General features: G+C 71.8%; 50 protein-coding genes, 2 tRNA genes and 1 pseudogene (2 of these 53 only partly in view). 43 read left to right on the forward strand and 10 right to left on the reverse strand.

Features of this window, described 5'->3' with window-relative positions; translation table 11 throughout:
• The 14 genes and pseudogenes from J7E93_RS03745 to J7E93_RS03810 form a co-directional block, all read left to right on the forward strand.
• Positions 1-472: pseudogene (locus J7E93_RS03745) on the forward strand (ribonuclease E/G); it begins 3,217 nt to the left of the window's first position.
• Between the two features lie 252 nt (positions 473-724).
• Positions 725-1,045 carry a 50S ribosomal protein L21 gene (gene rplU, locus J7E93_RS03750; RefSeq protein ID WP_114036861.1) on the forward strand — a complete coding sequence of 107 codons (321 nt, stop codon included), beginning with the start codon at positions 725-727 and terminating at the stop codon, positions 1,043-1,045.
• 14 nt (positions 1,046-1,059) lie between these two features.
• Complete coding sequence (gene rpmA, locus J7E93_RS03755; protein WP_030961848.1) at positions 1,060-1,314, forward strand: 50S ribosomal protein L27; 255 nt, start codon at positions 1,060-1,062, stop codon at positions 1,312-1,314.
• A gap of 132 nt (positions 1,315-1,446) precedes the next feature.
• Positions 1,447-2,886, forward strand: coding sequence for a GTPase ObgE (obgE, locus tag J7E93_RS03760; protein ID WP_215065781.1), 1,440 nt, complete (start codon positions 1,447-1,449; stop codon positions 2,884-2,886).
• A gap of 96 nt (positions 2,887-2,982) precedes the next feature.
• The gene (locus tag J7E93_RS03765) at positions 2,983-4,620 is read left to right on the forward strand and encodes a glycosyltransferase (protein WP_308367703.1); all 1,638 of its coding nucleotides are present in this window, start codon (positions 2,983-2,985) and stop codon (positions 4,618-4,620) included.
• Between the two features lie 224 nt (positions 4,621-4,844).
• The gene (locus J7E93_RS03770; protein ID WP_215065782.1) at positions 4,845-7,628 is read left to right on the forward strand and encodes a CDP-glycerol:glycerophosphate glycerophosphotransferase; all 2,784 of its coding nucleotides are present in this window, start codon (positions 4,845-4,847) and stop codon (positions 7,626-7,628) included.
• Positions 7,621-8,775, forward strand: a complete 1,155-nt coding sequence (locus J7E93_RS03775; RefSeq protein WP_215065783.1) for a glycosyltransferase — start codon at positions 7,621-7,623, stop codon at positions 8,773-8,775. The genes J7E93_RS03770 and J7E93_RS03775 overlap by 8 nt, the downstream gene beginning before the upstream one ends.
• Before the next feature lie 196 nt (positions 8,776-8,971).
• Positions 8,972-9,964, forward strand: coding sequence for a UDP-glucose 4-epimerase GalE (galE, locus tag J7E93_RS03780; protein ID WP_215065784.1), 993 nt, complete (start codon positions 8,972-8,974; stop codon positions 9,962-9,964).
• 141 nt (positions 9,965-10,105) lie between these two features.
• Positions 10,106-10,597 (forward strand): GtrA family protein, encoded by a 492-nt coding sequence (locus J7E93_RS03785; RefSeq protein ID WP_251065990.1) that lies wholly within the window; start codon positions 10,106-10,108, stop codon positions 10,595-10,597.
• Positions 10,598-10,633: 36 nt separating this feature from the next.
• Entirely contained in the window at positions 10,634-11,761 is a 1,128-nt protein-coding gene (gene proB, locus J7E93_RS03790) for a glutamate 5-kinase (RefSeq protein WP_215065785.1), read from the forward strand.
• A 178-nt stretch (positions 11,762-11,939) separates the two neighbouring features.
• Positions 11,940-12,419 carry a hypothetical protein gene (locus J7E93_RS03795; RefSeq protein WP_215065786.1) on the forward strand — a complete coding sequence of 160 codons (480 nt, stop codon included), beginning with the start codon at positions 11,940-11,942 and terminating at the stop codon, positions 12,417-12,419.
• A gap of 173 nt (positions 12,420-12,592) precedes the next feature.
• Entirely contained in the window at positions 12,593-13,876 is a 1,284-nt protein-coding gene (locus tag J7E93_RS03800; RefSeq protein ID WP_215065787.1) for a glutamate-5-semialdehyde dehydrogenase, read from the forward strand.
• Between the two features lie 113 nt (positions 13,877-13,989).
• On the forward strand, positions 13,990-14,595 hold the full coding sequence (locus tag J7E93_RS03805; protein ID WP_215065788.1) for a hypothetical protein: 606 nt from the start codon (positions 13,990-13,992) through the stop codon (positions 14,593-14,595).
• A 118-nt stretch (positions 14,596-14,713) separates the two neighbouring features.
• Positions 14,714-15,799, forward strand: coding sequence for a hypothetical protein (locus J7E93_RS03810; RefSeq protein WP_215065789.1), 1,086 nt, complete (start codon positions 14,714-14,716; stop codon positions 15,797-15,799).
• On the opposite strand, the gene J7E93_RS03815 is transcribed toward J7E93_RS03810, so the two are convergent.
• On the reverse strand, positions 15,784-16,929 hold the full coding sequence (locus J7E93_RS03815; RefSeq protein ID WP_215065790.1) for a M48 family metallopeptidase: 1,146 nt from the start codon (positions 16,927-16,929) through the stop codon (positions 15,784-15,786). The genes J7E93_RS03810 and J7E93_RS03815 overlap by 16 nt on opposite strands.
• 210 nt (positions 16,930-17,139) lie before the next feature.
• Between J7E93_RS03815 and J7E93_RS03820 the strand changes: the two genes are divergently transcribed.
• From J7E93_RS03820 to J7E93_RS03845, 6 genes are all read left to right on the forward strand, one after another.
• Entirely contained in the window at positions 17,140-17,301 is a 162-nt protein-coding gene (locus J7E93_RS03820) for a hypothetical protein (RefSeq protein WP_215065791.1), read from the forward strand.
• A gap of 52 nt (positions 17,302-17,353) precedes the next feature.
• Complete coding sequence (gene nadD, locus J7E93_RS03825) at positions 17,354-17,974, forward strand: nicotinate-nucleotide adenylyltransferase (RefSeq protein ID WP_215065792.1); 621 nt, start codon at positions 17,354-17,356, stop codon at positions 17,972-17,974.
• Positions 17,975-17,993: 19 nt separating this feature from the next.
• Entirely contained in the window at positions 17,994-19,754 is a 1,761-nt protein-coding gene (locus J7E93_RS03830) for an LCP family protein (protein WP_215065793.1), read from the forward strand.
• An 80-nt stretch (positions 19,755-19,834) separates the two neighbouring features.
• On the forward strand, positions 19,835-20,275 hold the full coding sequence (rsfS, locus tag J7E93_RS03835; protein ID WP_215065794.1) for a ribosome silencing factor: 441 nt from the start codon (positions 19,835-19,837) through the stop codon (positions 20,273-20,275).
• The gene (locus J7E93_RS03840) at positions 20,272-20,925 is read left to right on the forward strand and encodes a histidine phosphatase family protein (protein WP_215065869.1); all 654 of its coding nucleotides are present in this window, start codon (positions 20,272-20,274) and stop codon (positions 20,923-20,925) included. Before rsfS ends, J7E93_RS03840 begins: the two co-directional genes overlap by 4 nt.
• An 85-nt stretch (positions 20,926-21,010) precedes the next feature.
• Positions 21,011-21,083, forward strand: a tRNA-Ala gene (locus J7E93_RS03845).
• 46 nt (positions 21,084-21,129) lie between these two features.
• On the opposite strand, the gene J7E93_RS03850 is transcribed toward J7E93_RS03845, so the two are convergent.
• Positions 21,130-21,996: a helix-turn-helix transcriptional regulator gene (locus J7E93_RS03850; protein WP_215065795.1), complete on the reverse strand. Its 867-nt coding sequence runs from the start codon at positions 21,994-21,996 to the stop codon at positions 21,130-21,132.
• Between the two features lie 102 nt (positions 21,997-22,098).
• Here J7E93_RS03850 and J7E93_RS03855 point away from each other — a divergent pair, with 102 nt between their 5' ends.
• From J7E93_RS03855 to J7E93_RS03865, 3 genes are all read left to right on the forward strand, one after another.
• Positions 22,099-23,637, forward strand: coding sequence for an MFS transporter (locus tag J7E93_RS03855; RefSeq protein ID WP_215065796.1), 1,539 nt, complete (start codon positions 22,099-22,101; stop codon positions 23,635-23,637).
• A gap of 71 nt (positions 23,638-23,708) precedes the next feature.
• Positions 23,709-23,918: a hypothetical protein gene (locus tag J7E93_RS03860; RefSeq protein WP_215065881.1), complete on the forward strand. Its 210-nt coding sequence runs from the start codon at positions 23,709-23,711 to the stop codon at positions 23,916-23,918.
• A gap of 3 nt (positions 23,919-23,921) precedes the next feature.
• Positions 23,922-24,155, forward strand: a complete 234-nt coding sequence (locus J7E93_RS03865) for a hypothetical protein (protein ID WP_215065797.1) — start codon at positions 23,922-23,924, stop codon at positions 24,153-24,155.
• Here the strand turns inward: J7E93_RS03865 and J7E93_RS03870 are convergent.
• Entirely contained in the window at positions 24,134-25,360 is a 1,227-nt protein-coding gene (locus J7E93_RS03870) for a glycosyltransferase 87 family protein (RefSeq protein ID WP_215065798.1), read from the reverse strand. The genes J7E93_RS03865 and J7E93_RS03870 overlap by 22 nt on opposite strands.
• Positions 25,361-25,479: 119 nt before the next feature.
• Here J7E93_RS03870 and J7E93_RS03875 point away from each other — a divergent pair.
• Positions 25,480-25,552, forward strand: a tRNA-Ala gene (locus J7E93_RS03875).
• A 193-nt stretch (positions 25,553-25,745) separates the two neighbouring features.
• On the opposite strand, the gene J7E93_RS03880 is transcribed toward J7E93_RS03875, so the two are convergent.
• Both J7E93_RS03880 and J7E93_RS03885 read right to left on the reverse strand, forming a co-directional pair.
• On the reverse strand, positions 25,746-27,323 hold the full coding sequence (locus J7E93_RS03880) for an NADH-quinone oxidoreductase subunit NuoF family protein (RefSeq protein WP_215065799.1): 1,578 nt from the start codon (positions 27,321-27,323) through the stop codon (positions 25,746-25,748).
• Positions 27,320-28,615 carry a hypothetical protein gene (locus J7E93_RS03885; RefSeq protein WP_308367709.1) on the reverse strand — a complete coding sequence of 432 codons (1,296 nt, stop codon included), beginning with the start codon at positions 28,613-28,615 and terminating at the stop codon, positions 27,320-27,322. The genes J7E93_RS03880 and J7E93_RS03885 overlap by 4 nt, the downstream gene beginning before the upstream one ends.
• A 482-nt stretch (positions 28,616-29,097) precedes the next feature.
• On the opposite strand from J7E93_RS03885, the gene leuS reads away from it, so the two are divergent.
• The 5 genes from leuS to J7E93_RS03910 all read left to right on the forward strand — a co-directional run bounded on the left by leuS (position 29,098) and on the right by J7E93_RS03910 (position 37,755).
• Positions 29,098-31,986 (forward strand): leucine--tRNA ligase, encoded by a 2,889-nt coding sequence (gene leuS, locus J7E93_RS03890; protein WP_215065801.1) that lies wholly within the window; start codon positions 29,098-29,100, stop codon positions 31,984-31,986.
• A gap of 139 nt (positions 31,987-32,125) precedes the next feature.
• Positions 32,126-32,917, forward strand: coding sequence for a hypothetical protein (locus J7E93_RS03895; protein WP_215065802.1), 792 nt, complete (start codon positions 32,126-32,128; stop codon positions 32,915-32,917).
• 179 nt (positions 32,918-33,096) lie between these two features.
• Positions 33,097-33,942 carry a DegV family protein gene (locus tag J7E93_RS03900; protein WP_215065803.1) on the forward strand — a complete coding sequence of 282 codons (846 nt, stop codon included), beginning with the start codon at positions 33,097-33,099 and terminating at the stop codon, positions 33,940-33,942.
• Between the two features lie 367 nt (positions 33,943-34,309).
• Positions 34,310-35,206: a helix-hairpin-helix domain-containing protein gene (locus tag J7E93_RS03905; RefSeq protein ID WP_374105354.1), complete on the forward strand. Its 897-nt coding sequence runs from the start codon at positions 34,310-34,312 to the stop codon at positions 35,204-35,206.
• Positions 35,203-37,755, forward strand: coding sequence for a ComEC/Rec2 family competence protein (locus J7E93_RS03910; protein ID WP_215065805.1), 2,553 nt, complete (start codon positions 35,203-35,205; stop codon positions 37,753-37,755). The genes J7E93_RS03905 and J7E93_RS03910 overlap by 4 nt, the downstream gene beginning before the upstream one ends.
• A 126-nt stretch (positions 37,756-37,881) precedes the next feature.
• Here the strand turns inward: J7E93_RS03910 and J7E93_RS03915 are convergent, their stop codons facing one another.
• The gene (locus tag J7E93_RS03915; RefSeq protein WP_215065870.1) at positions 37,882-38,127 is read right to left on the reverse strand and encodes a hypothetical protein; all 246 of its coding nucleotides are present in this window, start codon (positions 38,125-38,127) and stop codon (positions 37,882-37,884) included.
• Between the two features lie 54 nt (positions 38,128-38,181).
• Between J7E93_RS03915 and holA the strand changes: the two genes are divergently transcribed.
• Entirely contained in the window at positions 38,182-39,168 is a 987-nt protein-coding gene (gene holA / locus J7E93_RS03920) for a DNA polymerase III subunit delta (RefSeq protein WP_215065806.1), read from the forward strand.
• A 395-nt stretch (positions 39,169-39,563) separates the two neighbouring features.
• Here the strand turns inward: holA and rpsT are convergent, their stop codons facing one another.
• On the reverse strand, positions 39,564-39,830 hold the full coding sequence (rpsT, locus tag J7E93_RS03925; RefSeq protein WP_137989361.1) for a 30S ribosomal protein S20: 267 nt from the start codon (positions 39,828-39,830) through the stop codon (positions 39,564-39,566).
• A gap of 220 nt (positions 39,831-40,050) precedes the next feature.
• Between rpsT and lepA the strand changes: the two genes are divergently transcribed.
• The 3 genes from lepA (at position 40,051) to hemW (ending at position 45,416) form a co-directional block, all read left to right on the forward strand.
• Entirely contained in the window at positions 40,051-41,922 is a 1,872-nt protein-coding gene (gene lepA / locus J7E93_RS03930; RefSeq protein WP_215065807.1) for a translation elongation factor 4, read from the forward strand.
• Between the two features lie 251 nt (positions 41,923-42,173).
• Positions 42,174-44,048: a long-chain fatty acid--CoA ligase gene (locus J7E93_RS03935; protein WP_215065808.1), complete on the forward strand. Its 1,875-nt coding sequence runs from the start codon at positions 42,174-42,176 to the stop codon at positions 44,046-44,048.
• A 135-nt stretch (positions 44,049-44,183) separates the two neighbouring features.
• Positions 44,184-45,416, forward strand: a complete 1,233-nt coding sequence (gene hemW, locus J7E93_RS03940) for a radical SAM family heme chaperone HemW (RefSeq protein ID WP_215065809.1) — start codon at positions 44,184-44,186, stop codon at positions 45,414-45,416.
• A 189-nt stretch (positions 45,417-45,605) separates the two neighbouring features.
• Here the strand turns inward: hemW and J7E93_RS03945 are convergent, their stop codons facing one another.
• Both J7E93_RS03945 and J7E93_RS03950 read right to left on the reverse strand, forming a co-directional pair.
• Positions 45,606-46,409, reverse strand: coding sequence for a DUF3097 domain-containing protein (locus tag J7E93_RS03945; protein ID WP_215065810.1), 804 nt, complete (start codon positions 46,407-46,409; stop codon positions 45,606-45,608).
• A 10-nt stretch (positions 46,410-46,419) separates the two neighbouring features.
• Positions 46,420-47,148 carry an MBL fold metallo-hydrolase gene (locus J7E93_RS03950; RefSeq protein ID WP_215065811.1) on the reverse strand — a complete coding sequence of 243 codons (729 nt, stop codon included), beginning with the start codon at positions 47,146-47,148 and terminating at the stop codon, positions 46,420-46,422.
• Between the two features lie 148 nt (positions 47,149-47,296).
• On the opposite strand from J7E93_RS03950, the gene hrcA reads away from it, so the two are divergent.
• From hrcA to J7E93_RS03970, 4 genes are all read left to right on the forward strand, one after another.
• Entirely contained in the window at positions 47,297-48,316 is a 1,020-nt protein-coding gene (gene hrcA, locus J7E93_RS03955; protein ID WP_215065812.1) for a heat-inducible transcriptional repressor HrcA, read from the forward strand.
• Positions 48,317-49,456, forward strand: coding sequence for a molecular chaperone DnaJ (dnaJ, locus tag J7E93_RS03960; protein WP_215065813.1), 1,140 nt, complete (start codon positions 48,317-48,319; stop codon positions 49,454-49,456). It begins immediately after the preceding gene.
• Positions 49,457-49,657: 201 nt separating this feature from the next.
• Positions 49,658-50,734 (forward strand): nitronate monooxygenase, encoded by a 1,077-nt coding sequence (locus tag J7E93_RS03965; RefSeq protein ID WP_215065814.1) that lies wholly within the window; start codon positions 49,658-49,660, stop codon positions 50,732-50,734.
• A complete protein-coding gene (locus J7E93_RS03970) occupies positions 50,731-51,477 on the forward strand; it encodes a 16S rRNA (uracil(1498)-N(3))-methyltransferase (RefSeq protein WP_215065815.1) in 747 nt (248 codons plus the stop codon). Before J7E93_RS03965 ends, J7E93_RS03970 begins: the two co-directional genes overlap by 4 nt.
• Here J7E93_RS03970 and J7E93_RS03975 read toward each other — a convergent pair.
• A complete protein-coding gene (locus tag J7E93_RS03975; protein WP_308367717.1) occupies positions 51,474-51,827 on the reverse strand; it encodes a hypothetical protein in 354 nt (117 codons plus the stop codon). The two genes, J7E93_RS03970 and J7E93_RS03975, sit on opposite strands and share 4 nt — an antisense overlap.
• 95 nt (positions 51,828-51,922) lie before the next feature.
• On the opposite strand from J7E93_RS03975, the gene J7E93_RS03980 reads away from it, so the two are divergent.
• The 6 genes in view from J7E93_RS03980 to J7E93_RS04005 are tightly spaced (at most 43 nt apart) and all read left to right on the forward strand, a layout consistent with a single transcriptional unit that may run on beyond the window.
• Entirely contained in the window at positions 51,923-53,242 is a 1,320-nt protein-coding gene (locus J7E93_RS03980; RefSeq protein WP_215065816.1) for a tetratricopeptide repeat protein, read from the forward strand.
• Positions 53,239-54,300, forward strand: a complete 1,062-nt coding sequence (locus J7E93_RS03985) for a tetratricopeptide repeat protein (RefSeq protein WP_215065817.1) — start codon at positions 53,239-53,241, stop codon at positions 54,298-54,300. Before J7E93_RS03980 ends, J7E93_RS03985 begins: the two co-directional genes overlap by 4 nt.
• 11 nt (positions 54,301-54,311) lie before the next feature.
• Positions 54,312-55,400, forward strand: a complete 1,089-nt coding sequence (locus J7E93_RS03990; protein WP_215065818.1) for a tetratricopeptide repeat protein — start codon at positions 54,312-54,314, stop codon at positions 55,398-55,400.
• Positions 55,401-55,443: 43 nt separating this feature from the next.
• Positions 55,444-55,803, forward strand: coding sequence for a histidine triad nucleotide-binding protein (locus J7E93_RS03995; protein ID WP_215065819.1), 360 nt, complete (start codon positions 55,444-55,446; stop codon positions 55,801-55,803).
• Positions 55,804-55,806: 3 nt separating this feature from the next.
• Positions 55,807-56,709: a ribonuclease Z gene (locus tag J7E93_RS04000; RefSeq protein WP_215065820.1), complete on the forward strand. Its 903-nt coding sequence runs from the start codon at positions 55,807-55,809 to the stop codon at positions 56,707-56,709.
• A 15-nt stretch (positions 56,710-56,724) separates the two neighbouring features.
• Positions 56,725-57,671, forward strand: the 5' portion of a protein-coding gene (locus J7E93_RS04005; protein ID WP_215065821.1) for an adenosine deaminase. 58 nt of this gene lie beyond the right edge of the window; 947 of the gene's 1,005 nt are visible here — the first part of the coding sequence; it begins with the start codon at positions 56,725-56,727; the stop codon falls past the right edge of the window.

The following is a 57,671-nucleotide window of genomic DNA, read 5'->3' on the forward strand; positions in this document are numbered from 1 at the left end:
TCGTGCCACCCGTAAGGCCACGGCTCCGGCCGGTGCCCCGGCGCCTGCCGCCGAGCCGGTCGTCGAGGCCGCCCCGGAGCCGGTCGTGGCGCCCGAGCCGGTCGTCGAGACGCCCGTCGTCGAGGCGCCGGTCGTCGAGGAGGCCCCCGTGGCCGCCCCGCCGAAGGCCCGCCGCCGTGTGGTCCGTAAGGTCACCGCTCCCGCCGGATCCCCGGCGGGCGCCGAGGAGGCCGCCGTCGTGGTGGTCGACACCCCGGCCGTCGCGGAGACCCCCGCCCCCGAGGCGGAGGCCGGCACCGAGGACGAGGCTCCCGCCCCGGCCAAGAAGACGGCCGCCCGCAAGACGGCCAAGAAGGCCACCGCGAAGAAGGCCGCCACCAAGAAGACGGCGGCCGCCAAGAAGACCGTGGCGAAGAAGACGACCGCGAAGAAGGCCGCCGCCAAGAAGACGGCTGCCCCCGCGCAGGACTGACGCGGCCCGGGCGGGCCGTCCGACGAGGACGGCCCGCCCGGCTTCCCGGGGTCGAAGTCACCGAATTTGACCCCTTGAGGCACCGGCCCGTAACCTTGACCGTCGGCGTGTCGTAGGGCGCGCCGCTCCCCTGAGCACCCTCCTCCCGGTCCGTCGGGAGAGGCCGCTCGTCCATTTCCGGATCACCCCGGGCCCCGGCCCGTGTGAGCGGCTGGCATCAGGGGTCCGTTCCCGAGTGAGAGAGAGATCCGCGTGTACGCCATCGTGCGCAGCGGTGGTCGCCAGCACAAGGTTGCTGTCGGCGACATCGTTGAGGTTGACAAGATTTCCACTGCCAAGGTTGGCGACACGGTCGAGCTCTCGACCCTGCTCGTTGTCGACGGCGACGCCGTGACCAGCGACCCGTGGGTCCTGGCCGGTATCAAGGTCACGGCCGAGGTCGTGGACCACCACAAGGGCGCGAAGATCGACATCCTTCGCTACAAGAACAAGACCGGCTACCGCCGTCGCCAGGGCCACCGCCAGCAGTACACGGCGATCAAGGTCACCGGCATCCCCACGGCTGCGAAGTAAGGGACTGAGGAGAGATGGCACACAAGAAGGGCGCATCGTCCACTCGGAACGGTCGCGACTCCAACGCTCAGCGGCTCGGCGTGAAGCGCTTCGGCGGTCAGGTCGTCAACGCCGGTGAGATCCTGGTCCGCCAGCGTGGCACCCACTTCCACCCGGGCGCGGGCGTCGGCCGTGGCGGCGACGACACGCTGTTCGCCCTGAACGCCGGTGCGGTGCAGTTCGGCACCCACCGTGGCCGCAAGGTCGTGAACATCGTTCCGGTCGCCTGATCGGTTCTTTTGCGGAGGCGGACCTCACTTCCCGTACGGGAAGCGGGTCCGCCTTTCGCGTGTTACTAGATAGACATTCCGTACTCCCCCGACCTTCGGCCGGGGGGACCCCCAGTAATCGGAGGCACAACCATGACCACCTTCGTGGACCGCGTCGAGCTGCATGTCGCCGCGGGTAACGGAGGCCACGGCTGCGCCTCCGTTCACCGGGAGAAGTTCAAGCCGCTCGGCGGCCCGGACGGCGGCAACGGCGGCCGTGGCGGCGATGTGATCCTGGTCGTCGACCAGTCGGTCACGACGCTCCTCGAGTACCACCACTCGCCGCACCGCAAGGCGACCAACGGTCAGCCCGGCGCCGGCGACAACCGCTCCGGCAAGGACGGCCAGGACCTCGTCCTGACCGTGCCCGACGGAACCGTCGTCCTCGACAAGCAGGGCAACGTGCTCGCCGACCTGGTCGGCGAGGGGACCACCTTCATCGCGGGCCAGGGCGGCCGCGGCGGCCTCGGCAACGCCGCGCTGGCCTCCGCCCGCCGCAAGGCGCCCGGGTTCGCGCTGCTCGGCGAGCCCGGCGAGGCGCGGGACATCGTCCTGGAGCTGAAGACCGTCGCCGACGTGGCGCTGGTGGGCTACCCGAGCGCCGGCAAGTCCTCGCTCATCTCCGTCCTGTCGGCCGCCAAGCCGAAGATCGCGGACTACCCGTTCACCACGCTCGTCCCGAACCTGGGCGTCGTCACCGCCGGCTCGACCGTCTACACGATCGCCGACGTGCCGGGCCTGATCCCGGGCGCCAGCCAGGGCCGTGGCCTGGGCCTGGAGTTCCTGCGGCACGTCGAGCGCTGCTCGGTGCTCGTCCACGTCCTCGACACGGCGACGCTGGAGTCCGACCGTGACCCGGTCTCCGACCTCGATGTGATCGAGGAGGAGCTGAAGCAGTACGGCGGGCTCGAGGACCGCCCCCGGATCGTCGTCCTCAACAAGATCGACATCCCGGACGGCCAGGACCTCGCGGACATGATCCGCCCGGACCTGGAGGCCCGCGGCTACCAGGTCTACGAGGCGTCGGCCGTGGCCCGTACGGGCCTGAAGGAGCTCTCCTTCGCGCTGGCCGACATCGTGTCGAAGGCGCGCGCGGCCAAGCCGAAGGAGGAGGCGACCCGGATCGTCATCCGCCCGAAGGCGGTCGACGACACCGGCTTCACCGTCGTCTACGACGAGACCGAAGAGGTCTACCGTGTGCGCGGCGAGAAGCCGGAGCGCTGGGTCCGCCAGACCGACTTCAACAACGACGAGGCCGTCGGCTACCTCGCCGACCGCCTCAACCGCCTCGGCGTCGAGGACGCGCTGATGAAGGCGGGAGCCCGCGCGGGCGACGGCGTCGCCATCGGCTCCGAGGAGAACGCGGTCGTCTTCGACTGGGAGCCCACGATGATGGCCGGCGCCGAGATGCTCGGCCGCCGAGGCGAGGACCACCGTCTCGAAGCCCCGCGTCCGGCCGCGCAGCGCCGCCGGGACCGCGACGCGGAGCGGGACGACGCCCAGCGGGAGTTCGACGACTTCAACCCGTTCTAGACGAGGTCGCCGCCGGGTCCGGGCTGCGCCCGGGCCCGGAGGGGGGCCACCGCCCGGGCCCGTAGGGGGGTCACGCGTCTCCCGTAGGATTCACGGGTGAGCGAGACCCCCCGCATGCCCCACGCCTCGGCCCGAGTCAGTGTCGTCGTCATCGCGTACAACGACGCCGAACACGTCGGTGACGCCGTCCGTTCCGCCCTGGCCCAGGGAGACATGGTCGGCGAGGTGATCGTGGTCGACGACGCGTCGAGCGATACGACCCGTGAGGTGCTGGCGGCCTTCGACGGCGACCCGCGTGTCCGCATGGTCGCCCGGGAGGACAACAGTGGTGGCTGCGGCACCCCGCGCAACGACGGGATCGCCGCGGCCGTCCACCCCTACGTCATGTTCCTCGACAGCGACGACCTGCTCGTCCCGGGGGCAGCCGAGGGCCTTCTCGCGGCCGCGAGCCGCCACGACGCGGACGTCGTCGCCGGCGTGTGCGTACGCCGTGAGCTGCCCGAGGGCAGGGAGACGACCTGGGCCGCGAAGCTGTACGACACCGCCGAGGGCGCCGAGCTGCCCGGCACGGTCCTGGACGGCGTCGAGGACCACCCCGAGCTGCTGCTCGACACACTCTCCGTCAACAAGCTCTACCGGCGCGCGTTCCTGAACGAGCACGGCATCCGCTTCCCCGACGGTGCCTTCCACTACGAGGACTTCGTCTTCGTCGCCCGCGTCCACGCTGCCGTGCCCCGGCTCGCCGTCACCGACGTACCCGTGTACATCTGGCATGTCCGGCGGCAGGCCGCCACCCTCTCCATCTCGCTGCGGCGGGCGTCCCTCGCCAACTGGGAGCACCGGCTCGCCGCCCACCGCGCCGTCGTGGAGGTGTTCCGCGCCGCCGGAAAGCCCGCTCTGGCCACCGCGGCGCAGACCAAGTTCCTCGACTACGACCTGCCGATGTACCTGCGCGAGCTGAACCAGCGGTCGCCGGAGTACCGGGCCGGGTGGTGGGAATCCGCCCGCGCGTACCTGTCGGGCTTCGAGACCGGGGCAGTGACGTCCGCCACCCCGACCTCCCGCTGGATCCACGGCGCGCTGACCGCCTGCGCCGAGCCGTACGCACTCGGTCGGCTGGTCGAGCTGGCGGCTCCCCTGCCCCGGCTGATCCCCCCTTATTCCCGCTCCGCCACGGGCCTGCCCGTACTGGCCGAGGCTCCCGCCGACGTACCGCTCGACGGCCTCACGGAGCTGTCCGCCCGGGAGCTGCCCCTCGCCGTGGACGGAACGGTCTCCGTCGGGGTGACCACGAGGCTGACCCTCACCGTCCACGATCTCTACGGAAGGGTCGACGCCCTGGGCCCGGCCTCTGTGAAGGTGGAGTTCACCGAGCGGGTGGCCACCGACCGGACCGTCTCCGTCGAGGCGCCGCTGACCCCCGTCGAGGGCGGTTGGACCGCTTCCGTACGGGTTCCCACCAGCGATCTCGTCTGCGCCGGGCGACTCGCCGCCTGGTCCCTCTTCGCCGAGGTGCGCTACGCGGACGGCACGGCCGCCGGTGTGGCGGAGGTCAGGGCCCCGCACGGCTACGCCGGCCGACGGGGCGTGGTCGTGAGCCGCACGGCCCGCATCCTGCTCGTCCAGTCCCACGTCTCCGCCCGGCGCGGCCTGATCCTGCGTCTCGCCGACGGCACCCTCGGTGCCCGGCGGGTGGTCTCGGGGCGTCTGCGGAGGCTCCTCGCGCGCCGCTGAGCCTTCCCCCGGAAGCCGTGGCGGCAGGGCGCGAAGGGGATTATGGAACAATTGCGCTCGCGAGGTAGCCTTTCCGGTCGCTGGGTGGCCGCGGTGCAGTCCGCGGCGTCGCCCTCGCACCACCGGAGGCCCGATGTGCGCCATGCCGTGGCGCCGGCAACGCCATCGCCGGCCGGCTGACACTCGCGCCCGACGTGTTGCGCCCGAACTGTGAGAGGACTTGGATGCCGACTAGCGACGTCCCGGATGTGAGCGTCGTCGTCATCGTCTACAACGATGAGGAACGGCTCCCGCGAGCAGTTCGGTCTGTGCTCGACCAGACCCTGAACAATCTTGAAGTGATCATCGCCGACGACTGTTCGACCGATGGGACCGAGCGGGTCGCGCGGTCCCTGGAGGCGGCGGACCCGCGCGTGCGGTACGTACGGCTCGAGCAGAACAGCGGCGGCTGCAGCGCGCCGCGCAACCGCGGCATCGACGTCGCCCGCGCGGCGCACATCATGTTCCTCGACAGCGACGACGAGCTGCCCCGCCACGCCTGCAAGAGCATGCTGCTGGTCGCCGAGGAGACCGGAGTCGACTTCGTCACCGGCGAGGTGACCCGGTACTACGAGGAGAACGACTCCACCGGTCTGTGGTACCCGCACCTCTTCACCGAGCAGCGCGTGGTGCAGGGGATCGCGGAGCAGCCGGAGTACTTCTTCGACCACCTCTCGACGAACAAGCTGTACCGGACCGCGTTCATCCGCGACAACCAGCTGACCTTCCCCGAGGGCATCCACTACGAGGACCAGCTGTTCTCCGCGCAGGCCTACACGCTCGCGGAGACCTTCGCCGTCGTTCCCTGGTCGGTCTACACCTGGCGCCTCGCCCCCGAGAGCGTGTCCATCTCCTCCAGCCGGCACAAGATCCAGAACGTCGCCGACCGCATCGGTGTGGCGCGGCTGATCGACGCCTACTTCGACGAGAACGGACACTCGGGGCTGCGTGCGGACAAGGACTACAAGTTCCTCCGCCACGACTTCCGTCTCTACCTCGGTGACCTGCCGTTCCGCGACGCCGACTGGGTGGCCGAGTTCGCGGACGTGGTCAACCCGTACCTGAACGAGATCGCGGACGAGACGTACGCCAGGCTCTCCCGCGAGGAGCGCATCTGCATCCACCTGCTGCGCACCGGTCGCCTGGAGGAACTCCAGGTGGCGGCCCGCCAGTTGGGCCGGCCGCAGATCGCGCCGCGCTTCGCGACCGAGGACGGCGACGCGACGTACTGGGGCGCGGTCGCGCCCGCGGACGACGCGGACCGCAGCGAGCTCGACATCAGCGAGTGGCACCTGCGGCGTCAGGTCCTCAGCAGCGGACGCGTACGGCACGAGCTGCGCTCCGTCGAACTGCGCGGCCCCGTGCTGCGCCTCGACATCCGCACCTACGACCCGGCCGGCCTCATCACCGACGACGTGAAGGCCTCGGTCAAGCTCGCCGCCCACGGCAAGCCGCTGTCCGTCCCGCTCGTCCTGCGCCCCGACGGCGAGGGCCAGTACGCCTGCACGGCCGAGCTCGACCTGCGCAGGGTCCCCGTCGGCCGTGTCGGTGTGGCCACACGCCGCCACCCGGTGGTCTCCCTGGAGAGCGACGGAGGCCGCCGCTCCGATGTGCTCCTCGCCTCCTACGACCTGCCCGAGCGCCGGACCACCGTGACCTACCACAAGGTCGGCCTCCACCACCTCAAGATCGGCGCCGAACAGCGCGGGGCCGGACGCCTGGAAGTGACCTGGGAGCGCTCCGGTGTGCTGCGCGCCCTTGAGCCGCTGGGCCCGTACGCCCGCAAGGCCAAGAAGCAGGCCGGCCGGGTCAAGAAGATCCTCGTCGGCAACGAGGGCCGGGCGACGGTCTACGACGCCATCTCCAAGCTGCCGCGCAAGCGGACCCTCGCGGTCTTCGAGGCCTCCGAGGGTCGCGGCTACTGCGACAGCCCCCGGTACATCTACGAGGAGCTGCGGCGGCGCAACCTGCCGATCGACGTCGTCTGGGCGTACTCCGGCGACACCTCCTCCTTCCCGGACGACGTGACGCTGGTCAAGCGGGGCAGCTGGGCCTACGGGCGCGCCCTCGCCCAGGCCGCGTACTGGGTGGACTCACACAACCTGCCCTACCTGTACCGCAAGCCCCAGGGCACGCGGTACCTGCAGACCTGGCACGGCCAGACCTTCAAGGCGATGGGCTTCGACGTGCCGTCGCTGCGCCAGGCGCCGGCCGCCGAGCAGGACCAGTTCCGGGACGGTGTGGCCCGCTGGGACGCGCTGGTGTGCCCCAGCGCCGAGTTCGAGCGCACCTTCGTCCCCGCGTTCGAGGTCTCGGCCGAGCTGATCCGCTCGGGCTACCCGCGCAACGACGTCCTGGTGCGCTGGTCGGAACCGGAGCAGCAGGCCCGCGCGGCCGCCGCCCGCGAGACCCTGGGCATCGCCGCCGACCGGAAGGTGCTGCTCTACGCGCCCACCTTCCGCGACGACGCCCGCAAGTCCGGTCAGTCGATCCGGGTGGACTTCGCCGAGCTGGCTCCCTTCATCGCCGACGAGTGGATCGTGGTCGTGCGGGCGCACCCCTACGACCGCTTCAAGGTCGACCCCGAGCTCGGCCACTTCCTGCGCGACGGCTCCGGGTTCCCCGACATCAACGACCTCCTGCTCGCGTCCGACGCGGTGCTCACGGACTACTCGTCGCTGATGTTCGACTACGCGAACACCGGTCGGCCGATCCTCCTGTACACCGACGACTACGAGGCCTACCGCGGCGGTGACCGGGGGACGTACTACGACCTCGAGGACATCGCGCCGGGTCCGATGCTCACGACGACCGAGGAACTCGCCGACGCCGTCAAGGACATCGAGGGCGTCAAGGAGCGGCACGCGCAGCGCTACCAGCGCTTCCAGGAAATGTTCTGCTCGTACGAGACCGGCCACGCGAGCAAGATGGTGGTCGATGCTTTTTTCGAAGGCGGCACCCATGACTGAGGCCACCCCTGCCCGCAATGTGTTCTTCGTCGGTATCGACGTCGACTCGATGGGCGGATCCCAGCGGGTGCTGCACACCCTCGCCCAGGGCATGGGCGAGCGCGGCCACCGGGTGGAGCTGATCGGCATCCGGCCCAGCCCCGAGCCCTTCCCGTACAACGCCGAGCGCGCCTACGCGCACTCCACGCTGTACGCCGAGCCGGCCCGCCCCCGCAAGCAGCCCCGCACGGTCGGACAGCGGCTCAGCCTGGCCCGGCGCGCCGAGACGCGCCGGGCGAGGGCCGAACGCGACCGCGCACGGCGTGAGTTGGAGCAGAGGCTCACGGCCGTCCGCGATGGCTACATCGTGTTCGGTTCGCCGTGGGCGGTGGACTGGGTGACGCCCCTGAAGTGGGAGCACCTCAAGGGGATCGGCCAGTACCACGAGTCGTTCGCCCAGGCGAAGCGCGGCCCCAACCTCGGTCTGATCAGGCGTCTCTACCCCCGCCTCGAGAAGACGCTGGTGCTCAGCGACGGCGACGCCGAGGAGTTCCGCAACCAGCGGATCCCGAACGTCAAGGTCATGCCGAACCCGCTGCCGTTCTACCCCGAAGCCCTCGCCCCGCTGGACACGCGCAAGATCGGCGCCGTGGGCCGGCTCGACCCGATCAAGCGGTACGACCGGATGATCGAGGCCTTCGCCGCCGCGCACCGCGGCCGGGACGGCTGGGAGCTCCACATCTTCGGGGAGGGTCCGCTGGAGAGCGACCTGAAGCGCACCGCCGCCGCCCTCGGCGTGGGCGACCAGGTCGTCTTCCGGGGCACGGCCCGCGACATGGAGGCGGTCTACCGCGAGCTGTCGATCGTCGCCATCAGCAGTGAGCGCGAGGGCCGCCCCATGGCGCTCGCCGAGGCGGCCGCGTGCGGTGTTCCGTGTGTGAGCTTCGACCTGTCCGGCGGTGTCCGGGAACTCGTCGCGCACGGTCGTACCGGCACCCTGGTCACGCCGGCCGACGTGCCCGGCCTCGCCGAGGCGCTGGGCGAGCTGATGGACGACGGCGAGATGCGGACCAGGTACGGCGCGGCGGGCCGCGAGCACGTCCGTCAGCTGGCGCTGCCCAACGTGCTCGACCAGTGGGAGCAGGCCTTCGCGGAGATCGATCGCTGATCGCTTTCGCCGTCCGCCCCGCCAAGGGCTCCTTCCGCCCCGCCGGACGCTGTCCGGCGGGGCGGAGGCCTGCTCACGGCCGTGCGCCGGAAGCACGAGCTCCGACGCCGGCGGGCAGCGGCGACGGGTCCCCTCCTGATCCGCCCCGTCGTACCGCCCGACGGGACTCACTCGCACCTGTTGTTAAACTGCCGGGATGACCTGGCTTATCACCGGCGGCGCCGGATACATCGGTTCGCACGTCGTCAAAGCAATGACCGAGGCCGGCGAGCGCGTGGTCGTCGTGGACGACCTCAGCACCGGTGACGTGGCACGGGTACCCGAAGGGGTCGCGCTCGAGCAGGGCACGGTCCTGGACCGCGACTTCCTCGACCGGGTGATGCGCGAGCACGAGGTGCGTGGCATCGTGCACCTCGCCGCCAAGAAGCAGGTCGGCGAGTCGGTCGAGCGCCCGCTGTTCTACTACCACGAGAACGTGACGGGCCTGCAGACCATCCTGGACGCGGCCGTCCGCGCCGGTGTCCAGCGCTTCCTGTTCTCCTCCTCGGCCTCCGTCTACGGCATGCCCGACGTCGACCTCGTCACCGAGGAGACCGAGTGCCTGCCGCTCAGCCCGTACGGCGAGACGAAGCTGGTCGGAGAGTGGATGGTCCGCGCCGTGGGCCAGGCCCACGGGATCTCCACCGCCTGCCTGCGCTACTTCAACGTGGCCGGTGCCGCCACCCCGCAGCTCGCCGACACCGGCGTCTTCAACCTGGTGCCGATGGTCTTCGAGCGCCTCGACGCCGGTCTGCCGCCGAAGATCTTCGGTGACGACTACGCGACGCCCGACGGCACCTGCATCCGTGACTACATCCACGTCGCCGACATCGCGGACGCGCACCTGGCCGCGGCCCGCGCGCTCGTCGCGTCGGGCGAGGCCGGCAAGACCGGCAGCCTCACCCTGAACATCGGGCGGGGCGAGGGTGTCTCGGTGGCGGAGATGGTCGGCCTCATCAACGAGATCACCGGCCACACGATCGAGCCCGTCGTGACGCCGCGCCGCCCCGGCGACCCCGCCCGGGTCGTCGCCTCCGCGGACCGTATCGAGTCGGAACTGGACTGGAAGGCCCGCCACGACGTCCGCTCCATGATCAGTTCGGCCTGGGAGGGCTGGGTCGCCCGCCGGGCGGTACCGGCCTCGAACTGACGCAACCGGTTTTCGGGAGGCGGGCACCACCCAGGTGGAGGTGCCCGCCTTCCGTGGTTTCCCGGACATCTCCCCGACGGGCGCCGGTCATCGCCCCGCCCTACCGTGGCCGGTCTGCTCACCGACCAGGAGTGACCGCCCATGACCAGGCTTTCCGTCGTCGCCCCCCACCAGGGGCGATTCGGCCAGATCATCCGCTTCGGCCTGGTGGGCGGCGTCAACACGGCCACGTTCTACGGCTGTTACCTGCTGCTGCACCCCTGGATGCCGTACTTCGCGGCGTACTCCCTCGCCTTCCTGCTCAGCATGGTCGGCTCGTTCCTCCTGAACACCTACTTCACCTACCGGACGCGTCCGACCTGGAAGAAGTTCGCCCTCTTCCCGCTGACCAACGTCACCAACTACCTGGTGCAGAGCGCCGGACTGTACGCCCTGGTGACCTGGGCCGGGACGGACGACCGGATCGCGCCCCTGGTGGCGGCCGTCGTGGCCATCCCGTTCACCTACCTGCTGTCGCGGCGCATCCTGACCTCCGGCGGGGCGAAGGCCTCGTCCACGGAACGGAATGTGCGGGCGGCGGCGGTGGCGGCTCGCGTAGATTGCGAGGGGCCTTCGGATCATGTGCGGAGGTAGCCGGACAGTTGGCAGAGGCGAGTGGGGACGACGCAGGTGACCGAGGCAAGGCAGTACGTGACCGAAGCGCGCAGGATCGTCGTCAAAGTCGGCTCCTCCTCACTGACCACCGCGTCCGGCGGCCTCGACGCCGACCGGGTCGACGCCCTCGTCGACGTCCTCGCCAAGGTCCGCAGCGGTGGCGAGAAGGAGATCGTGCTGGTCTCCTCCGGTGCCATCGCCGCGGGGCTCGCGCCGCTCGGCCTCACCCGCCGGCCCAAGGACCTGGCCCGGCAGCAGGCCGCCGCCAGCGTCGGCCAAGGCCTCCTCGTCGCCCGCTACACCGCCTCCTTCGCGCGGTACGGCGTCCGCGTCGGACAGGTGCTGTTGACCACCGACGACACCAGCCGCCGCGCCCACTACCGCAACGCCTACCGGACCCTCGACCAGCTCCTCGCCATGGGCGCCCTGCCGGTCGTCAACGAGAACGACACCGTCGCCACGGACGAGATCCGCTTCGGTGACAACGACCGGCTCGCCGCCCTCGTCGCCCATCTCGTCCGCGCCGACCTGCTGGTCCTGCTCTCGGACGTCGACGGACTCTACGACGGGGACCCGTCCAAGCCGGGCACCTCGCGGATCGCGGAGGTGGCCGGTCCCGAGGACATCGCCCACGTCGAGATCGGCTCCGCGGGCAAGGCCGGGGTCGGCACCGGCGGCATGGTCACCAAGGTGGAGGCCGCCCGCATCGCCGCCGCCGCCGGGATCCCCGTGGTCCTGACCTCCGCCAGCCGCGCGGCCGACGCCCTGTCCGGCCGTGACACCGGTACGTACTTCCACCGCACCGGCCGCCGCTCCGCCGACCGGCTGCTCTGGCTCGCCCACGCCTCCACCCCGCAGGGCTCCCTGACCCTGGACGACGGTGCCGTACGGGCCGTCGTCGAGGGCAAGAAGTCGCTGCTCGCGGCCGGAATCGCCGCGGTGGAAGGCGAGTTCGTGGCCGGCGACCCGGTCGAGCTGCGGGACACCGAAGGCCGGGCGGTCGCCCGGGGGCTGGTCAACTTCGACGCCAAGGAGATCCCCCGGATGCTCGGCCGTTCCACGCCCGAGCTCGCCAAGGAGCTCGGCCCGGAGTACGAGCGGGAGGTCGTCCACCGCGACGACCTGGTCGTCGTCCGCCCCTGAAGCGCCTCGCGCGCTTGCGATTCCGTGGTGATCCGGCGAGGAAACGGCTGAAAGTCCGGCCATCCGGTAGAGACCTTCACCAAAACCGCCCCACGTACCGCCTGGGACTGGTCAACTTTGTCTTGGGGGCAAGACAAGGCGGGGTACAGCACCACACGCATCAAACAGGAGGCCGCCGGTGAGACGAGCGCGCCCAGGGGCACTGCCCCGCGGGACTGCCGAACGCGCCCTGACCAGTGTCGAGGCCGGAGCCGACTTCGACGAGGGACAGGACAGCCAGACACGTGAGGCACGCGGCGAGGAGCGGGTGGTGGAGGTGTCCAAGCTCTGGCACATCACCCTGAGCGTCTCAGGGGCCGAGGCCCCGCTGAAGGAGGTCAGGCGAGGGCTCGAGCAGCTGGCCCACGACCATCCCTTCCTGCTGACCAGCCGCTACGCCAATGATCACGCGGAGATCCGCTACTGGGAAGAGGCCCGTGACCTGCACGACGCCGCGGCGGTCGCGCTGCGGCTGTGGGGCGAGCACCGGCAGAGCGCCAGGCTGCCACCTTGGGAGATCGTCGGCCTGGAGGTCATCGACCGCGAGACCTACCACCAGCGCATCGCCGAGGGATACGGCCCCCCACCGGCGGCGCCCGTAGGGGTCCACCCCTACTGACCCCGCTCCCTGCCGGGCCGAGCGCCCTTAGGGTCCGCCCCTACTGATCCCGGTCCCTGCGGGGCCGAGACCGTGATCCGGCCCCGCCACGGGGACGCCGGAGGTGTCTCGGAGTGCGGGATGCGCAGGGGATACGTGAGGGATGTCCGCAGTGGTGCCAGTACCCTGCGGACATGACCTCGCTCACGCCCCTCGACAATCTGTCCCCGGTCGCTCAGGCGGCCTACCGCGCCCGCTCCGCCGCCGCCGAAATCGCGCCACTTCCGCGCGCGGCGAAGGACGACGCCCTGCTGGCCATCGCGGACGCGCTCGAGGTCCGTACCGCCGAGATCGTCGAGGCCAACGGCGAGGACGTCGCCAGGGCCCGCGAGGCCGGCACCAGCGAGTCCATCGTCGACCGGCTGACCCTCACCCCGGAGCGCGTGCGGGCCATCGCCGCCGACGTCCGTGACGTGGCCGCGCTGCCCGACCCGGTCGGCGAGGTGGTCCGCGGTTCGACCCTCCCCAACGGCATCGACCTGCGCCAGGTCCGCGTCCCGCTCGGCGTCGTCGGCATCATCTACGAGGCCCGCCCCAACGTCACCGTCGACGCGGCCGCCCTCTGCCTGAAGTCCGGCAACGCCGTCCTGCTGCGCGGTTCGTCCTCCGCCTACGCCTCCAACACCGCCCTGGTGAAGGTCCTGCGCGACGCCGTCGGCGGGGCCGGCCTGCCCGCCGACGCGATCCAGCTCGTGCCCGGCGAGTCCCGCGACTCGGTACGGGAGCTCATGCGCGCCCGCGGCCTGGTCGACGTCCTGATCCCGCGCGGCGGCGCCTCCCTGATCCGGACGGTCGTCGAGGAGTCGACCGTCCCCGTCATCGAGACCGGCACCGGCAACTGCCACGTCTACGTCGACGCCCAGGCCGACCTCGACATGGCCGTCGACATCCTGATCAACTCCAAGGCCCAGCGGCCCAGCGTCTGCAACGCCGCCGAGACCCTTCTGGTCCACCAGGACATCGCGGACGCCTTCCTGCCCCGCGCGCTGGCCGCCCTGGCCGACGCCGGGGTCACGGTCCACGCCGACGAGCGGGTCCTCGCCCACGCCGAGGGCTCCAAGGCCACCGTCGTCCCCGCGACCACGGAGGACTGGGAGACCGAGTACCTCTCCTACGACATCGCCGCCGCCGTCGTCGACTCCCTGGACTCGGCCGTCGCCCACATCCGGCTCTGGTCCTCCGGCCACACCGAGGCGATCGTCACCACCTCGCAGGCCGCCGCCCGCCGCTTCACCCAGCTGGTCGACTCCACGACGGTCGCCGTCAACGCGTCCACCCGGTTCACCGACGGCGGTCAGTTCGGCTTCGGCGCCGAGATCGGCATCTCGACGCAGAAGCTGCACGCCCGCGGGCCGATGGGCCTGCCGGAGCTGACCTCCACGAAGTACATCGTCACGGGCGACGGTCACACCCGGTAATCCACGATTCCCCCGTTCGGCGCCGCCCCGCGACGCCGCCGGGGGACCGGACGGGCGGGGATGGTTCGCACTCTCCCTGCCCAAAACCCCCTCCCCGGTCTACTCTGAAAAACGTGCCGGACGACGTGGGGGGCAGGCCGTTCCCGGACGGCTCGGACCCTGAGAACTCTGACGACCGCGGGGGCGCGGACGAGGACTTCGCCACCGTGGTCTTCGACGAGGACTTCGTACGCGCTGCCGAGGTTCATGAGCCGACCGCCGTGGAGCGCCTCCTCGCGGCGGCGCAGGCGCGCGCCGAGGCCGAGGCCGCCCGTGCCCGCGCCGGCGGCGGACCGGGGGACGACGACTTCCCCGAGGACGGCTACGACCCCTCGGACCCCTTCGGCGGCCCCTACGGGGACGGCTACGACCCGGACGACCTCGACGACGACTCCGGCCCGTACGGACCCCACGGCGGGGCTCTGCGCCCCTACCGGGGCAGCGCCCGCTGGCACCGGCCCGTCGCCTGGGTGCTCGCCCTCGTCATGGGCGTCGGGATGGTCGCCCTCGCCTTCACCGCGGTCTACCGGGGCGCCTCCGCCAACCGCCAGGACCAGATGCCCGCCCCCGCCACGACGGGCATCGACAAGCCCCGAGCCGTCCCTCCCGCAGCCGTCGCGCCCTCCGCAGCCGCGGAAGACTCCGCGCCACCGGTCCCCGCCGTTCCGCGCACGCCCTGAACCTGACGGGCACACGGGTGAACCCCGACGGGCCCGCAGGGGCGGCCCGTCGGAAATCATCGGAACTTGTCGTGTACCTGGGCGTTTACCAGGGCTTCGTCCGACCTACTCTGAAGGTATGGCAGGGCGTGGCGACCCGCCTGAGGGGACGGCACCCGACCCCGGCGGTGGTGACGACGAGTACCGATCCGTCGTCTTCGACGAGTCGTTCGTCCGCGCTGCCCGGCTCCAGGAGTTCTCCGCCGAAGAGCGGATGGGCGAGCCCTCCCACGCCGTCCGCTCCCGGCCCGCACGCAGGACCAGAAGCGGCTCCGGTCAGGCCGTCCTGCTTGTGCTGCTGATCCTCCTCGCCTTCGGAACCGCCATCTATCTGGGCGTCCGCAACCCCTACCAGCCCCCCACCGACCAGCGGGCGGAACCCCTGCGCATCACCATGGTCCCCCTGGCGCCGCGGGGTCCCGTGGTCGGCGGCGAACCCGCCCAGCTCTTCGCCCGCAGCCCCGCCGCGGAGTACCGGGAGGGCGCCGCCGGCATCAACCTCCCGGCCACCGGCCGCACCAGCCACTTCTCGGAGAGCCAGGTCGTGACCGCCCTGACCATCGCCAAGGAGTACCTGGTGGCCTCCTCCCTGGAGCCCGACGTACTGGCCGGAGCGACCGTCCGTCCGGCGCGGCTGCTGGTCGACCCGGACCAGTTGGAGCAGTTCGACCGGAGCGTCGAGTCCTCGCTCGACGACGGCCTGCACGCGGCCTCGGGCTGGCTGGTGCGGTTCGATCCGGCCGAGGTGGCCCTGGCCGACCCCTCGCCCCGCGTCCAGGGCACGCTCCGCTTCGCGGAGACGGGCACCGACACGCTCGACGTGACCGCGGACCACACCTTCACCTACGCCCTGCGCCCGGCCGCCTCGGGAGCGGGTCCGGTGGCCCAGGCATCGCTCTTCACCGTCCACCGCCAGATCCACTTCCGCTTCGACCGCGAGGATCTGCGGATGCACCGCGCCGAACTGCTGACCAGCGCCGTCCAGGCCGGTCCCCAGGCCTGCGGGGCCGACACCAGCGGCTCCCTGCGCCCGCTCCTGGCGGGCGAGCGGGCCCCGGGCGCCGGCACCGGTGACCCCGCGGTCACCGACCCGTACGCCACGGGCCGGCCCGCCGTCTCCTCGCTCTGCGGAGCCCTCGACCCGGGCGCTCAGCCCTCGCTCTGACCGTCCCGGCCGCCACTCCCGCTCTCGCCGCCGTCGCCGTCGCCGTCCCCGGCCGTACCGCCGGTGTTCCCGTCGTCGCCCCGCGAGGACCCGCCGCCGAACCGGCTGCGCAGCTTCCCGCCCAGGTCGCCCGCCAGGTCGCCGGCACCACCGGCTATGTCGCCGACCAGCTTCATCAGGGGATCCTTGCTGGTGCGCACCGAGTCGGCGTAGTGCCCCGCCGACTCGCGGAAGGAGTCGGCCACCGAGGTGTCCTTGTCCTCCGAGCGCCGCGGGTAGTGCCCGTCCATGATCCGCTGGTAGTCGCGGCTCTCGGACCACTTCTTCAGCTCGGCCGCCCGGACGGTGGCGAACGGGTGCGAGCGCGGCAGCACATTGAGGATCTTGAGGACGGAGTCCCGCAGGTCGCCGCCCTTCTCGTACTCGTCGGCCTGGGCGAGGAACGCGTCCACGTTCATCTCGTGCAGATGGTTGCCACCGGCGATCTTCATCAGACCGCGCATCGAGGCCTGCAGGTCCTGCCCCACCAGCAGCCCAGCCCGGTCGGCCGAGAGCTCCGACTTGCGGAACCACTCCCGCAGCGCCGTCACGATCGCCATGATCGCCACATTGCCCAGCGGGATCCAGGCGACCTTCAGGGCGAGGTTGGTGAGGAAGAGCAGGATCGTGCGGTACACGGAGTGACCGGAGAGGGCGTGGCCCACCTCATGGCCGACGACCGCCCGCATCTCCTCCTCGTCGAGCAGCTCCACGAGGCCGGTGGTGACCACGATGATCGGCTCGTCCAGGCCGATGCACATCGCGTTCGGGTTCGGGTCCTGGGTGACGTACATCGGAGGGACCTTCTCCAGGTCCAGGATGTAACACGCGTCCCTCAGCATGTCGTTGAGGTGCGTGAACTGGGCGTCGCTCACCCGTACGGAGTCGGAGAGGAAGAGCAGCCGCAGGCTGCGCTCGGGCAGCAGCCCGCTGAGTGCCTTGAAGACCGTGTCGAATCCGGTCAGCCTGCGCAGCGCGACGAGCGCCGATCGGTCGGCCGGGTGCTCGTAGGCCCGTGAGGAGATGCCGGGGAAGCGCTTGCGCTGCCTGCTCGGCACGTTCCCGTTTCCGTTGTCGGTCTTCTCGGTCATGGATGCCCCCTGTTCGTACGAGACCTTGCTCGTCCCCCTGACGCATCCCAGCCTAGGCGCTGGGACCGACGTGTGCCGGAGCCTGTGGACAACTCGGGCAGCGTGGAACATCAACGCCAACGACTGAGTCGGCGTGAGCGTGCCCGGACGGCCCGCATACGATGTGCGCGAAGTCTCGCTCCCATCCCCGATCGATAGGTCCTGCCGAAGATGAGCCTCCACAGCACCGCCGCCAACCTGGTCTCGCTCGCCGAGGGCGCCGAGCACGGCGGCAACCACGAAAGCCTCAGCCCCTACCTCACCGGTTTCGGTGCGCTCGGTGCGCTCCTCCTCCTGCTGTGGATCACCACCCGCTTCAACCGCGACCGCTGAGCCGGCGACCGCCGATCAGGCGTTCGCCGCGGTGCCAGTAGGCTCTGCACGCATGGGAGAGCAGGAAGTGCCTACTGGCAGTCGCGGCAAGCGCCGACTCGGCGTGATGGGTGGGACGTTCGACCCGATCCACCACGGACACCTGGTGGCCGCCAGTGAGGTGGCCGCTCTGTTCCACCTCGACGAGGTGGTGTTCGTGCCGACCGGACAGCCTTGGCAGAAGAGCCACAAGGCCGTCTCCGCGGCCGAGGACCGCTATCTGATGACGGTCATCGCCACCGCGTCGAATCCGCAGTTCTCGGTCAGTCGTATCGACATCGACCGCGGCGGACCCACGTACACCATCGACACCCTGCGGGACCTGCGCTCCCTCAACAGCGACTCGGACCTCTTCTTCATCACCGGGGCCGACGCGCTGTCGCAGATCCTCACGTGGCGCGACGCCGAGGAGCTCTTCTCGCTCGCCCACTTCATCGGCGTCACCCGGCCGGGCCACGACCTCACGGACGACGGTCTGCCCAAGGGCGGGGTCTCGCTGGTCGAGGTGCCCGCGCTCGCCATCTCCTCCACCGACTGCCGACTGAGGGTCGCACAGGGCGACCCGGTCTGGTATTTGGTGCCGGACGGTGTGGTGCGCTACATCGACAAGCGCCAGTTGTACCGCGGCGAGTGAGCCTCGGAGAGGGGCACCGGTGAACGATCAGCACAACCCGTACGACCCGTACTATCCGCAGCCGCAGATCATCGGCTACGACGAGTACGGGCAGCCGGTGTACCAGCAGGTCCCGCCTCAGGCGCAGCAGCCGTACGACCCGTACGCGCAGCAGCAGCCGGCCCAGCAGCACCACGTCCAGCAGCAGGGCTACGGCTACGACGCCTACGGGCAGCCGATCCAGCACCAGCCCCAGCAGTCCCACCAGTCCCAGCAGTCCCAGCAGCAGCAGTCGTACGACCCGTACGCCCAGCAGCAGCAGCAGCAGCAACAGCAGCAGGGGTACGGCTACGCGCCCTACGACACCGGTCAGCAGGACGCGGCGCAGCAGCACAGCGGTCAGCAGCAGACCGGGCAGCAGTGGGCCGTGCGGGCCGAACCCGCCCCCGCCCCGGTGGCCGCCCCGGCCGGTGTGCCGGGCCAGCGCCCCGCGCCGGAGAAGGGAGGCGACGGCGGCGACGGCGATGGCGACGCGCGGGACTACCGCACCGAGCAGTTCTCGTTCATCGAGGAGCCCGACGAGGACTCCGAAGACGTCATCGACTGGCTGAAGTTCACCGAGAGCCGCTCCGAGCGGCGCGAGGAGGCCAAGCGCCGCGGCCGCAACCGGATCATCGCCCTGGTCGTCGTCCTCGTCCTCGCCGCGGTCGGCGGGGTCGGCTACCTCTGGTCGGCCGGCAAGCTCCCCGGCACGGCCGGCGACGAGCAGAAGCAGGACACCGCGACCGGCCCGCAGAAGCGCGACACGATCGTGGTCCATCTCCACGACACCAAGGGCGGCGGCACCTCCACCGCCCTGCTGGTGGACAACACCACGACCAAGCAGGGCACCACCGTCCTGCTCCCCAACGCGCTCACCGTCGCCAACGACGACGGCTCCGCGACCACACTCGCCAAGTCCGTCGAGGACGACGGCTCCAGCGGCACCCGCGAGGCCATCGGCAACCTCCTCGGCACCAAGATCACCGGCACCTGGCGTCTCGACACCCCTTACCTGGAGAACCTGGTCGAGCTCGTCAGCAACATCGACATCACCACCGACGTCGAGGTGCCCGCCGCCAAGAAGGGCGAGGCGCCGCTCGTCACCAAGGGCGAGAACCAGACGCTCAACGGCCGGGCCGCCGTCGCCTACGCCACCTACCGCGCGCCCGGCGAGTCCGAGGCCAAGCAGCTCCAGCGCTTCGGCCAGGTCCTCTACGGCGTGCTGCGGAAGATGTCCGACGACCCCAAGGCGGCCACCGTCACGGTCGAGACGCTCGCCCAGATCCTCGACCCCTCCCTCCCCGAGAAGGACCTCGGCGCCTCGCTCGCGAAGCTCGCCGAGCACGCCAAGGGCGGCGACTACAAGACGGCGATGCTCCCGGTGCAGCAGGACGGCTCGCTGAGCGAGGGCGCCGCCGACAGTGTGGTCAAGGACATCCTCGGCGGAAAGGTCAGTGCGCCCGAGAAGGGCGAGGCGCCCCGCGTCTCGATCCGGGACGCCACCGGCGAGGACGCGACCGAAGCGGCCCGGATCGTCCTGGTCAACGGGGGCTACGCCTTCGTGGGCGGCGCGAAGGCGGACACCGAGGAGACCTCGCAGGTCCTCTACGGTGCCGACGCCCAGAAGGCGACCGCGGTCGAGGTGGCCAAGACCCTGGGCCTGCCGGACGGCTCGGTCAAGAAGGGCAAGGCCGCCGCGAACGCCGATGTCACGGTGGTCCTGGGCGAGGATTACAAGATCCCCGGCGCCCAGGAGTGACCTCGCTCTCATGGTTTACGGGACCGTCGGCGGTACGTGAGACCCTTGAGGTGTCTCTGACCGCCGACGAAAGCCTGCTTGTGACCGCCACGGATCGCTCCATCGAGCTCGTCAACGCCGCCGCCCAGGCGGCGGCCGACCGGCTCGCGCACGACATCATCGCGTACGACGTCAGTGATGTGCTGTCGATCACCGACGCCTTCCTGCTCGCCTCCGCGCCCAACGACCGCCAGGTCAAGTCGATCGTCGACGAGATCGAGGAGCGGCTCAACAAGGAGCTCGGCGCCAAGCCCGTGCGCCGCGAGGGCGACCGGGACGCCCGGTGGATCCTCCTGGACTACGTCGACATCGTCGTCCACGTCCAGCACAGCGAGGAGCGGGTCTTCTACGCTCTGGAGCGGCTGTGGAAGGACTGCCCCGAGCTGCCACTCCCCGAGGACGCCCTGAAGACCCGCGGCAAGGCCGCCGAGCACGCCGCGCTGACCGGCGCCGCCGACGACACGGACGGTGAGCTGAGCTGAGCACCACCGGGGGTGGCAGCGGCCGCCGTATCGTGCTGTGGCGTCACGGCCAGACGTCCTGGAACCTGGAGCGCCGCTTCCAGGGATCCACGGACATCGAGCTGACCGAGACCGGCGTCGCCCAGGCGCGCCGGTCCGCACGGCTGCTCGCCTCGCTCAAGCCGGACGCGATCATCGCCTCCGACCTGAAGCGGGCGGCGGCCACCGCCGGCGAGCTCGCCGCCCTCACCGGCCACACCGTCGCGTACGACTCCGCCCTGCGTGAGACGTACGCGGGGGAGTGGCAGGGGCTGACGCACGAGGAGATCGTCGGGCGGTACGGCGAGCAGTACGCCGCGTGGAAGCGCGGCGAGCCCGTGCGCCGGGGCGGCGGCGAACTGGAGACCGAGGTCGCCGACCGGGCCGCCCCGGTGGTCCTGGAGCACGCCGAGAAGCTGCCCATCGACGGCACGCTCGTGGTGGTGAGCCACGGCGGGACGATCCGCACCACCATCGGCCGGCTCCTCGGCCTGGAGGCGCATCACTGGGAGGGGCTGGGCGGGCTCTCGAACTGCTGCTGGTCCGTCCTCGGCGAGGGCGCCCGCGGCTGGCGGCTGCTCGAGCACAACGCCGGCACGCTGCCCGAACCGGTCCTCGGCGACGACGACTGAGCCGCCCGTCGGCCCGGATTTCACTTTCCGGCAGCTCACAGGCTAAAGTTCTTCTTGTTCGCAGCGCGGAGCGCGAAGAACACGAGGGGCTATAGCTCAGTTGGTAGAGCGCCTGCATGGCATGCAGGAGGTCAGGAGTTCAATTCTCCTTAGCTCCACGGTCACCGAATCCCGTCCCCCCAGGGGGCGGGATTCGTCGTTCTGTCACCTCTTCTTCTCGCGCAGGGTCTCGATCGCGCGGCGGCTCTCCTCGTCGTTCGGCGTGTACGTCACGATCCGGCATTCCGGCATCCCGTTGATGGAGAGCGACACCGAGGTCATCCTGACCTCGCCCACCAGGTCGTGCCGGAAGGTCTTCACCCGCGTCCCCGGCGGCACCACGTCGCCGCTCCGCCACAGCCGGGCGAAGTCGGGGCTGGCCTCCGAGAGCCGTCGGACGAACGCCTCCCAGGAGGGCTCGCCCACATGCCGTCCGTACGCGCCGCGCATCTGGGCCACCATCAGCGGCAGCTCCAGCCGCCGGTTGACCACCGGGCAGGAGGGCTCGGGGAGCGTGAAGAAAGTCCACAGCACATTACGTATGCCGAGCGGGCTACCGTCCGACTGGCGGCGGTCGGCCAGGAAGAGCTTCTCGTACGTCGAGTTGGTCGCGAGGACGTCGTAGCGGGCGTTGTAGACCACGGCGGGGTGCGGGTCCAGCGCGTCCAGGATTCCCTGGATCTCCGGGCTGACCACCTCCACGTCCGCGGCCGCCCGGTCCGGCGCGTACGGCACCTGGGCCAGGTGGTAGAGATGCTCGCGCTCGGGCCGGTCGAGCCGTAACGTGCGCGCCACCGCGTCGAGGACCTGGGCCGAGGCGTTGATCGGGCGACCCTGTTCCAGCCAGGTGTACCAGGTCACGCCGACGCCGGAGAGCTGGGCGACCTCCTCGCGGCGCAGGCCGGGTGTACGGCGGCGCAGGCCCGGTGGCATGCCCACGTCCTCCGGAGTCACCCGGGCCCGGCGGCTGCGCAGAAAGGCGGCCAGTTCGGGCCTGCGGCGCCCTTGTGCCGGTGCTGCCAATGTCGTCACACCCCCATGGTCGAGTCCCCGTGCCGCCGTTGCCAGGTGGTGTCAGTACCAGCATCAGCGGGCTCTCGTTACCCGTATCGAGTCGCCGTCACGCTTCTGGCCATGACGACGACCTCGACACGTCCCGCACTCAGTAAAGACGGTGGCACCGACAACCGGCCCGGACTCCTCCTCGGCGTGGTGCTCGCCGCGCAGTTCATGGCCCTGCTCGACGTCTTCATCGTCAATGTCGCCGCCCCCACCATCCGTACCGAACTGTCCGCGTCCGGGGCGGGACTTCAGCTCGTGATCGCCGGATACACCATCGCCTACGCGGTGCTGCTGATCACCGGCGCCCGGCTGGGCGACCGGATCGGGCACCGCCGGCTGTACCTCGGCGGGCTCGCCGTCTTCACGGTGGCCTCGCTCGCCTGCGGACTGGCGGCGGGCACCGGCCAGTTGATCACCTTCCGACTGGTCCAGGGCGCCGGAGCGGCCCTGATGATCCCGCAGGTGCTCAGCCTCATCCAGCGGAACTTCACCGGCGAGGGCCGGGCCCGGGCGCTGAGCGCGTACTCCGCCGTCCTCGCCACCGGCGCCGCGGCCGGCCAAGTCGTCGGCGGCATCCTCGTCAGCGCGGATCTCTTCGGCACCGGCTGGCGACCGGTCTTCCTGGTCAACATGCCCATCGGTCTCGTCCTGCTGGCACTGGGGGCGAAGGTGCTCCCGCGGGACGCCCTCACCGTGCCCGAGCCCGCCCTCACCGTGCCCGAGCCCGCCCTCACCGTGCCCGAGCCCGCCCGCCTCGGGCCCGGGAGCGGACGCATCGGGCCCGGGCACGGCCGCACGGCAGCCGGGCGCGGCCGCTCCCTCGACCTGCCCGGGTTGGTCCTGCTCGCCCTCGCCGTCTCGCTCCTCACCGTCCCCCTGGTCCTCGGACAGGAGCAGGACTGGCCGCGGTGGTCCTGGATCTCGCTCGCGGCCTCGGCCGTGGTCTTCGTCACCTTCGGTGCCTACGAGTCCCGGCTCGCCCGCCACGGCGGCGCCCCGCTGATCGCCCCTCGCGTCCTGCGCGTCCCGGGCATCGGCCGGGCCGCGCTGCGGATCGCCCTGGCGATGGCCGTCAACGCCGGCTTCCTCTTCGGCCTCACCCTGCATCTGCAGGGCGGACTCGGGCACAGCGCCCTGCGCGCCGGACTGACCTTCGCACCGGCCGCCGTGGTCTTCGGTGTGGTCGGCCTGACCTGGCGGCGCCTGCCGGTCCGCGTCCAGCGGTTCCTGATCCCCGGCGGTTTCCTGCTCGCCGCGGCCGCCTCCGTGGCCATGGGCGGGGTCCTCCGGGACGGCGGCACCGGCGGCTGGGGGCTCCACCTTGCGCTCGCCTGCATGGGCGCGGGCCTCTCGCTCGCGTTCAGCCCAGCGCTGACCGGCGCGCTCGCCACCGTACGGCCCGAGGACGCCGCCGACGCCAGCGGACTGCTCGCCACCGTCACCCAGCTCGGCCAGCTGATCGGCGTCGCGTCCTTCGGCACGCTCTTCCTCGGAGGACTGCATGCGCCAGGGGCGCATGCCTCTGGCGAAGCGCTGTGGAGGTGCGCCCTCGCCCTCGCCGCCGCTTCGATCTTGGGCGCATCGACCGGCCTGGTACGCCGAGCCCGCTGACCCCCTTGCGGGGCCATGGCAGAATCGGACGGCCGGAGGGGAACGAGGGTCCGGACGGGAGGGAGTGTGCGATGGCCGCGAGCCGTGCCGAGGATGCCGAAACCGAGGCCGATGCCGTCGCCCATGCCGTCGCCGAGCCCACCGATCACCTCACGCCGGTCGAGGGGACGCGAGGGCGGCTCGACTGCCCCGCGTGCGGTTCGGCCCATGTCGCCCAAGTGCTCGGCGACAACGGTGGGGTGTCCTATGTGTGCACGTCCTGCGGCCACAGCTGGAGCTGAGTGATGGGTGCACACAGGCGGAAGTGCGACTGGTGCGGCAGTGGTACGCCCATTGTCCGGGACATGGACCCGGTCAACACCGAGTACCAGTACTGGTGCGAGGAGTGCGCGCGGGCGCTGATCATAAAAGGCGACCCGATCGAGACGTACCGCGAGCTGGAGGGCGAGCCGATCTACGGCCGGCTCCTCGACGAACACTGCGCCCTCAAGCGGTTCTACTCCTTCGCCACGGCCTGACGCCGTCGCGTGAGCGCGTACCCGAGGAAGAGCGCTGTCGCCGTCAGCGGATAGACCGCCGAGAGCAACATCTGTCCGGCGTTCTGGTCGAGTTCGGGGCGCCCCGGGTCGTGCGGCACCCACCACAGCGCGAACGAGGCGAAGACCAGCGCCACCGCGGCCACCGCCCAGTCGGGCCGCACGCGGTCGCGGCGGTCCACGAGCAGGACGAGCAGCGGCACGCACCACACCCAGTGATGGGACCAGGAGATCGGGCTGATCATCAGCGCCGTCACGGCACAGACGATCACGGACACCGCCCTGTCCCCGCGCAGCGCGGCCCGTACCGCGACCACCATCGCCGCGCCGCCGAGGAGGGCCGCGGCCACCGCCCACCACATGCCCGGGTCGTCGGTGTGCATCAGCCTGGCCAGCACCCCGCGCAGCGACTGGTTGGCGGTCTCCTCGGCGAACCCGACCCGGCCCGTCTCGAAGAGCGTCTCGGTCCAGAAGTGCATGGAGTCGCGCGGCAGGATCAACGCACTGGCCAGAGTCGCTCCCAGGAACGCCGCGGTCGCCGTGGCAGCCGTGCGGAGCCACTGGTTCCAGCCCTTCTCCCGGCGCCACAGAAGCAGGCCGGCGGCCAGGACCAGAACGACGAAGAGCCCCGGTGTGAGCTTCACCGCAGTGGCCAGCCCGATGCCCACGCCCGCCCAGCGGTGTCCCTCACGACGAGTGAAGTCCCACAGCACCGCCACCGCGATGAGCAGATTGATCTGCCCGTACCGCAGCGTCGTCCACACCGGCTCGCACCAGACCACGATCGCCGCCACCCAGAGGGTGGTGCGCCACAGCTGGGTGCGGGAGAGGGACGGGCGGACCAGCTGCACGGAGAGCTGGACCAGCGCGACCACGAGGAGGAGGTTCCCGGCGGTCGTCAGCGTCCGCATCAGCGGGACACCCACGAAGGTCAGCGGGACGAACAGCAGCCCCGCCAACGGTGGATAGGTCATGGCGAGGTTCGCCGAGGTGGCGCGCATCGCGTAGAGGTCGCCGCCCGCGCGGACCGTCTCCCCCTCGGCCCGGTAGACCATCACGTCGAGCATGTTCACGTGGGCGAGGCGTTGCGCCACCCAAAAGGCTATGAACGACAGGAGGCAGGTCGCCGCGGCGGTGGCGAGGGGCCACTGGCGGGCGCGGGTTCGGGCGAGCACGGACACGGTCACAGAGGGGGACCCTACCTGCCTGCCTCCGACCGGCAGGGAAACGATTTGGTGATCCCCCGGGGAGCCGGTTAATGTTCTGTCTGTCGCCGCGGGGGAAACCCGAACGGGGCGGACAGCAAGGGGCTATAGCTCAGTTGGTAGAGCGCCTGCATGGCATGCAGGAGGTCAGGAGTTCAATTCTCCTTAGCTCCACAGAAGGCAGAAGCGGATCATCCGAATCGGATGATCCGCTTCTTCGTTTCTACGGTTGGGCTGCCTGGGGCGGCTGGGTCGGCTGGGTCGGCGAGGTCGGCGCGGTCCCTGAGGCCCATGAAGCCCATGAAGCCCGTGAGGCCGGTGAGGCCCGCGAGAGATCAGCCCGACCGCGGACCCGTCCGAAGGCGGATCAACCCCTGCCGCTGTCCAGCGCCTTGCGGCCCGTGCCCGGCGGCAGCGCCGGACGGTCCATGGGCGGCTGCTCGATCCGGAGCGCCAGCGCGGGACAGCGGCGCACGGCCCGCTGCGCACGCCCTCGCAGATGCATCGGCACGGAGGCGTCGGCGAGCGCCGGGTAGCCGTCGGGGCCCAGCCTGATCAGCTCCGGCACGATGTCCGCGCACAGCCCGTGTCCCTGGCACAGCGTCCAGTCGACCGCCAGCTTCTCGCCGCTCGGAATCGACTCCTCCGCGTCCTGGTAGCCGGGCGCGGGCAGCGGCAGCACCCCTCTGGTCGGGCGCCCGCAGCCACCGTCGAGGACATGAGCGGCCAGATCGTCCGTGAAGGCCGAGAGGGTCGACGCGAAGAAGCGCGCCGAACCGTCGGGATGCTTGCACGCGCCCCGGCCCTTCACGGCCTGCGTCACCTCCCGCAGCGCCTCCAGCGCCGCCGGGCCCCCGCCGTTCAGCACGTCCGACAGACCGCCGGCCGCCGCGGGAAGGCCGAGCCGGCACGGGCCGCACTGGCCGGCCGTCTCCGCCGCCAGCCAGCTCGCCACCCTCAGCGACTCGCCGAGCGGGCAAGTCTCCGGGCCGATCGGCAGGATCGCCCCGGCGCCGAGGGACCCGCCGACGGCCGCCAGGGACGCACGTGAGACGACGGCGTCGTGGACGGCCGTCGAGTCGATCCAGTTGCCGTGGTAGCCGCCCGTGAGGACGCCCTGGGGGAGCGGAGGGGCCCCGGCCAGCTGGAGCACGTACCGCAGCGGGACCCCTGTCGGGACCTCGACCACCATGGGGCGGGCGACGGCCCCCGAGAGCGTCAGCAGGACGGTGCCGGGCTCGGACTCCAGCCCCGTGTGGCCGTAGCGGCGGGGACCGATCCGGGCGGCGACGGCCAGCTGCGCGAACGTCTCGGCGTTGGAGAGCAGTGTCGGTGCGCCTCCCACGCCCGACTCGGCGGCGCGCTCCCGACGGCCGGGCGGCAGCGCGGGTCCGCCGCCGGCCGCGCGGATCACCGCGGACGCCTCTCCGGAGACCATCCGCTCGGGGGTACGGACGACACGCGCGCGCAGCGCCTGTCCACGCCGGTCGGACAGGCCCCGCTCGGCGAGCGCCGACCGGATGGAGATCTCCGTGGAGTTACGGGTCACGGCCACGATCAGTGTCCGGGCGCCGAGCGCCTCCGCCGCCAGCAGGGCCCCGTCCAGGATCAGGTGCGGGGCGCGGTTGAGCAGGACCGTGTCCTTGCGGCAGGCGGGTTCGCCCTCGCTGCCGTTGACCACCACGACGGGACGTACTCCCCGGCGGATCGCCGCCTCGCCGACGGCCCTGAGCTTGCGGCCGAAGGGAAATCCGGCACCGCCGCGCCCGCGGAGGAATATCTCGTCGGCGAGTTGGGCGAGCCGATCGCCGCTCATCGGTTCCAGGGGCCCGTGCACCTTCATGTGCATGGCGAGACCGAGGCGCTCGACCAGGTCGAAGCCCTGGGTGAGCTGTGGCAGACCGACCACGCGGACCTCGGGGACATCGGGGAGCGGGGCGTTCACGGGCGGTCTCCTGCGGGAGTGGTCCACGGTTCACCCGCGGGGGGCGGGCTGGAGTACGTCGGCATGGGGGGCGAGGGGGCGGGCCAGTAGCCGGGACGGGGGGAGGGGTCGGGGACGACGGGAAGCTCCTCGGTCAGCGGGATGCGCTCGGCGAGCGGGATGTCGCCGTCGGTGCGGTGGGGGGTGGGGCCAGGGGCCGGGGCGGCGCGTGACACCGCGCGGTAGGCGGCGGAGAAGCCGGCGGAGCGGGGGGTGCCGACGGGAGCGGCGGAGCGGGGCCCGGTGTCGGCGTAGGCGGATCCGGCGGGCTCGCGAGGAGCGGCAGGAGCGGGGGGAGCGGCAGGAGCGGGCGGAGCGGGGAAGACGCCGGAGCCGGTGGAGAGGCTCGGTGCGACGGACGGGATGGGAGGGGTGGATGGGGTGGGTGGAGCGGGGGGCGTCGGCGCGTAGAGCCGCTGCTGGGGCAGCGGGGGAGCGGCGGCCAGGTGCGTCGGCGCGATCAGCGAGGATCGTGCGGTCGGGCGGTCCAGCCACTCGGCGGAGACCGTCGGGGCGTCGAGGCCGCCGGCGTCGCCCTCGACCCGTTCGGTCCACTCGGTCCGCTCGCCCGGGACGCCTCCGGTGGCGTCAGGGGTGCTTGGGCCGCCCGGGTCGGGCTCCGGGATCCGCGTGCGGCCCTCCAGCGACGCCAGGAGCCCCGCGAGCCGGTCGACCAGCGCGCGCTGGGTCGGGGCGGGCAGCAGCCGGAGCGAGACCGCGGCGGCGACCGCCGCCAGCGCCAGGCAGTACAGGACGACGACCCAGGTGGCGGGGGGCCGGCCCGCGTACAGGCCGTGGATCAGGGCGAAGCACCAGGCCGGGTACGCCAGCATGTGCAGCGGCCGCCAGCGCGCGGCGAACCGGCTCCGGCCGGCCAGCGTGCTGCGCAGCGCGCCGGTCGCCGCGGCGATGACCATCAGGAGCCCGGCGAGCGAGCCGAAGCCGATGAGGGCCGCCGTCCCTGTGAGGCCGAGGCCGAAGGGGATCAGCGCGCCGATAGGCCCGACATGGCCGAGGGAGACCTTGACGGTGCCGTGCAGCAGCAGGAAGCCGAGAGACGCGACGGCGGTGGCGCGGTGGATGCCCTGGGCGAGCAGCCGATGGCGCGGGGAGAGGAGCAGACGGTCGGTCGCCGTCAGACCCCAGGCGACCGACGCGGTCAGGGAGACCAGCGAGAGGACGCCGGTGGTGAAGTCGAGCGCGGCGCGGAAGCTGTCGCCACCGCCGAGGGCGAGCAGCGGAAGGATCACCACCGCCGCAACCGAAAGCCCGCCTCGAACCGGCCGGCTCATACCGGTTGGCTGGACGGAAGAAGAGCGTTTCCTGCGATGAGGGTTCATGGGTGCGACTCCGAATGGTGCGGATAAGCGGTCCCGTTGCGCCGCATGCTAGGTCGCTGCATACCGGCCGGTAGGTGGTTTGCTCGTTTACGGGGCGCATGGCGCCTAACTGACTCTGGGGTTGCCCTGGATAAGGGCGATACGCGGAGTAACCCGGGCGCCTCGGGCGTCCAGCGGGCCGGTGGGCGGAACGTCGGTGCGGCTCGCTCGGGCCCTGCGGTACCCTGACGCCATGCGTGCCGTACGCCTTCTGCTTAGCGAGCCGCGCTGATCAGTCCCGACGGATGAAAGATCCGGTCGGAATCGGCGCGGCGTCCCCTCCTGTGCGAGGGGATTTTTCATTTCGTGGCATTTCGTGGCAGTGGGCAGAGACGATCGATGGAGCTTCAAGGATCATGAGCGAGATGAATTCGGCTGCCGAGACGGCGGCCCCGCATCGTTATACGGCGGCCATGGCCGCCGACATCGAGGCACGCTGGCAGGATTTCTGGGACGCCGAAGGTACCTACGAGGCGCCGAACCCCACCGGTGACCTGGCGGGTGATCCGGAGATCGCCGCCCGTCCCAAGAAGTTCATCATGGACATGTTCCCGTACCCCTCGGGTGCGGGCCTGCACGTCGGCCACCCGCTGGGCTACATCGCCACCGACGTCTTCGCCCGCCACCAGCGCATGACGGGCCACAACGTCCTGCACACCCTGGGCTTCGACGCCTTCGGCCTGCCGGCCGAGCAGTACGCCGTGCAGACGGGCACGCACCCGCGCGTGTCCACCGAGGCCAACATGGAGAACATGAAGGTCCAGCTGCGCCGGCTGGGCCTGGGCCACGACAAGCGCCGGTCGTTCGCCACGATCGACCCGGAGTACTACAAGTGGACGCAGTGGATCTTCCTGCAGATCTTCAACTCCTGGTACGACGACGAGGCGAAGAAGGCCCGTCCGATCGCCGAGCTGGTCGAGCAGTTCGAGAACGGCACCCGTGAGGTTCCGGGTGCGTCCGGCGTGACCGGCTCCACGCGCGCGTGGAGCGAGCTGAACGCCGCCGAGCGCGCCGACGTCCTGGGCGAGTACCGCCTGGCGTACGCCTCCGACGCGCCGGTCAACTGGTGCCCCGGCCTGGGCACTGTCCTGGCCAACGAAGAGGTCACCGCCGACGGTCGCTCCGAGCGCGGCAACTTCCCTGTCTTCAAGGCCAAGCTGCGCCAGTGGAACATGCGCATCACCGCCTACGCGGACCGCCTGCTGGACGACCTGGACGCGCTGGACTGGCCCGAGGCCATCAAGCTGCAGCAGCGGAACTGGATCGGCCGCTCCGAGGGCGCCCGCGTCGACTTCCAGGTCGGCGAGGCCGGCGCGATCACCGTCTTCACCACCCGCCAGGACACGCTGTTCGGCGCCACCTACATGGTGCTGGCCCCGGAGCACGACCTGGTCGAGAAGATCGTCCCGGACGCGTGGCCCGCCGGCACGCACGACGTGTGGACGGGCGGCCACGCCACCCCGGCCGAGGCCGTCGCCGCGTACCGCAAGCAGGCCGCCTCCAAGTCCGACGTCGAGCGGCAGGCCGAGGCCAAGGACAAGACCGGTGTCTTCACCGGCGCGTACGCGACCAACCCGGTCAGCGGCGACAAGGTCCCGGTCTTCATCGCCGACTACGTCCTGATGGGCTACGGCACCGGCGCCATCATGGCCGTCCCGGCGCACGACACCCGCGACTTCGCCTTCGCGCGCGCCTTCGAACTGCCGATGCGCTGTGTCGTCGAGCCCTCGGACGACCGCGGCACCGACCCGTCGACGTGGGACGACGCCTTCTCCTCGTACGAGGCGAAGCTGGTCAACTCCTCGAACGAGGACGTGACGCTGGACGGCCTGGGCGTCGTCGACGCCAAGGAGAGGATCACCGCCTGGCTGGCCGAGCGCGGCATCGGCGAGGGCACCGTCAACTTCCGGCTGCGCGACTGGCTGTTCAGCCGTCAGCGCTACTGGGGCGAGCCCTTCCCGATCGTCTACGACGAGGACGGCATCGCGCACTCGCTGCCCGAGTCCATGCTGCCGCTGGAGCTGCCGGAGGTCGACGACTACTCGCCCCGCACCTTCGACCCGGACGACGCCGACACCCAGCCCGAGACGCCGCTGTCCCGCAACGAGGACTGGGTCAACGTCACCCTGGACCTGGGCGACGGACCGAAGAAGTACCGCCGCGAGACCAACACCATGCCCAACTGGGCCGGTTCCTGCTGGTACGAGCTGCGTTACCTGGACCCGCACAACGACCAGAAGCTGGTCGACCCGGCCATCGAGCAGTACTGGATGGGCCCGCGCGAGGGCATGCCGACCGGTGGCGTCGACCTGTACGTCGGCGGCGCGGAGCACGCCGTACTGCACCTGCTGTACGCGCGGTTCTGGTCCAAGGTGCTGTTCGACCTGGGGCACGTCTCGTCGGCCGAGCCGTTCCACAAGCTGTACAACCAGGGCATGATCCAGGCCTTCGTCTACCGGGACGCGCGCGGCATCGCCGTACCGGCGGCCGAGGTCGAGGAGCGCGACGGCGGCTTCTGGTACCAGGGCGAGAAGGTCAGCCGTGTCCTGGGCAAGATGGGCAAGTCCCTGAAGAACGCCGTCACCCCGGACGAGATCTGCGCCGAGTACGGTGCCGACACCCTGCGCCTGTACGAGATGGCGATGGGCCCGCTGGACGTCTCCCGCCCGTGGGACACGCGCGCGGTGGTCGGCCAGTACCGGCTGCTGCAGCGGCTGTGGCGCAACATCGTCGACGAGTCGACCGGCGAGGTCACGGTCGTCGACACCGCGCCCGACGAGGACACGCTGCGCGCCCTGCACAAGGCGATCGACGGCGTCTCGCAGGACATGGCCGCGATGCGCTTCAACACCGCCATCGCCAAGGTCACGGAGCTGAACAACCACCTGACGAAGTCGGGCGGTGCGGTGTCGCGGTCCGTCGCCGAGCAGCTGGTGCTGCTGGTGGCGCCGCTGGCCCCGCACATCGCCGAGGAGCTGTGGCGCCGGCTGGGGCACACCGACTCGGTCGTCCACCAGGACTTCCCCGTCGCCGACCCGGCGTACGTCGTGGACGAGACCGTGACCTGCGTCGTGCAGATCAAGGGCAAGGTCAAGGCGCGGCTGGAGGTCTCGCCGTCCATCACGGACGCGGAGCTGGAGGCGCTGGCGCTGGGTGACGCGAGCGTCGTCGCGGCGCTGGGCGGCGCGCAGATCCGCAAGGTGATCGTGCGCGCGCCGAAGCTGGTCAACATCGTCGCCGGCTAGCGAGGCATGAGGGGTTTCCCCTACGGGCAGGTTGGGGGTTCCGATGGAACCCTCGGCCTGCCCGTTCCGTTTACGGTGGAGGAACCACAACCGAGGGAACTCGAATGCCGAGGACTCGACCCACGCCGGAGGGGCACTCATGGGAGAAGCCGCGATTTTGATCATGGCGCTGCTCTTCTTCGCCTTCGTGGCGTTGGGGGTGTACGCGGCCGTGAAGGTGGTCAAGGCCGCCAAGCGCGGTGTCGACCGCACGATCACACAGGCCCGGCGCACGGTCGAGGACACCACGCTGCGCGCCAAGAGCTACGGGCAGGGCGGGGTCTCCGGCGAGCTGGCCCAGTTGCGGCTCTCGCTGCGCACCTCGATGCGTGCGACGCAGGACGCCCTGCAGGCGGGCGTCGCCGAGGACGCCTCGCTGAAGGAGACGCTCGATCTGTTCCGCCGGCTCAGCGCCCACGGGCAGGAGCTGGACGAGGACCTCAAGCGACTGGAGCGGGATCCCGACCGGGCGAGGGTGGCCGCACACCTCACCGAACTGCGGGAGCGCACCGAGCGCATCACGCACTCGGCCGACTCGCTGCGGTGGGCGGCCAGGGACCGGGCGCGGAAGTTCGCGGAGGACGACCTCTCCTCGCTGAGCGCGCAGATCGACATGGAGGCGGGCGCACTGCGTCACTGGTCGGGAGGGACTGACCAGAGCTCCGCGTCGGGCGACTTCTCCTGGCCCGAGGCGGGCGCGGCGGCGCCGGGGGCCGAGCGGGGGCAGGCGGAGTCCGAGGACCGAGGCCAGGGCCGGGGCCCGGCCCAGGACCGAGGTCGGGACGGGGCGGCGGGCCGGGACCGGCAGCCGCCGCCGGCGATCACGGCGCGCGATCCGCGCCGGGCCGCCTATCCGTGGGAGAAGTCGACGCGGCCGGAGACCACCAACTGACGCTGCCGTGCGGGCGGATGGCGCCGGGCGGAGTGAGACGCGACGACGGCGCGGGCCGTTGTCCGACGTGGCGTGTGCACGGTGCGGTGGTGGCCCCATGGAGACGTGCGGGTGATCCGGCCGGTCGTCGGGAGGGGGCGGGCTGCCGAGGGGTGGCTCCGGCGGGTAACCTCCCGCTCATGTCCCGGCATGTCGCGATCGTCACCGATTCCACGGCCTACCTGCCACCGCAGACGATGGAGCGGCACGGCATCACTGCGGTCCCACTGACCGTCGTCATCGGTGACAGAGCTCTTGAGGAGGGGACCGAGGTCTCCGCCCGCACGCTCGCCCAGGCGCTCCAGAAGCGGCGGCCGGTGACGACCTCGCGGCCGAGTCCCGAGGTCTTCGCGGCGACCTACCGGGCGGCCGCCGAGGCCGGCGCGCAGGGCATCGTCTCGCTCCATCTCTCCGCCGAGTTCTCCGGTACGTACGATGCCGCCGTGCTGGCGGCGAAGGACGCTCCCGTGCCCGTCCGGGTGGTCGACACCCGGATGGTGGGGATGGCACTGGGCTTCTGCGCGCTCGCGGCGGCCGAGATCGTCGACGCGGGCGGCTCGATCGACGAGGCGGTCGCCGCGGCCGAGAAGCGGGCCGCCGGGACCTCCGCCTTCTTCTATGTCGACACGCTGGACTACCTCCGCAGGGGCGGACGCATCGGTGCCGCTCAGGCGCTGGTGGGCTCCGCGCTCGCGGTGAAGCCGCTCCTCGAACTGGACGGAGGGCGGATCGAGCTGCGCGAGAAGGTGCGGACGGCGTCGAAGGCGATCGCCCGTCTCGAGGAGATCGCGGTGGAACGGGCCGGTTCGGGCACGGTGGACGTGGCCGTGCACCATCTCTGCGCCGCCGAACGGGCGGCCGCGCTGGCCGACCGGCTGCGGGAGCGGATCTCGAGCATCGAGGAGCTGCGGGTCAGCGAGGTCGGAGCGGTGATCGGAGCGCACACGGGCCCGGGTCTGCTGGCCGTCGTCGTCTCGCCCCGCTGACGACCGACTTTCTGGCGTCCGTCCATCCCCCTCAGGGGTGGCGTAGTTTTCCACAACTTGCTGGTTTTCCAGAGAATTTGACGCGCTTCAGCACGTTCGGCCGGATGTATCTACCGTCCTGTTCATGGCTCTTCGCACGCATGTAGCAGGACGAATCGCAACGACGACCGAACCGGCAACCGAAGCGACCGCCGCAATGGCGACCGCAGTGGCGACCGAAACGGCGACCGCAGCGACCGCCGCCGCAAGGACGACCGCCCGGGCGACCAGTGGCCCCGGTCGGGTGCCCGGTTCGGACGGCCGCACCCGCCCGGGCGGGCGCGGCTCGCCTCCCGCGAGGGCACGGCGGCGGGCGCGGGTGAGACGCGTGTCCGCCGTGTCCATGACGGCCGGTGCCTCGGTACGGCGCCGGGGGGACGCGCTGTTTCCGCCCGCCGAGTCCCCCGAGTCCCCCGAGGCGCCCGAGTCAGCGGTGGCCTGGGGCGAACCGGAGGTCGCGGCAGCGAACGGACACCCAGGGCAGGGGGTCGGGCCCGGGCGGTGGGAGCGGCTGAGGCTCGCGGTGCGTGATCGGCTGCCGGTATGGGCGCAGTCGAGGTGCGGCCTCGAACCGAGGACGCTCGCGGCGCTGGCCGTGGTCCTGGTGGTGGCCGCGGGCTTCGCCGGCCGGTACTTCTGGACCGGGCGGCCGGAGGTCGTCAGGGCGCCGGAGATCGTGCGCGCGGCGCCGCTGCCGGAGGCCGGCGCTTCTCCCGCGGTCCCTGTGACGTCCGGGAGCGCCGTGGGCTCGACGGAGCCGACGGCAGCGTCGCCCCCGGAGGTCGTGGTGGATGTGAGCGGCAAGGTGCGGCGGCCGGGGGTGCTGACCCTGCCGGCGGGATCGAGGGTCGCGGACGCCCTGCGGGCCGCGGGCGGGGTCCGGCCGGGCACCGACGTCACCGGACTGAACCGGGCGCGCGTCCTCATGGACGGAGAACAGGTGCTGGTCGGCCTGCCGATGCCGATCGCACCAGGTCCGGGTCGGGGTGCGGGAGCGGGTGGGGGTGTCGGGTCCGCAGCCGGCGGGAGGGCGGCTCCGCTGAGCCTGAACGCGGCGACCGTGGAGCAGCTCGACACCCTTCCCGGGGTGGGACCGGTTCTCGCCCAGCACATCGTCGACCACCGCACGGAGCACGGCGGGTTCCGGACGGTCGCCGAGCTGCGCGAGGTCAACGGCATCGGTGAGCGCCGGTTCGCGGACCTCGCGCCTCTGGTTCGGCCATGAACCGGGAAGGCACGCCCTTCACCCCGTACGAGGAAGGGCCGACCGATCTCAGGCTGGTGCCACCGGCGTTGGCGGCCTGGGGAGCTGCCGCCCTGGCGGTGGGCGCCACCGGGTGGTGGACCGTCGCCGGGGTGCTCGCCTGCTCGGCCGGGGCGGCTGCCCTGCTGGCCGTGGCCGTGATGCGTCGGTCACAGGCGCTCAGGGCCGTGCCGGGCGAGGCTTCGGAGCGGACGGAGCGGACGGAGCGGACGGAGCGGACGGAGCGGTCCGCCGGTGGCCGGCCGGGCCGGTGGCTCGGGGCAACCGCGGGAGCGGCGGTGCTGCTCTGCGCCGCGGCCGGTGCCGCATCGGGGGGACTGCACGCGGCGGACCTCAGCCGCGGGCCGGTGCCGGGCCTCGCGGCGGAGTACGCCCGGGCGGGCGCGGAGGTGACGGTCACCTCGGATCCGCGGCTCACCCGTCCTCGTGTCCGGGGCGACAGGACAGCCCCGGTCTCCGTGGTCCTGGGCGGCGAGGCGACCAGGATCGAGACGTCCGACGGGGCGGTGCACAGGACGAGGACACCGGTCCTGCTGATCGTTCCGGCGGGGGAGGCTCAGCGGGAGTGGCTGAGGCTGCTGCCCTCGACACGGCTGCGGGTGGAGGCGCGGCTGTCGCCGCCGCTGCGTCCGGGGGACCGGTTCGCGGCGGTGCTGCGGGTCGACGGTACCGGGCCGCCACGGATCACCGGGCCGCCCAGCACGGTGCAGCGCACGGCGGGAAGCCTCCGGGCCGGACTGCGGCGCGCCACCGAGGGGCTCGACCCGGACGCCCGTGCACTCCTGCCCGGACTGGTCGTCGGGGACACCTCCCGCATCGAACCGGAGCTGAGCGACGCCTTCGAGGCCACCGACCTCACCCACCTTCTGGCGGTGTCGGGCTCGAACCTCACCATCGTCCTGCTGCTTCTCGTCGGCCGGCCGGGCGCCGCCATGCGGGCCGAGCGCGGAGGACTCGCCCCCCGCCTCGGGATTCCGTTGCGGTCCACCGCTCTCGTCGGCGGAGGGCTCACGCTCGCCTTCGTCATCGTCTGCCGACCGGATCCGAGCGTGCTGCGGGCGGCCGCCTGCGGCCTGGTCGCCCTGCTCGCCATCGGCACCGGCCGGCGCCGATCGCTGATCCCCGCGCTCGCGGCGGCAGTGCTGACACTGGTGCTCTACGACCCCTGGCTGGCGCGGAGTTACGGCTTCCTCCTCTCGGTTCTGGCCACCGGCGCACTGCTGACGATCGCGCCGCGCTGGAGCGAGGCGCTGCGGCGGCGACGGGTGCCGGGCAGGATCGCCGAGGCGCTCGCCGCGGCCCTCGCGGCCCAGGTGGTGTGCGCGCCCGTGGTCGCGGTCTTCGCCGCCCGGGTCAGCCTGGTCGCGATCCCCAGCAACCTCCTCGCCGAGGCGGCGGTCGCACCGGCGACGATCCTCGGGTTCGCCGCGCTCGCTCTGGCCCCGGTCTGGATGCCCGCCGCCGAGGCCGTCGCGGAGGTCGCGGGCTGGCCGGCCGGCTGGATCGCCGGCGTGGCGCGTACCGGGGCGGCGCTGCCGGGCGCGGAGGCGGCCTGGCCGGGCGGCTGGTGGGGAGGCCTGCTGCTGGCATGCCTCTTCGGCCTCGTCGCGCTGGGCGCCTGGAATCTGCCGTACCGGCGGAGGGTCGCCACCGGCTGCGCCGTTCTGCTGCTGCTCGTGGTGGTGAGACCGCAGCCGTTGACCCGGTGGGTCACCGGCTGGCCGCCGCCGGGCTGGACGTACGCGATGTGCCAGGTGGGCCAGGGGGACGCGACCGTGCTCGCGGCGGGCGGGGACACCGCCGTGGTCGTGGACGCCGGGCCCGATCCGGCGCTGGTGGACGGCTGCCTGCGCGACCTCGGGATCCACCGGGTTCCGCTCCTGGTCCTCACCCACTTCCACGCGGATCACGTCGCCGGACTGCCCGGGGTGCTGCGTGGGCGGGCGGTGGGGGCGATCCAGACGACGGGGCTCGAAGAGCCGCCCGGGCAGGCGGCGTTCGTACGGCGGACGGCCGCGGCGGCCGGCGTCCCCGTCGTACGGGCCGGGCCGGGGGAACGGCGGCGCCTCGGTCCGCTGGAGTGGCGGGTGCTCTGGCCCAGGGCGGCCGCCGGGGCGCTGGTGCACGAGGAATCGGAGCCGAACGACGCCAGTGTCACCCTGCTCGTGCGGACGACCGGGGGGATGAGTCTGCTGCTCCTCGGCGACCTCGAACCGCCGGCCCAGCAGGGGCTGTTGCGGGCGTACCCGGCGCTGGTGCCGGTGGATGTGCTCAAGGTCGCCCACCATGGTTCGGCGCATCAGGACCCCGGGCTCATACGGGCGGTCCGGCCGAGGCTGGCGCTGGTGTCCACCGGTCGGGACAACCCCTACGGCCACCCGTCGCCCCGGACCATGGAGGCATTGAGGGCCGGGGGAGCGGAGGTGCTCCGGACGGACCGGGACGGGGCGATCGCGGTGGTGGGGACGGGCCGGGACCTGGTGGCCGTAGCGAAGGGAGGGAGCGGGTGAGCAGATGGTCCACACGCTGTTCGTGGTGCCGGACCGCCACCGCCGGAGCCGTACGGGCCGTTCTGTGGCTCCTGCTGGCGCCGCCGTCCTCCATGCAGAGCTCTGGGCGGCCCCGGTCCCCGCCGCCTACGGGGCTTCCAGCCAGCCCTCGTACTCCGCGGCGAGCGCGTCGAGCGCCCCGGAGTCCAGGCGGCCCTCCGGATCCTCCACCACGACCAGCCACTGGGCGTCCTCGGCGTCGTCCTCACCGGCCAGGGCGTCCCTGACGAGCTGCGGCTCCTCGGCGACGCCGAAGCGGGCGGGCAGCTCCTCGGCGACCTCCTCGGCGGCGTCGCGGTCCGGCAGTACGAGTACGTGTCGTTCGCTCACCAGCTCATTCTCCGGTACGGGAGGGAGTGTCGGTGGCCCGTGGGATGCTGGGACGCGATGGCCACCAGAAAGACTTCGACCGACGACCTCCTCGCCCCCGTCACGCTCGCCGTGGGCCAGGAGGACCTGCTCCTCGACCGTGCCGTCCAGGAGGTGGTGGCGGCCGCCCGGGCCGCCGACGCCGACACGGACGTCCGTGACCTCAGCTCCGAGCAGCTCCAGCCCGGGACGCTCGCCGAGCTGACGAGTCCGTCGCTCTTCGCCGAGCGCAAGGTCATCGTCGTGCGGAACGCGCAGGACCTGTCCGCGGACACGATCAAGGACATCAAGGCGTACCTCGCCGCGCCGATCGAGGAGATCACGATCGTGCTGCTCCACGCGGGCGGCGCCAAGGGCAAGGGGCTGCTCGACGCGGCGCGCAAGGCGGGCGCGCGGGAGGTGGCCTGCCCGAAGACGACGAAGCCGGCGGAGCGGCTGACGTTCGTACGGCAGGAGTTCCGCGCCCTCGGCCGGTCGGCCACGCCCGAGGCGTGCCAGGCGCTCGTCGACTCGATCGGCAGCGACCTGCGGGAGCTGGCCTCGGCGGTCTCGCAGCTGACCGCCGATGTCGAGGGGACGATCGACGAGGCGATCGTCGGGCGGTACTACACGGGCCGTGCGGAGGCGTCGTCCTTCAACGTGGCGGACCGCGCGGTGGAGGGCAGGGCGGCGGAGGCCCTGGAGGCGCTGCGCTGGTCGCTGTCGACCGGAGTCCCACCGGTCCTGATCACCAGCGCGTTGGCGCAGGGCGTCCGGGCGATCGGAAAGCTGTCGGCGGCGCGGGGCGGCCGGCCGGCGGATCTGGCGCGTGAGCTGGGGATGCCGCCGTGGAAGATCGACCGGGTGCGGCAGCAGATGCGCGGCTGGACGCCGGACGGTGTCTCGCTGGCGCTGCGTGCGGTGGCTGAGGCGGACGCGGGGGTGAAGGGCGGCGGGGACGACCCGGAGTACGCCCTGGAGAAGGCGGTGGTCGCGGTGGCACGGGCGGCGAGGCTCCGGCGGTAGCGTCCGTCGGCCGTTGATCCCCCCACCCCGCCCCTTCCCGAAACCCTGCCGGGGGCTGGTGGGGGCCGAAGCGACGTGGGGCGGCCGCCCCACCGACCCGGTCGGCGACAGTCACCCGGCCGCGGCAGGCCCCTGCGATGCCGCGAGGCCGTCGTGCCCGTCGTGCTGACTCCTCCGCAACGGAAGTCGCACTCCCCCGCCCCTGCAGGCAGGCAACCAGGCGGGGCACGGCGAAGGCCCCGTCGTCTCCTGGGGAAGGAGAGCGGCGGGGCCTTCGGCGTGAAGACTGTGGGCTCGCACACGCGTGGCGAACGCGTATCGCGTACGAGTCCGGGGTGCCGGGAAGGGAGCGGGAGAGAGGGCCCGCGGAGTCCCGTCCGGCGTCACATCAGAGCTCAGCCCTGCAGGGCGGCAACCTTGGTGGCCAGCGCCGACTTCTTGTTGGCGGCGGCGTTCTTGTGGATGACACCCTTCGAGACAGCCTTGTCGAGCGCGCGGGAGGCGGCGCGAGAAGCCACGACGGCCTTCTCGACGTCACCCGCGGCGACGGCCTCGCGGGCCTTGCGGATCGCGGTCTTGAGCGAGGACTTGACGGCCTTGTTGCGCAGGCGCGCCTTCTCGTTCGTCTTGTTCCGCTTGATCTGGGACTTGATGTTCGCCACGAAAAAGAACCCTTTTCTGGGGGTCCCGCCACGCCCGCAGTGGGCGCAGGGGGCAATCGATGATCTTTCAGACTGTGACTCGAAGCTGAGAGGGCATACGAGACACAGCTGTCCACGGTATCAGGCACTCTCCGGGCCGCCCAAACCGAGCGCCGCACCGCAGTCATGGGACCATGGAGCCTACGTATCGATCCGACATCGCCCCGAGACGAGACCCTGCGTGCCCGCGACTCCTACCCACGTGCCCGAGCCGAGCCGTACCGACCCGGCGCTGATCCGCAATTTCTGCATCATCGCGCACATCGACCACGGCAAGTCGACCCTTGCCGACCGGATGCTCCAGCTGACCGGTGTCGTCGACCAACGGCAGATGCGCGCCCAGTACCTCGACCGCATGGACATCGAGCGCGAGCGCGGCATCACCATCAAGTCCCAGGCGGTCCGTCTTCCCTGGGCGCCCACCGAGGGCACGGGCCAGGGCAAGACCCACATCCTCAACATGATCGACACCCCCGGGCACGTCGACTTCACGTACGAGGTCTCGCGGTCCCTGGCGGCCTGTGAGGGCACGGTCCTGCTCGTCGACGCGGCCCAGGGCATCGAGGCGCAGACCCTCGCGAACCTGTACCTCGCGATGGAGAACGACCTCACCATCGTTCCCGTACTGAACAAGATCGACCTGCCGGCCGCCCAGCCGGAGAAGTTCTCCGAGGAGCTCGCCAACCTCATCGGCTGCCAGCCGGAGGACGTGCTCAAGGTCTCCGCCAAGACGGGTCTCGGCGTCGAGGCGCTGCTGGACCGGGTCGTGGAGAACGTGCCGGCCCCCGTCGGTGTGGCCGACGCGCCCGCCCGCGCGATGATCTTCGACTCGGTCTACGACTCCTACCGCGGTGTCGTGACGTACGTACGAGTGGTCGACGGCCAGCTCAACAAGCGCGAGCGCATCAAGATGATGTCGACCGGCGCCACCCACGAGCTGCTCGAGATCGGCGTCTCGTCCCCCGAGATGACGCCCGCCGACGGCATCGGCGTCGGCGAGGTCGGCTACATCATCACCGGCGTGAAGGACGTCCGTCAGTCCAAGGTCGGTGACACGATCACCTCGCTGAACAAGGGCGCCACCGAGGCGCTCGGCGGATACAAGGACCCCAAGCCGATGGTGTTCTCGGGTCTCTACCCGCTGGACGGCTCGGAGTACCCGGACCTCCGTGAGGCCCTCGACAAGCTGCAGCTCAACGACGCCGCGCTGGTCTACGAGCCGGAGACCTCCGCCGCCCTCGGCTTCGGCTTCCGCGTCGGCTTCCTCGGGCTCCTCCACCTGGACGTGATCCGGGAGCGTCTGGAGCGCGAGTTCGGCCTCGACCTGATCGCCACCGCCCCCAACGTGGTCTACCGCGTGGTCATGGAGGACGGCAGCGAGCACACGGTCACCAACCCGAGCGAGTTCCCCGAGGGCAAGATCAGTGACGTGTACGAGCCGGTCGTACGGGCCACGATCCTTGCCCCGAGCGAGTTCATCGGCGCGATCATGGAGCTCTGCCAGACCCGTCGCGGCACCCTCCTCGGCATGGACTACCTCTCCGAGGACCGGGTCGAGATCCGCTACACCCTCCCCCTGGCCGAGATCGTCTTCGACTTCTTCGACCAGCTGAAGTCCAAGACGCGGGGTTACGCCTCCCTCGACTACGAGCCCACCGGCGAGCAGGCCTCCAGCCTGGTCAAGGTCGACATCCTGCTGCACGGCGACAAGGTCGACGCGTTCTCCGCCGTCACCCACAAGGACGCGGCGTACGCGTACGGCGTGCGGCTCGTCGCCAAGCTGCGCGAGCTGATCCCGCGGCAGGCCTTCGAGGTGCCGATCCAGGCCGCGATCGGTTCCCGGGTCATCGCCCGCGAAACCATCCGGGCCATCCGCAAGGACGTCCTCGCCAAGTGCTACGGCGGTGACATCTCCCGTAAGCGGAAGCTGCTGGAGAAGCAGAAGGAAGGCAAGAAGCGGATGAAGATGGTCGGTTCTGTGGAGGTTCCGCAGGAGGCCTTCATCGCCGTGCTGTCGAGCGACGATTCGGCCGGCGGCAAGAGCAAGAAGTAATCGGCGGTTCAGTCGGCGGTTCAATCGGCTGTTTAGCTGACAGATACATCGAACGGGCTCTCGCGCGGACTGCGCGGGGGCCCGTTCGGCGTTCGTTCTGTTATCAACCGGGTATCAAGCGGCTGCCCGCAGGCCCTTACGCGTCGGACTTCGGCCATCTACTCTGAACCCGGCTCGAAGGTTACTCGCCAGTTAGAAACGCACCGCCAGATCGCACCACCAGCAGGCAATGCCGCCGCCCGGAGGACGTCGTGAGCGACACACAGACCCTGATCGAGAACCGGCCGCCCTCCGTGGCGACCCTCTTCCTTGAGCGCGTGGCGCGGACTCCCGACGCGGAGGCCTATCGCTACCCGGTACCCACCGCATCCGGCCAGGGCCCGGACGAGTGGAAGTCGCTCAGCTGGGAACAGGCCGCCGAGCGGGTCTACGCCATCGCGGCCGGTCTGATCGATCTCGGCGTCCAGTCGGAGGAGCGGGTCGCCCTCGCCTCCGCCACCCGGGTGGAGTGGATCCTCGCCGACCTCGGCGTGATGTGTGCCGGCGCCGCCACCACCACCGTCTATCCGCAGACCAACGCCGAGGAGTCGGCGTTCATCCTCTCCGACTCCGAGTCCAAGGTCCTCATCGCGGAGGACGCGGCCCAGGTCGCCAAGGCCCGCGAGCGCCGCGGCGACCTGCCGGGCCTCCACCACGTCGTCGTCATCGACCCCACGGGCGTGGAGACCGACGACTGGGTGCTCTCCCTCGCCGACCTGGAGGCGCGCGGGAAGGTCCACCTGGCGAACCACCCCGAGGCCGTCAAGGAGCGGGTTTCGGCCATCACCGCCACGCAGCTCGCCACCCTCATCTACACCTCCGGCACCACCGGCCGCCCCAAGGGCGTCCGTCTGCCGCACGACAACTGGTCGTACATGGCCAAGGCGATCGCCGCGACCGGCCTGGTCACCAAGGACGACGTGCAGTACCTGTGGCTGCCGCTCGCGCACGTCTTCGGCAAGGTGCTGACCTCCGGCCAGATCGAGGTCGGGCACGTCACCGCCGTCGACGGCCGCATCGACAAGATCATCGTGAACCTGCCGGTCGTCCAGCCCACCTACATGGCGGCCGTCCCGCGCATCTTCGAGAAGGTCTACAACGGCGTCGCCGCCAAGGCCCGCGAGGGAGGCGCCGCCAAGTACAAGATCTTCCAGTGGGCGGCCGGCGTCGCCCGCGAGTACGCCAAGGTCACCCAGGACAACTTCCGCCGCACCGGCACCGCCTCCGCGCCCTTCGGCCTCGCCGCCAAGCACAAGGTCGCCGACGCGCTGGTCTACAAGAAGCTCCGCGAGGCGTTCGGCGGCCGGCTGCGCGCCGCCGTCTCCGGCTCCGTCGCACTGGCTCCGGAGATCGGCTTCTTCTTCTCCGGCGCCGGCATCCACATCCTGGAGGGCTACGGCCTCACCGAGACCAGCGCCGCCTCGTTCGTCAACCCGGGCGAGGCCTACCGCACCGGAACGGTCGGCAAGCCGCTGCCCGGCTGCGAGGTGCGGATCGCCGACGACGGCGAGATCCTGCTGCGCGGCCCCGGCGTCATGGAGGGCTACCACGGCCTGCCGGAGAAGACGGCCGAGGTCCTGGAGCCCGACGGCTGGTTCCACACCGGCGACATCGGCGAGCTGTCCGCCGACGGCTATCTGCGGATCACCGACCGCAAGAAGGACCTGTTCAAGACGTCGGGCGGAAAGTACATCGCGCCGACCGAGGTCGAGGGCCAGTTCAAGGCAGTCTGCCCCTTCGTCTCCAACATCGTGGTGCTCGGCGCGGACCGGAACTACTGCAGCGCGCTCATCGCCCTCGACGAGCCCGCCATCCTCGGCTGGGCCGCCGAGCACGGCCTCGCGGGCAAGTCGTACGCGGAGGTCGTCGCCGCCCCGCAGACCCAGGAGATGGTCCAGGGGTACGTGGACCGTCTCAACGAGGGTCTCCAGCGCTGGCAGACGATCAAGAAGTTCCGGCTGCTGCCGCGCGACCTCGACGTCGAGCACGGCGAGCTGACCCCGTCGCTGAAGATGAAGCGGCCGGTCGTGGAGCGTACGTACAAGGACCTGATCGAGGACATGTACGCCGGGGCCCGGGAGGCCTGATCGGCGCAGAGGGTCACCTCGGTCCGCAGTAGCCGCAGTAGCCGTAGAAGCCGTAGAAGCCGTAGAAGCCGTGGACGAGGGCCCGGCTCGGGCAGCGGGAGCGGGTCACCTCGGGCAGTACGGGACAATGGGCTCATGCCTTCCGTACTGCCCGATGGTGAGCCCATGCCCGAGACCGGGGCGCTGCCCGCGCACGCCTTGGAAGGGGCGGCCGAGCGGCCCCTCGGGTTCTATCTGCACGTGCCGTACTGCGCGACGCGCTGCGGCTACTGCGACTTCAACACGTACACCGCCGGCGAGCTGCGCGGTGCAGGCGGCGTGCTCGCCTCCCGGGACAACTACGCGGGGCAGGTCACCGAGGAGATCCGCCTCGCCCGGAAGGTACTCGGCGACGATCCGCGGCCGGTACGGACGGTGTTCGTGGGCGGAGGGACGCCGACGCTCCTCGCCGCCGGGGATCTCGTACGGATGCTGGGGGCGATCCGGGACGAGTTCGGGCTCGCGGACGACGCCGAGGTGACGACGGAGGCGAATCCGGAGTCGGTGGACCCGGCGTATCTGGCGGAGCTGCGCGAGGGCGGGTTCAACCGGATCTCGTTCGGGATGCAGAGCGCACGGCAGCACGTCCTGAAGGTCCTGGACCGTACGCACACGCCCGGCCGCCCCGAGGCGTGCGTCGCCGAGGCGCGGGCGGCGGGCTTCGACCACGTGAACCTGGACCTGATCTACGGCACGCCGGGCGAGTCCGACGACGACTGGCGGGCGTCGCTCGACGCGGCGATCGGCGCGGGCCCCGACCATGTCAGCGCGTACGCGCTCATCGTGGAGGAGGGAACCCAGCTGGCGCGGCGGATCCGCCGCGGCGAGGTCCCGATGACCGACGACGACGTCCACGCGGACCGGTACCTGATCGCGGACTCGGTCTTCGCCGAGGCCGGCTTCGAGTGGTACGAGGTGTCGAACTGGGCCACCTCGGAGGCCGGGCGCTGCCTGCACAACGAGCTGTACTGGCGCGGGGCCGACTGGTGGGGGGCGGGCCCGGGCGCGCACAGCCACGTGGGCGGCGTGCGCTGGTGGAACGTGAAGCACCCGGGCGCGTACGCGGCGGCGCTCGGGGAAGGGCGCTCGCCGGGAGCGGGACGCGAGGTGCTGTCGGCGGAGGACCGCCGGGTGGAGCGGATCCTGCTGGAGCTCCGGCTCCGAGAGGGGTGCCCGCTGGAGCTCCTGCGCCCCGCGGGCCTGGCCGCTGCCGAGCGGGCCCTCGCGGAGGGGTTGCTGGAGGCGGGGGCGTACGGGGTCGGGCGGGCGGTTCTGACGTTGCGGGGGCGGCTGCTGGCGGACGCGGTGGTCCGGGACCTGGTGGACTAGGACCAGGCCGCCGCGCCCTCCGAGCCCCGGACAGGGGCCTGAAACGGCACCGCCCTCGTGGGTTGTGCCCACCCGTTCCGCCCCAGCGGAACAGATGCCCACAACGGGGGTGGGGGCACAGAACAGGGCGGGGCGCGTGCCCACAACGGAGGCGGGGTGCGGGCTTGCGGGGGGCCCGCGGCCGGTGGCCTACGGTGCCGTCACGAAGTCGATCAGTTCTTCCACGCGGCCCAGGAGCGCCGGCTCCAGGTCCTTGTACGTGCGGACCCGGGAGAGGATGTGCTGCCAGGCCGCGCCCGTGTTCTCCGGCCAGCCCAGCGCCCGGCAGACGCCCGTCTTCCAGTCCTGGCCGTGGGGGACGACCGGCCACGCCGGGATGCCCACGGAGGACGGCTTCACCGCCTCCCAGACGTCGATGTAGGGGTGGCCCACGATCAGGACGTCCGGCGACGACACCTGGGACGCGATCCGTGACTCCTTCGAGCCCTCGACGAGATGGTCCACCAGGATGCCCAGTCGGGCGTCCGGCGCCGGGGCGAACTCCGCCACGATCGCCGGGAGGTCGTCGATGCCCTCCAGGTACTCCACGACGACGCCCTCGATCCGCAGGTCGTCGCCCCAGACCCGCTCGACGAGCTCGGCGTCGTGGCGGCCCTCCACGTAGACGCGGCCCGCCCGCGCCACCCGCGCCCGCGCCCCGGGGACCGCGATCGAGCCGGAAGCCGTACGGGTGGGACGTACCGGCGCTCCCGCCGAAGGCCGGACCAGGGTCACGACGCGGCCCTCCAGGAGGAAGCCCCGCGGCTCCATCGGGAAGACCCGGTGCTTGCCGAAGCGGTCCTCCAGGGTCACCGTGCCCGCCTCGCAGCGGACCACCGCCCCGCAGAAGCCCGTCGCGACCTCCTCCACGACCAGGTCGAGGTCCGCCGGGACCTCGGGCACGGGGGCCGACTTCTTCCAAGGGGGCGTCAGATCCGGGTTGTAGCTGCGCATTCGCGCGACGTTATGACACTCCGAAGCGCCGTGCCAGCTCATCCCGCTGCGTCCGCACGAACGTCGCGTCCACGACCGCCCCGTGCCCCGGTACGTACGCCGCCTCCTCCCCGCCGAGAGCCAGCAGCCGGTCGAGCGCCGCCGGCCAGCGCGAGGGGATCGCGTCCCGGCCCGCCTGCGGCTCGCCCGACTCCTCGACCAGGTCGCCGCAGAAGACGACCTCCGCGCCGGCGGCGTCGGGGACCAGGAGCGCCAGGTCGTGGCCCGAGTGCCCCGGACCGACATTGGCCAGCAGCACCTGCCGGCCGCCCAGGTCCAGCGTCCATTCGCCCGACACCGTGTGGCGCGGGGGGACCAGGACGTCCACGGCTTCCGCCGCCGAGACCGGGTCGACGCCGTGGCGTACCGCGGACCGCCGCACCGCGTCCCGCTCCCGTACGAGCAGCTCGTCCAGGCCCACCGCGCCGTACACCTCCGCCCCCGCGAACACCGCCGTGCCCAGCACATGATCGAAGTGCGGGTGGCTCAGTGCGATGTGCGTCACTCTCCGGCCCCCGGCGAGCACCTCCGCCTGCGCCCGCAGCTCCGCGCCCTCGCGCAGCGTGGAGCCCGTGTCGTACAGCAGGACCGCCTTCTCGCCGAGTACCAGGCCCACCGTCGCGTCCCAGACGGGCAGTCGTCGCCTGCCGACCCCGTCCCCGAGCCGCTCCCAGCCGAGCTCTTCCCAATCGACATCCATACGGCGACGCTATCCGCTACGACCCGGCGACCCGGCCTCCTTGCCAGGAGCGATGCCCGCCGCCGTACACTGGCCGGGGGATTCCTGGCACTCGGACAGGGCGAGTGCCAAACACGGAGCAACCGGAACGACAGCTGGAGGTGTGCCCATGCTCAGCGAACGCAGGCTCGAGGTGCTGCGCGCCATCGTCCAGGACTACGTCGGGACGGAGGAGCCGGTCGGCTCCAAGGCGCTCACGGAGCGCCACAGGCTCGGCGTCTCGCCCGCCACCGTGCGCAACGACATGGCCGTCCTGGAGGACGAGGGCTACATCGCCCAGCCGCACACCAGCGCCGGACGCATCCCGACGGACAAGGGCTACCGCCTCTTCGTCGACAAGCTCGCCGGCGTCAAGCCGCTGTCGACGCCCGAGCGGCGCGCGATCCACAACTTCCTCGACGGCGCCGTCGACCTCGACGACGTCGTCGGCCGTACGGTCCGGCTGCTCGCGCAGCTGACCCGGCAGGTCGCCGTCGTGCAGTACCCGTCGCTGACCCGCTCGACGGTCCGGCATGTGGAGCTGCTCTCGCTGGCCCCGGCCCGACTGATGCTCGTGCTGATCACCGACACCGGCCGTGTCGAGCAGCGGATGATCGACTGCCCGGCGCCGTTCGGCGAGGCCTCGCTGGCGGACCTGCGGGCCCGGCTCAACAGCCGGGTCGTCGGCCGCCGTTTCGCGGACGTGCCGCAACTGGTGCAGGATCTGCCGGAGTCCTTCGAGGAGACGGAGGACCGCGGCACGGTCACGACGGTGCTCGCGACCCTGCTCGAAACCCTGGTGGAGGAGCACGAGGAGCGGCTGATGATCGGCGGCACCGCCAACCTCACCCGCTTCGGCCACGACTTCCCCCTCACGATCAGGCCGGTGCTCGAAGCACTCGAGGAGCAGGTCGTGCTCCTCAAGCTGCTCGGCGAGGCCAAGGACTCGGGCATGACCGTACGGATCGGGCACGAGAACGCCCATGAAGGGCTCACCTCCACGTCCGTCGTCGCGGTCGGCTACGGTTCGGGCGACGAGGCAGTCGCCAAACTCGGCGTGGTCGGACCGACCCGCATGGACTACCCCGGAACGATGGGAGCGGTACGCGCAGTGGCACGTTACGTCGGACAGATCCTGGCGGAGTCGTAAGTGGCCACGGACTACTACGCCGTACTCGGCGTACGCCGCGACGCGTCCCAGGACGAGATCAAGAAGGCATTCCGGCGGCTCGCACGCGAGCTGCACCCGGATGTGAATCCCGATCCGAAGACGCAGGAGCGGTTCAAGGAGATCAACGCCGCCTACGAGGTGTTGTCGGACCCGCAGAAGAAGCAGGTCTACGACCTCGGCGGTGACCCGCTCTCCGCGTCCGGCGGTGGCGGCGGGGCCGGCGGCTTCGGCCAGGGCGGCTTCGGGAACTTCTCGGACATCATGGACGCGTTCTTCGGCACGGCGTCGCAGCGCGGGCCGCGCTCGCGCACCCGCCGGGGCCAGGACGCCATGATCCGGCTGGAGATCACCCTCGACGAGGCCGCCTTCGGCACGACGAAGGACATCCAGGTCGACACGGCGGTCGTCTGTACGACCTGTTCCGGCGAAGGCGCCGCGCCCGGCACCTCCGCGCAGACCTGTGACATGTGCCGCGGCCGCGGTGAGGTCTCGCAGGTGACGCGGTCCTTCCTCGGCCAGGTCATGACCTCCCGCCCCTGCCCCCAGTGCCAGGGCTTCGGGACCGTCGTCCCGACGCCGTGCCCGGAGTGCGCGGGCGACGGACGCATCCGCTCGCGCCGCACCCTCACGGTCAAGATCCCGGCCGGCGTCGACAACGGCACCCGCATCCAGCTCGCCGGCGAGGGCGAGGTCGGCCCCGGCGGCGGTCCGGCGGGCGACCTGTACGTCGAGATCCACGAGGTGCCGCACGAGGTCTTCCAGCGGCGCGGCGACGATCTGCACTGCACGGTCACCATCCCCATGACGGCGGGCGCGCTCGGCACGAAGGTGCCGCTGCAGACGCTCGACGGCATGGAGGAGGTCGACATCCGTCCGGGCACGCAGTCCGGCCAGTCGATCCCGCTGCACGGGCGCGGCGTCACGCATCTGCGCGGCGGCGGGCGCGGCGACCTGATCGTGCACGTCGAGGTCATGACCCCGTCGAAGCTGGACCCGGAGCAGGAGCGGCTGCTGCGCGAGCTGGCGAAGCTGCGCGGCGAGGAACGGCCCACCGGCCAGTTCCAGCCGGGGCAGCAGGGCCTGTTCTCGCGCCTGAAGGACGCCTTCAACGGCCGGTAGGCCTGGTCGCCGGGGGTCCGGGGGTCGTCCCCCGGGTCGGCACGGTCAGCCGGGGCGGCAGGGCCTGTTCTCGCGCCTGAAGGACGCTTTCAACGGCCGGTAGGCCTCGCGGTTCCCCGGAGGGGCCGCCGCGCACGCGCACGCGTGGGCGGCGGCCCCTTCGGTTTCGGCCGCGCCGCGGGCGCATGGCACGATGCCTGCATGTCCACCGCACTGAACGATCTCTCCCGATACCCGATCGTGCAGGCCCCCATGGCGGGTGGCGCCTCCTGTCCGCAGCTGGTCGGAGCCGTGTGCGAGGCCGGGGGGCTCGGGTTCCTGGCCGGCGGGTACAAGACCGCCGGAGGTCTGTACCAGGAGATCAAGCAGGTGCGCGGGCTCACCGGACAGCCCTTCGGCGTCAACCTCTTCATGCCGCAGGGCGGACAGGCCGCCGACCCCGCGGCCGTCGAGGTGTACCGGCACCAGCTCGCCGGTGAGGCCACCTGGTACGAGACGGAGCTCGGCGACCCGGACAGCGGACGCGACGACGCGTACGACGCCAAGCTGGCCATCCTCCTGGAGGACCCCGTACCCGTCGTCTCCTTCACCTTCGGCTGCCCCGGCCGGGACACGTTCCACGCCTTCGCCCGCGCCGGTACGTACACGATCGTCACCGTCACCTCCGCCGAGGAGGCGCAGGCCGCGCAGCGGGCCGGCGCCGACGCGGTCTGCGTGCAGGGCGTCGAGGCCGGCGGCCACCAGGGCACGCACCGCGACGACCCGGACGCCGCCCTCGCCGGGACCGGGCTCCTGACCCTCGTCACCCAGGTCCGCGAGACCGTGCGGCTGCCGATCGTCGCGGCCGGCGGGCTCATGCGCGGGGCGCAGATCGCCGCCGTCCTCGCCGCCGGCGCGGACGCCGCCCAGCTCGGCACCGCCTTCCTCGTCTGCCCCGAGTCGGGCGCGCACGCCCTGCACAAGCAGGCCATGACCGACCCGCTCTTCGTACGCACCGAACTCACCCGGGCCTTCTCCGGGCGCCCGGCCCGAGGCCTCGTCAACCGCTTCATGCGCGAGCACGGGCCGTACGCCCCCGCCGCCTACCCCGAGATCCACCACCTCACCACCCCGTTGCGCAAGGCGGCCGCCACCGCGGGCGACGCGCAGGGCATGGCCCTGTGGGCCGGCCAGGGCCACCGGCTGGCCCGCGGACTCCCGGCGGGGCAACTGGTCGAGGTACTGGCCGCCGAACTCGGCACCGCCCTCTCCGCGCAGGCTCACAGGAGCACTTCATGACCGCACCCGTCTTCGTCGTCGACGCCGTCCCCGGTCCCGGCGGCGGTTTCCTGCTCGACGGCCCCGAGGGCCGCCACGCCGTCTCCGTGAAGCGCCTGCGCGCCGGGGAGGAGCTCGTCCTGACCGACGGGCGGGGCGCCTGGGCGGAGTGCGTGGTGACCGCCGCCGAGGGCAAGGACCAGCTGACCGTCGAGGTCGCGGCGGTGCACGAGGACCCCGAGCCCGCACCCCGTATCACCGTCGTCCAGGCGCTGCCCAAGGGCGACCGGGGTGAACTCGCCGTCGAGATCATGACCGAGACCGGCGTCGACGCGATCGTGCCGTGGGCCGCGTCCCGCTGCATCACCCAGTGGAAGGGCGACCGGGGCCTCAAGGCCCTCGCCAAGTGGCGGGCCACGGCGCGCGAGGCGGGCAAGCAGTCCCGCCGCACCCGTTTCCCCGAGGTCGCGGACGCGATGACGACCAAGCAGGTGGCGGCGCTGCTCACGGGCGCCGACTTCGCGGCCGTCCTGCACGAGGACCGCGCCCACCCCAGCGGTGCCCTCGCGGACGCCGCACTCCCCGCGCAGGGCGAGATCGTGCTGGTCGTCGGGCCCGAAGGGGGCGTCTCCCCCGAGGAGTTGGCGGCCTTCGAGGCGGCGGGAGCGAAGCCGTACCGCCTGGGCCACAGCGTGCTGCGCACCTCCACGGCCGGCACGGCGGCGACGGCGCTGCTGCTCGGCCGCACCGGCCGCTGGTCCTAGGCCGTCTCCTCGGACGCCTCCTGGGGCCCCTCGCGCGCCGCGATCGCGTCGAACAGGGGCCAGCCGTCCTCCTCCCGCACGCCGTGTGCGGTGGGGAGGAGGCCGCGCGCCGCGGCCTCGTCGAGGAGGCGGCGCACCACCCCGGGCTCGTTGAGGTTGAGGAAGTGGCCGCCGGTGCCCATGATCTCGCCCGAGCCCAGCGGTGCTTCCCCCACCGCGCGGCCCGGGGCGTCGCGGAAGACCAGGCGGAGCTGGGCGTGGCGGGCGTCGGCGCGGCGCAGGCTCAGGACGTCGCGGCACTCCGGGTGCCGGTGCCTCAGGCTCCAGAGCCAGACGGTGTCGTCCACCACCAGCTTGCGCAGTGCGCCTTTCGCCGCATCCGCCCACCCTAATCTTCGGGCACCCGGTGAACCAGCGCCCAAGGGCCCTTCATAGGCTGGTCCGCATGCCCGACGAGTCCCCTCTTCTCCGTAGCCTGCGCGCCGCCATCGCCGCCGCCCCCGGTGACGTACCCCTGCGCCTGCACTTCGCCGAACTGCTCCTCGCCGAAGGCCGGAACGACGAGGCCGTCACGGAGGCGGCCGTCGCGCTCCAGCACGCTCCCGGCGACGAGGCCGCCCGCGCCCTGATGGTCCGCGCGATGGGCGCGCCGGCCCCGGGCCCGGCTCCCGCCCCGGCTCCCGCGCCCCCGGAGGAGTCCGAGGGCCCCGCGCCCTTCGACTGGGCCGCCGCGGAACAGGAGGTCGGGGACCTCGTCGGCCCCCGCTTCGTCGAGAGCGGCACCGAGAGCGGTACGGAGAGCGGTTCGCAGAGCGGCACCGGAAGCGGTATCGAGGAGCCGCTCACCGCCGACGGCAGCGGCGACCCCGGGGACGCCTCCGCCTGGGACGTCGACGCCCCCGGTTCCGTACGCCTCGCCGACGTCGGCGGCATGCAGGAGGTCAAGGACCGCCTGGAGGCCGCGTTCCTCGCCCCCATGCGCAACCCCGAACTGCGCAAGCTCTACGGCAAGTCGCTGCGCGGCGGCCTCCTCCTCTACGGCCCGCCCGGCTGCGGCAAGACCTTCATCGCCCGCGCCGTCGCGGGCGAGCTCGGCGCGAGCTTCATGTCGATCTCGCTCTCCGACATCCTCGACATGTACATCGGCACGTCCGAGAAGAACGTCCACGACATCTTCGAGACCGCCCGCCGCCAGGCCCCCTGCGTCGTCTTCCTCGACGAGCTCGACGCCCTCGGCGCCAAGCGCTCCCGCACCCACCACAGCGGCCTGCGCAACGTCGTCAACCAGCTCCTCACCGAACTCGACGGCATCAACGGCGCCGAGAACGAAGGCGTCTTCGTGCTCGCCGCCACCAACGTCCCCTGGGACGTGGACCTCGCCCTGCGCCGCCCCGGCCGCCTCGACCGCACCCTGCTCGTGCTGCCGCCCGACGGCCCCGCCCGCGAGGCGATCCTCCGCTACCACCTGCGCGAGCGCCCCATCGAATCCGTCGACCTGGGCAAACTCGTCAAGGCCACCGAGGACTTCTCGGGCGCCGACCTCGCCCATCTCTGCGAGACCGCCGCCGAGTCCGCGCTCCTCGACTCCGCCCGCACCGGCACCGTACGCATGATCAACATGAAGGACCTGCTGGGTGCGGCGAAGCAGCTCAGGCCCTCCAGCGAGTCCTGGTTCGCCTCCGCCCGCAATGTGGCGATGTTCGCCAACGACGGCGGGATGTACGACGACCTGGTCGCCTACCTGAAGAAGAAGCGCAAGCTGTGACCCTGCATCCGCAGGTCGAACAGGCCCGGCTGCTCTATGAGATGTCACGTCCGCGGGAGGGCCACGAGCTGATCGGCCGCCGCCTCGCCGAGGACCCCGACGATCACCAGGCGTGGGCGGTGCTCGGCCAGTGCCTGATGAGCCTGGGAAGGCCCTCCGAGGCCCTCGCCGCCGTCATGGAGTCGCTGAGGCTCGAACCCGGGTATGTGGACGCCCACTTCGTGCGTGGCTGGATCCTGCGCCGCATGGACCGGCTGCCCGAGGCCGACGCGGCGCAGCGCGAGGCCATCCGCATCGACCCGCATGCCTGGGGCCCGCGCCGGCAGCGCGCCGAAATGCTGCTCCAGCTGGCGCCGGACCGTCCCGAGGAATCCCTCCGGGAGGCCCGGGAGGCGGTGCGGATCGGACCGGAAGAGGCCCAGCCCTGGGAGACGATGTACAAGGTCGCTTCGTTCCACGGGCGGACCGACCTGGCCGAGGAAGCCGTCCGGCAGCTGCTGAGGATCGATCCCGCCCACAGCCTCGCCGTCACGGTCAGCGCGGAGCGCGAGGCGGCCAGGCCCGGCACCTCCGCCGCCCGGGCCGCGGACGTCTACGCCGGCGGCCTCGCCGCCGCCCCCGACTCCGAGGCGCTCCGCAAGGAGCTCGACAAGGCCGTCTACCGGATGCTGCGCGGCACCCGGTGGCTCGCCCTGCTCTGCCTCGTCATGGCCGGTGTCACCGTCGACATCTTCCCCACCGACGGCGAGGAGCCGAAGGAGCTGCCGATCCACCTCGGCACCCGGCTCTGGGCGCTCGCGCTGATGGCGGCCGTCTGGGGATTCGGTGCGTGGAGGCGCTACCGGAGGATGCGGACCGGCGCCCGGCTGACCGTACGCGCCCTGGTGCGGCGGGAGTTCTGGGCGCGCGTCGTCCTGGGTCAGGCGACCCTCGCCACGCTGTGCGCGCTGCTGATCGTCACCGCACCGTGGACCGATCGGCTCGTCCCCCAGATCCTGTTCTGGCTGGGGCTCGTACCGAACCTGCTCAGCATCACCCACGACCGGGACAAGATCTGATGAACACGGGCATGAACCAGGACCTGGCGCGGGCGGACGCGCTCTTCGACGTCGGACGGTACGAACAGGCCGCCGCCCTCGCCGCGCGGCATCTGGCGACCGACCCGGACGACACCGGCGCCCTCGTGCTCCTCGCCCGCTGCCAGCACCGCCTGGGCCGGGAGCGGGAGGCCCTCGCCACCGTCGAACGGGCCCTGCGCGCCGAGCCCGACGGACTGCCGGCCTGGCTGATGCGCACCCACATCCTCCTCGCGCTCAAGCAGTACGAGGAGGCCGAGCGCTCCGCCCGGCACTCCGTCGAACTCGCCCCCCACTACTGGGGCAGCCACTACTCCCTCGGCACCGTCCTCGACCGGTCCAGCCGCAGGGAACGGCAGCACGAGGCGTACGAGGCGGCCCGCCGCGCCGTCGCTCTCGCCCCGGGGGAGAGCGACGCCCACTTCCTCGTGGGGCTCACCGCCCACCGCACCGGCAACCACCGCGTCGCCGAACAGGCCTACGAGACGGCGCTGCGCCTGGACCCGCAGAGCAGCGAGGCCCACAACAACCTCTCCCTCCTGCAACTGCGCCGCCGCTGGTTCCGGCGCGGGGCGTGGACGAAGGCCGCGGCGGGCTTCGTCGAGTCCGCGGCCCTCGACACGAACGACCGGCAGGCCCGCTACAACCTGGAGGCGATGGCCTGGGGCACCGTCGCGGGCGCCCGCTGGGTGGCCCTGCTCGGCTTCGTCGGCGCCGCACTCGGCTCGGCGTCGCTGCGCACCGGATCCACGGGCGCCGACGCCCTCGTCCCGTACCTGATCGGGGTCGCCGTGATCGTGGGCGGCTGGGGCGGCTGGGCGCTGTGGCTGACCCGGCGCGTGCCGCCCCGGCTGCGCCGCCCCCTGCTCCTGGTGGCGCGGGGCAGCCGGCCGGTGGTCGCGATGGGCGCCGCGGTCGGACTGCTCGGTCTGCACTCGATGGTCGCGATGGCGCTGTGGACGGCGGACTCCTCCGTCGTCGGGGCGCTCGGCTATCCCCTGTTCTGGGCCGTGGTGATCACCTACTGGGTGAGCCGCGCCGCTCTCAGGCGCCGCGCACCGGCTCCCGAGCACGGCCGATAGCATGCCGGTGTACTGATCGACACCAGGCGAGGAGGCCCGGATCATGGCCGGAGAGCCGCAGAGCGACTGCCTGTTCTGCAAGATCGCGGAAGGGGAGGTGCCGGCGACGATCGTGCGCGAGACGGAGACCACGATCGCCTTCCGGGACATCAACCCGCAGGCACCCACGCATGTCCTCGTCATCCCGCGCCTCCACTACCCGGATGCCGCCTCGCTCGCCGCCGCCGCGCCGACCGTCGCCGCCGACATGCTGCGCGAGGCGGGCGAGATCGCCGCGCAGGAGAAGGTCGACGGCAGCGGTTTCCGGATCGTCTTCAACACCGGCGCCGGTGCCGGCCAGACCGTCTTCCACGCCCACGCGCACGTCCTCGGCGGCCGCGGCCTCAACTGGCCCCCCGGATAACCCGTGTCCGTACGCGAACTGGTCGTCCTCGGCACCGCGAGCCAGGTCCCGACCCGGCACCGCAACCACAACGGCTATCTGCTGCGCTGGGACGGGCAGGGCATCCTCTTCGACCCCGGCGAGGGCACCCAGCGCCAGATGCTGCGGGCCGGGGTCGCCGCCCACGACCTCGACCGGATCTGCGTCACGCACTTCCACGGCGACCACTCCCTGGGGCTGGCCGGCGTGATCCAGCGGATCAACCTCGACCAGGTCCCGCACCCGGTCACCGCCCACTACCCGGCGAGCGGCCAGCGCTTCTTCGAGCGGCTGCGGTACGCGACCGCCTACCGCGAGACCGTACGGCTGACCGAGACCCCCGTCGCCGCCGACGGCCCCCTCGCCGTCACCGACTCGTACACCCTCGACGCGTACCGGCTCTCGCACCCCGTCGAGTCGTACGGCTACCGGCTCACCGAGCCCGACGGGCGCCGGATACGGCCAGAACGGCTCGCCGCGCACGGCATCAAGGGCCCGGACGTGGGCCGCCTCCAGCGCGAGGGCGTCCTGAACGGCGTGACCCTGGACGAGGTCAGCGAGGTCAGGCGCGGGCAGCGGTTCGCCTTCGTCATGGACACCCGGCTCTGTGACGGGGTACGCGTGCTCGCCGAGGGCGCCGACATGCTCGTCATCGAGTCGACCTTCCTCGACGAGGACGTCCGGCTCGCCACCGACCACGGCCATCTGACGGCCGGACAGGCCGCCGCGGTCGCGCGGGACGCGGGGGTACGGCATCTCGTCCTGACCCACTTCTCGCAGCGGTACAGCGACCCGGCGGAGTTCGAACGGCAGGCCCGCGCGGCCGGGTTCGCGGGCGAGCTGAGCATTGCCCAGGACCTGATGAGGGTCCCCCTCCCCAAGAGATAGACGGACGAAAGACCCATGCCCCTTCCCCTCCCCAAGGCCGAACTGCACCTGCACATCGAGGGCACGCTCGAACCCGAGCTGGCGTTCGCGCTGGCCGCGCGCAACGGCGTCACGCTGCCGTACGCGGACACCGAGGAGCTGCGCAAGGCGTACCTCTTCAGCGATCTGCAGTCCTTCCTGGACCTCTACTACGGGCTGATGGCCGTCCTGCACACGGCGGACGACTTCACCGAACTCGCCGACGCGTATCTGACGCGGGCCGCGGCCCAGGGCGTCCGGCACGCCGAGATCTTCTTCGACCCGCAGGCGCACACCGCCCGCGGGATCCCGATCGGCACGGTGATCGAGGGCCTGGCCCGTGCGCTGGACGGGGCGCAGGAGCGGCACGGCGTCTCGACCCGGCTGATCATGTGCTTCCTGCGCGACGAGTCGGCCGAATCGGCGATGGCGACCCTGGAGTCCGCGAAGCCGTATCTGCACCGGATCACGGGCGTCGGCCTGGACTCGGCGGAGGTCGGCCATCCGCCGTCGAAGTTCCGCGAGGTGTACGCGGCGGCGGAGTCGCTCGGCCTGCGCAAGGTCGCCCACGCGGGCGAGGAGGGCCCGCCGGCCTACATCCGCGAGGCCCTGGACGTCCTCGGTGTGGAGCGGATCGACCACGGGCTGCGCTGCGTGGAGGACCCGGAGCTGGTGGAGCGGCTCGTACGGGAACGGGTGCCGCTGACGCTCTGTCCGCTGTCGAACGTACGGCTCCGGGCCATCGACGTCCTGGAGGACCACCCGCTGGCCTCGATGCTGGCCGCGGGGCTGATGGCGACCGTCAACTCCGACGACCCGGCGTACTTCGGCGGCTACGTGGGCGACACCTTCGACGCGGTGCGCGGCGCGCTGGGCCTGGACCGCGAGCAGCTGCGGACGCTGGCCCGCAACTCCTTCGAGGCCTCGTTCCTCGACGACGACGA

The organism is Streptomyces sp. ISL-36 (assembly GCF_018614205.1).
Classification (GTDB): domain Bacteria; phylum Actinomycetota; class Actinomycetes; order Streptomycetales; family Streptomycetaceae; genus Streptomyces.

Excerpts from the sequence above, each read along its gene's own strand:
- rpmA (WP_030961848.1), top strand. The coding sequence starts at position 1,060 with ATGGCACACAAGAAGGGCGCATCGTCCACTCGGAACGGTCGCGACTCC.
- obgE (WP_215065781.1), top strand. The coding sequence starts at position 1,447 with ATGACCACCTTCGTGGACCGCGTCGAGCTGCATGTCGCCGCGGGTAAC.
- J7E93_RS03770 (WP_215065782.1), top strand. The coding sequence starts at position 4,845 with ATGCCGACTAGCGACGTCCCGGATGTGAGCGTCGTCGTCATCGTCTAC.
- J7E93_RS03775 (WP_215065783.1), top strand. The coding sequence starts at position 7,621 with ATGACTGAGGCCACCCCTGCCCGCAATGTGTTCTTCGTCGGTATCGAC.
- galE (WP_215065784.1), top strand. The coding sequence starts at position 8,972 with ATGACCTGGCTTATCACCGGCGGCGCCGGATACATCGGTTCGCACGTC.
- J7E93_RS03785 (WP_251065990.1), top strand. The coding sequence starts at position 10,106 with ATGACCAGGCTTTCCGTCGTCGCCCCCCACCAGGGGCGATTCGGCCAG.
- J7E93_RS03800 (WP_215065787.1), top strand. The coding sequence starts at position 12,593 with ATGACCTCGCTCACGCCCCTCGACAATCTGTCCCCGGTCGCTCAGGCG.
- J7E93_RS03810 (WP_215065789.1), top strand. The coding sequence starts at position 14,714 with ATGGCAGGGCGTGGCGACCCGCCTGAGGGGACGGCACCCGACCCCGGC.
- J7E93_RS03815 (WP_215065790.1), bottom strand. The coding sequence starts at position 16,929 with ATGACCGAGAAGACCGACAACGGAAACGGGAACGTGCCGAGCAGGCAG.
- J7E93_RS03820 (WP_215065791.1), top strand. The coding sequence starts at position 17,140 with ATGAGCCTCCACAGCACCGCCGCCAACCTGGTCTCGCTCGCCGAGGGC.
- nadD (WP_215065792.1), top strand. The coding sequence starts at position 17,354 with ATGGGAGAGCAGGAAGTGCCTACTGGCAGTCGCGGCAAGCGCCGACTC.
- J7E93_RS03855 (WP_215065796.1), top strand. The coding sequence starts at position 22,099 with ATGACGACGACCTCGACACGTCCCGCACTCAGTAAAGACGGTGGCACC.
- J7E93_RS03860 (WP_215065881.1), top strand. The coding sequence starts at position 23,709 with ATGGCCGCGAGCCGTGCCGAGGATGCCGAAACCGAGGCCGATGCCGTC.
- J7E93_RS03865 (WP_215065797.1), top strand. The coding sequence starts at position 23,922 with ATGGGTGCACACAGGCGGAAGTGCGACTGGTGCGGCAGTGGTACGCCC.
- leuS (WP_215065801.1), top strand. The coding sequence starts at position 29,098 with ATGAGCGAGATGAATTCGGCTGCCGAGACGGCGGCCCCGCATCGTTAT.
- J7E93_RS03895 (WP_215065802.1), top strand. The coding sequence starts at position 32,126 with ATGGGAGAAGCCGCGATTTTGATCATGGCGCTGCTCTTCTTCGCCTTC.
- J7E93_RS03900 (WP_215065803.1), top strand. The coding sequence starts at position 33,097 with ATGTCCCGGCATGTCGCGATCGTCACCGATTCCACGGCCTACCTGCCA.
- J7E93_RS03910 (WP_215065805.1), top strand. The coding sequence starts at position 35,203 with ATGAACCGGGAAGGCACGCCCTTCACCCCGTACGAGGAAGGGCCGACC.
- holA (WP_215065806.1), top strand. The coding sequence starts at position 38,182 with ATGGCCACCAGAAAGACTTCGACCGACGACCTCCTCGCCCCCGTCACG.
- hemW (WP_215065809.1), top strand. The coding sequence starts at position 44,184 with ATGCCTTCCGTACTGCCCGATGGTGAGCCCATGCCCGAGACCGGGGCG.
- J7E93_RS03945 (WP_215065810.1), bottom strand. The coding sequence starts at position 46,409 with ATGCGCAGCTACAACCCGGATCTGACGCCCCCTTGGAAGAAGTCGGCC.
- J7E93_RS03950 (WP_215065811.1), bottom strand. The coding sequence starts at position 47,148 with ATGGATGTCGATTGGGAAGAGCTCGGCTGGGAGCGGCTCGGGGACGGG.
- hrcA (WP_215065812.1), top strand. The coding sequence starts at position 47,297 with ATGCTCAGCGAACGCAGGCTCGAGGTGCTGCGCGCCATCGTCCAGGAC.
- J7E93_RS03965 (WP_215065814.1), top strand. The coding sequence starts at position 49,658 with ATGTCCACCGCACTGAACGATCTCTCCCGATACCCGATCGTGCAGGCC.
- J7E93_RS03970 (WP_215065815.1), top strand. The coding sequence starts at position 50,731 with ATGACCGCACCCGTCTTCGTCGTCGACGCCGTCCCCGGTCCCGGCGGC.
- J7E93_RS03980 (WP_215065816.1), top strand. The coding sequence starts at position 51,923 with ATGCCCGACGAGTCCCCTCTTCTCCGTAGCCTGCGCGCCGCCATCGCC.
- J7E93_RS03990 (WP_215065818.1), top strand. The coding sequence starts at position 54,312 with ATGAACCAGGACCTGGCGCGGGCGGACGCGCTCTTCGACGTCGGACGG.
- J7E93_RS03995 (WP_215065819.1), top strand. The coding sequence starts at position 55,444 with ATGGCCGGAGAGCCGCAGAGCGACTGCCTGTTCTGCAAGATCGCGGAA.